General features: G+C 45.7%; 56 protein-coding genes, 3 tRNA genes and 1 pseudogene. 38 read left to right on the top strand and 22 right to left on the bottom strand.

All coding sequences use genetic code 11. The features are described 5' to 3' along the window. Positions 1-295 precede the first annotated feature (295 nt). The 9 genes from WOA13_RS07035 to WOA13_RS06995 all read left to right on the top strand — a co-directional run bounded on the left by WOA13_RS07035 (position 296) and on the right by WOA13_RS06995 (position 10,155). Positions 296-1,501: a methionine adenosyltransferase gene (locus WOA13_RS07035; protein WP_342127228.1), complete on the top strand. Its 1,206-nt coding sequence runs from the start codon at positions 296-298 to the stop codon at positions 1,499-1,501. Between the two features lie 264 nt (positions 1,502-1,765). Continuing rightward, positions 1,766-1,874, top strand: a tRNA-Tyr gene (locus tag WOA13_RS07030). Between the two features lie 79 nt (positions 1,875-1,953). After that, a tRNA-Asp gene (locus WOA13_RS07025) sits at positions 1,954-2,026 on the top strand. Between the two features lie 236 nt (positions 2,027-2,262). Beyond that, positions 2,263-3,114: a sulfide/dihydroorotate dehydrogenase-like FAD/NAD-binding protein gene (locus WOA13_RS07020; protein ID WP_342127227.1), complete on the top strand. Its 852-nt coding sequence runs from the start codon at positions 2,263-2,265 to the stop codon at positions 3,112-3,114. Then, entirely contained in the window at positions 3,105-4,475 is a 1,371-nt protein-coding gene (gltA, locus tag WOA13_RS07015) for an NADPH-dependent glutamate synthase (RefSeq protein ID WP_342127226.1), read from the top strand. Before WOA13_RS07020 ends, gltA begins: the two co-directional genes overlap by 10 nt. Before the next feature lie 124 nt (positions 4,476-4,599). Further along, positions 4,600-6,642, top strand: coding sequence for a phosphoadenosine phosphosulfate reductase domain-containing protein (locus WOA13_RS07010; protein ID WP_342127225.1), 2,043 nt, complete (start codon positions 4,600-4,602; stop codon positions 6,640-6,642). A 77-nt stretch (positions 6,643-6,719) separates the two neighbouring features. Continuing rightward, a complete protein-coding gene (locus WOA13_RS07005) occupies positions 6,720-7,799 on the top strand; it encodes an AI-2E family transporter (protein ID WP_342127224.1) in 1,080 nt (359 codons plus the stop codon). 101 nt (positions 7,800-7,900) lie between these two features. Next, positions 7,901-9,808 carry a threonine--tRNA ligase gene (locus tag WOA13_RS07000; protein ID WP_342127223.1) on the top strand — a complete coding sequence of 636 codons (1,908 nt, stop codon included), beginning with the start codon at positions 7,901-7,903 and terminating at the stop codon, positions 9,806-9,808. A 56-nt stretch (positions 9,809-9,864) separates the two neighbouring features. Continuing rightward, complete coding sequence (locus WOA13_RS06995; RefSeq protein ID WP_342127222.1) at positions 9,865-10,155, top strand: acylphosphatase; 291 nt, start codon at positions 9,865-9,867, stop codon at positions 10,153-10,155. A gap of 141 nt (positions 10,156-10,296) precedes the next feature. Here WOA13_RS06995 and WOA13_RS06990 read toward each other — a convergent pair whose 3' ends face one another. Further along, entirely contained in the window at positions 10,297-10,503 is a 207-nt protein-coding gene (locus tag WOA13_RS06990) for a hypothetical protein (RefSeq protein WP_342127221.1), read from the bottom strand. Positions 10,504-10,650: 147 nt separating this feature from the next. Between WOA13_RS06990 and WOA13_RS06985 the strand changes: the two genes are divergently transcribed. After that, a complete protein-coding gene (locus WOA13_RS06985) occupies positions 10,651-11,127 on the top strand; it encodes a toprim domain-containing protein (protein ID WP_342127220.1) in 477 nt (158 codons plus the stop codon). Here WOA13_RS06985 and WOA13_RS06980 read toward each other — a convergent pair. After that, on the bottom strand, positions 11,115-11,270 hold the full coding sequence (locus WOA13_RS06980; RefSeq protein WP_342127219.1) for a hypothetical protein: 156 nt from the start codon (positions 11,268-11,270) through the stop codon (positions 11,115-11,117). The genes WOA13_RS06985 and WOA13_RS06980 overlap by 13 nt on opposite strands. A gap of 9 nt (positions 11,271-11,279) precedes the next feature. Continuing rightward, positions 11,280-11,417 (bottom strand): hypothetical protein, encoded by a 138-nt coding sequence (locus WOA13_RS06975; protein ID WP_197072193.1) that lies wholly within the window; start codon positions 11,415-11,417, stop codon positions 11,280-11,282. A gap of 266 nt (positions 11,418-11,683) precedes the next feature. On the opposite strand from WOA13_RS06975, the gene thiI reads away from it, so the two are divergent. After that, complete coding sequence (gene thiI / locus WOA13_RS06970; RefSeq protein WP_342127218.1) at positions 11,684-12,862, top strand: tRNA uracil 4-sulfurtransferase ThiI; 1,179 nt, start codon at positions 11,684-11,686, stop codon at positions 12,860-12,862. A gap of 216 nt (positions 12,863-13,078) precedes the next feature. On the opposite strand, the gene WOA13_RS06965 is transcribed toward thiI, so the two are convergent. From WOA13_RS06965 to WOA13_RS06940, 6 genes are all read right to left on the bottom strand, one after another. Then, a tRNA-Ala gene (locus tag WOA13_RS06965) sits at positions 13,079-13,150 on the bottom strand. Between the two features lie 78 nt (positions 13,151-13,228). After that, positions 13,229-13,498, bottom strand: a complete 270-nt coding sequence (locus WOA13_RS06960) for an elongation factor 1-beta (protein WP_342127217.1) — start codon at positions 13,496-13,498, stop codon at positions 13,229-13,231. 9 nt (positions 13,499-13,507) lie between these two features. Beyond that, complete coding sequence (locus tag WOA13_RS06955) at positions 13,508-13,672, bottom strand: HVO_2753 family zinc finger protein (RefSeq protein ID WP_082087317.1); 165 nt, start codon at positions 13,670-13,672, stop codon at positions 13,508-13,510. 101 nt (positions 13,673-13,773) lie between these two features. Further along, the gene (locus tag WOA13_RS06950) at positions 13,774-14,406 is read right to left on the bottom strand and encodes an amino acid kinase family protein (RefSeq protein WP_342127216.1); all 633 of its coding nucleotides are present in this window, start codon (positions 14,404-14,406) and stop codon (positions 13,774-13,776) included. A gap of 35 nt (positions 14,407-14,441) precedes the next feature. Next, a complete protein-coding gene (locus WOA13_RS06945) occupies positions 14,442-15,419 on the bottom strand; it encodes a hydantoinase/oxoprolinase family protein (RefSeq protein WP_342127215.1) in 978 nt (325 codons plus the stop codon). Next, the gene (locus tag WOA13_RS06940) at positions 15,416-16,339 is read right to left on the bottom strand and encodes an ATP-grasp domain-containing protein (protein WP_342127214.1); all 924 of its coding nucleotides are present in this window, start codon (positions 16,337-16,339) and stop codon (positions 15,416-15,418) included. Before WOA13_RS06940 ends, WOA13_RS06945 begins: the two co-directional genes overlap by 4 nt. 186 nt (positions 16,340-16,525) lie before the next feature. On the opposite strand from WOA13_RS06940, the gene WOA13_RS06935 reads away from it, so the two are divergent. The 6 genes from WOA13_RS06935 (at position 16,526) to WOA13_RS06910 (ending at position 23,807) form a co-directional block, all read left to right on the top strand. Beyond that, a complete protein-coding gene (locus WOA13_RS06935; protein ID WP_342127213.1) occupies positions 16,526-16,939 on the top strand; it encodes a heat-shock protein in 414 nt (137 codons plus the stop codon). 153 nt (positions 16,940-17,092) lie between these two features. Further along, positions 17,093-17,668 (top strand): nucleotide exchange factor GrpE, encoded by a 576-nt coding sequence (gene grpE, locus WOA13_RS06930; protein ID WP_342127212.1) that lies wholly within the window; start codon positions 17,093-17,095, stop codon positions 17,666-17,668. A gap of 93 nt (positions 17,669-17,761) precedes the next feature. Continuing rightward, positions 17,762-19,621 carry a molecular chaperone DnaK gene (dnaK, locus tag WOA13_RS06925; protein WP_342127211.1) on the top strand — a complete coding sequence of 620 codons (1,860 nt, stop codon included), beginning with the start codon at positions 17,762-17,764 and terminating at the stop codon, positions 19,619-19,621. Positions 19,622-19,687: 66 nt separating this feature from the next. Then, positions 19,688-20,887, top strand: a complete 1,200-nt coding sequence (dnaJ, locus tag WOA13_RS06920; protein WP_342127210.1) for a molecular chaperone DnaJ — start codon at positions 19,688-19,690, stop codon at positions 20,885-20,887. Positions 20,888-21,015: 128 nt separating this feature from the next. Then, complete coding sequence (trkA, locus tag WOA13_RS06915) at positions 21,016-22,350, top strand: Trk system potassium transporter TrkA (protein WP_342127209.1); 1,335 nt, start codon at positions 21,016-21,018, stop codon at positions 22,348-22,350. A 20-nt stretch (positions 22,351-22,370) separates the two neighbouring features. Continuing rightward, the gene (locus WOA13_RS06910; protein ID WP_342127208.1) at positions 22,371-23,807 is read left to right on the top strand and encodes a TrkH family potassium uptake protein; all 1,437 of its coding nucleotides are present in this window, start codon (positions 22,371-22,373) and stop codon (positions 23,805-23,807) included. A 76-nt stretch (positions 23,808-23,883) separates the two neighbouring features. Here the strand turns inward: WOA13_RS06910 and WOA13_RS06905 are convergent, their stop codons facing one another. Together WOA13_RS06905 and WOA13_RS06900 are read right to left on the bottom strand one after the other, a co-directional pair. After that, positions 23,884-25,104 carry an NAD(P)/FAD-dependent oxidoreductase gene (locus WOA13_RS06905; protein ID WP_342127207.1) on the bottom strand — a complete coding sequence of 407 codons (1,221 nt, stop codon included), beginning with the start codon at positions 25,102-25,104 and terminating at the stop codon, positions 23,884-23,886. Beyond that, complete coding sequence (locus WOA13_RS06900; RefSeq protein ID WP_342127206.1) at positions 25,101-25,274, bottom strand: 4Fe-4S binding protein; 174 nt, start codon at positions 25,272-25,274, stop codon at positions 25,101-25,103. Before WOA13_RS06900 ends, WOA13_RS06905 begins: the two co-directional genes overlap by 4 nt. Positions 25,275-25,555: 281 nt before the next feature. On the opposite strand from WOA13_RS06900, the gene cutA reads away from it, so the two are divergent. Then, on the top strand, positions 25,556-25,870 hold the full coding sequence (cutA, locus tag WOA13_RS06895; RefSeq protein WP_342127205.1) for a divalent-cation tolerance protein CutA: 315 nt from the start codon (positions 25,556-25,558) through the stop codon (positions 25,868-25,870). Here cutA and cofC read toward each other — a convergent pair. The 6 genes from cofC to WOA13_RS06865 all read right to left on the bottom strand — a co-directional run bounded on the left by cofC (position 25,847) and on the right by WOA13_RS06865 (position 31,279). Then, complete coding sequence (gene cofC, locus WOA13_RS06890) at positions 25,847-26,494, bottom strand: 2-phospho-L-lactate guanylyltransferase (protein WP_342127204.1); 648 nt, start codon at positions 26,492-26,494, stop codon at positions 25,847-25,849. The two genes, cutA and cofC, sit on opposite strands and share 24 nt — an antisense overlap. Position 26,495: 1 nt before the next feature. Continuing rightward, positions 26,496-27,566, bottom strand: coding sequence for a 5-amino-6-(D-ribitylamino)uracil--L-tyrosine 4-hydroxyphenyl transferase CofH (gene cofH / locus WOA13_RS06885; protein WP_342127203.1), 1,071 nt, complete (start codon positions 27,564-27,566; stop codon positions 26,496-26,498). Next, positions 27,563-28,636 (bottom strand): 5-amino-6-(D-ribitylamino)uracil--L-tyrosine 4-hydroxyphenyl transferase CofH, encoded by a 1,074-nt coding sequence (gene cofH, locus WOA13_RS06880; protein ID WP_342127202.1) that lies wholly within the window; start codon positions 28,634-28,636, stop codon positions 27,563-27,565. The genes cofH (WOA13_RS06885) and cofH (WOA13_RS06880) overlap by 4 nt, the downstream gene beginning before the upstream one ends. Next, entirely contained in the window at positions 28,626-29,624 is a 999-nt protein-coding gene (gene cofG, locus WOA13_RS06875) for a 7,8-didemethyl-8-hydroxy-5-deazariboflavin synthase subunit CofG (protein ID WP_342127201.1), read from the bottom strand. Before cofG ends, cofH (WOA13_RS06880) begins: the two co-directional genes overlap by 11 nt. Before the next feature lie 225 nt (positions 29,625-29,849). Next, positions 29,850-31,121 carry a phytoene desaturase family protein gene (locus WOA13_RS06870; protein ID WP_342127200.1) on the bottom strand — a complete coding sequence of 424 codons (1,272 nt, stop codon included), beginning with the start codon at positions 31,119-31,121 and terminating at the stop codon, positions 29,850-29,852. Then, positions 31,118-31,279, bottom strand: coding sequence for a DUF362 domain-containing protein (locus WOA13_RS06865; protein ID WP_048205848.1), 162 nt, complete (start codon positions 31,277-31,279; stop codon positions 31,118-31,120). The genes WOA13_RS06870 and WOA13_RS06865 overlap by 4 nt, the downstream gene beginning before the upstream one ends. Before the next feature lie 308 nt (positions 31,280-31,587). Here WOA13_RS06865 and WOA13_RS06860 point away from each other — a divergent pair, with 308 nt between their 5' ends. The 15 genes and pseudogenes from WOA13_RS06860 (at position 31,588) to WOA13_RS06790 (ending at position 43,136) form a co-directional block, all read left to right on the top strand. Then, a complete protein-coding gene (locus WOA13_RS06860; protein WP_342127199.1) occupies positions 31,588-32,004 on the top strand; it encodes a DUF22 domain-containing protein in 417 nt (138 codons plus the stop codon). 24 nt (positions 32,005-32,028) lie between these two features. Next, on the top strand, positions 32,029-32,535 hold the full coding sequence (locus WOA13_RS06855) for a hypothetical protein (RefSeq protein ID WP_342127198.1): 507 nt from the start codon (positions 32,029-32,031) through the stop codon (positions 32,533-32,535). 378 nt (positions 32,536-32,913) lie between these two features. Continuing rightward, positions 32,914-33,309, top strand: a complete 396-nt coding sequence (gene fpoA / locus WOA13_RS06850) for a F420H2 dehydrogenase subunit FpoA (protein WP_048205845.1) — start codon at positions 32,914-32,916, stop codon at positions 33,307-33,309. After that, positions 33,297-33,851, top strand: a complete 555-nt coding sequence (gene fpoB / locus WOA13_RS06845) for a F(420)H(2) dehydrogenase subunit B (protein WP_342127196.1) — start codon at positions 33,297-33,299, stop codon at positions 33,849-33,851. Before fpoA ends, fpoB begins: the two co-directional genes overlap by 13 nt. Before the next feature lie 9 nt (positions 33,852-33,860). Further along, on the top strand, positions 33,861-34,337 hold the full coding sequence (gene fpoC, locus WOA13_RS06840; protein ID WP_342127195.1) for a F420H2 dehydrogenase subunit FpoC: 477 nt from the start codon (positions 33,861-33,863) through the stop codon (positions 34,335-34,337). 9 nt (positions 34,338-34,346) lie between these two features. Continuing rightward, complete coding sequence (fpoD, locus tag WOA13_RS06835; protein WP_048205842.1) at positions 34,347-35,471, top strand: F420H2 dehydrogenase subunit FpoD; 1,125 nt, start codon at positions 34,347-34,349, stop codon at positions 35,469-35,471. 5 nt (positions 35,472-35,476) lie between these two features. Then, a pseudogene (fpoH, locus tag WOA13_RS06830) lies at positions 35,477-36,511 on the top strand (F420H2 dehydrogenase subunit FpoH). A gap of 4 nt (positions 36,512-36,515) precedes the next feature. Then, the gene (fpoI, locus tag WOA13_RS06825) at positions 36,516-36,923 is read left to right on the top strand and encodes a F420H2 dehydrogenase subunit FpoI (protein ID WP_342127194.1); all 408 of its coding nucleotides are present in this window, start codon (positions 36,516-36,518) and stop codon (positions 36,921-36,923) included. Position 36,924: 1 nt separating this feature from the next. After that, positions 36,925-37,194, top strand: coding sequence for an NADH-quinone oxidoreductase subunit J (locus tag WOA13_RS06820; RefSeq protein ID WP_156146059.1), 270 nt, complete (start codon positions 36,925-36,927; stop codon positions 37,192-37,194). After that, entirely contained in the window at positions 37,187-37,537 is a 351-nt protein-coding gene (fpoJ, locus tag WOA13_RS06815) for a F420H2 dehydrogenase subunit FpoJ (RefSeq protein WP_269429687.1), read from the top strand. The genes WOA13_RS06820 and fpoJ overlap by 8 nt, the downstream gene beginning before the upstream one ends. Further along, complete coding sequence (gene fpoK, locus WOA13_RS06810) at positions 37,537-37,839, top strand: F420H2 dehydrogenase subunit FpoK (protein ID WP_342127193.1); 303 nt, start codon at positions 37,537-37,539, stop codon at positions 37,837-37,839. The genes fpoJ and fpoK overlap by 1 nt, the downstream gene beginning before the upstream one ends. Positions 37,840-37,841: 2 nt before the next feature. Continuing rightward, positions 37,842-39,839 carry a F420H2 dehydrogenase subunit FpoL gene (fpoL, locus tag WOA13_RS06805; RefSeq protein ID WP_342127192.1) on the top strand — a complete coding sequence of 666 codons (1,998 nt, stop codon included), beginning with the start codon at positions 37,842-37,844 and terminating at the stop codon, positions 39,837-39,839. Next, entirely contained in the window at positions 39,839-41,326 is a 1,488-nt protein-coding gene (gene fpoM, locus WOA13_RS06800) for a F(420)H(2) dehydrogenase subunit M (protein WP_342127191.1), read from the top strand. Before fpoL ends, fpoM begins: the two co-directional genes overlap by 1 nt. 3 nt (positions 41,327-41,329) lie before the next feature. Continuing rightward, entirely contained in the window at positions 41,330-42,784 is a 1,455-nt protein-coding gene (gene fpoN, locus WOA13_RS06795; RefSeq protein ID WP_342127190.1) for a F(420)H(2) dehydrogenase subunit N, read from the top strand. A 1-nt stretch (position 42,785) separates the two neighbouring features. Then, on the top strand, positions 42,786-43,136 hold the full coding sequence (locus WOA13_RS06790; protein WP_048205835.1) for a F420H2 dehydrogenase subunit FpoO: 351 nt from the start codon (positions 42,786-42,788) through the stop codon (positions 43,134-43,136). A 184-nt stretch (positions 43,137-43,320) separates the two neighbouring features. Here the strand turns inward: WOA13_RS06790 and WOA13_RS06785 are convergent, their stop codons facing one another. Further along, entirely contained in the window at positions 43,321-44,262 is a 942-nt protein-coding gene (locus WOA13_RS06785) for a nucleoside recognition domain-containing protein (protein WP_342127189.1), read from the bottom strand. Between the two features lie 115 nt (positions 44,263-44,377). Between WOA13_RS06785 and WOA13_RS06780 the strand changes: the two genes are divergently transcribed. Genes WOA13_RS06780 through pyrG form a run of 3 tightly spaced genes read left to right on the top strand, consistent with a single transcriptional unit; the run spans position 44,378 to position 46,881 of the window. Beyond that, on the top strand, positions 44,378-44,560 hold the full coding sequence (locus WOA13_RS06780) for a methytransferase partner Trm112 (RefSeq protein WP_048205833.1): 183 nt from the start codon (positions 44,378-44,380) through the stop codon (positions 44,558-44,560). Positions 44,561-44,583: 23 nt separating this feature from the next. Then, the gene (locus WOA13_RS06775) at positions 44,584-45,261 is read left to right on the top strand and encodes a DUF7524 family protein (protein WP_342127188.1); all 678 of its coding nucleotides are present in this window, start codon (positions 44,584-44,586) and stop codon (positions 45,259-45,261) included. Between the two features lie 15 nt (positions 45,262-45,276). Next, on the top strand, positions 45,277-46,881 hold the full coding sequence (pyrG, locus tag WOA13_RS06770; protein WP_342127187.1) for a glutamine hydrolyzing CTP synthase: 1,605 nt from the start codon (positions 45,277-45,279) through the stop codon (positions 46,879-46,881). Between the two features lie 75 nt (positions 46,882-46,956). Here the strand turns inward: pyrG and truD are convergent, their stop codons facing one another. From truD to mptN, 4 genes are read right to left on the bottom strand one after another with little or no spacing between them, the layout of a single operon-like run. After that, positions 46,957-48,276 carry a tRNA pseudouridine(13) synthase TruD gene (truD, locus tag WOA13_RS06765; RefSeq protein ID WP_342127186.1) on the bottom strand — a complete coding sequence of 440 codons (1,320 nt, stop codon included), beginning with the start codon at positions 48,274-48,276 and terminating at the stop codon, positions 46,957-46,959. 11 nt (positions 48,277-48,287) lie between these two features. Then, the gene (locus WOA13_RS06760; protein ID WP_342127185.1) at positions 48,288-49,454 is read right to left on the bottom strand and encodes a transglutaminase family protein; all 1,167 of its coding nucleotides are present in this window, start codon (positions 49,452-49,454) and stop codon (positions 48,288-48,290) included. A gap of 18 nt (positions 49,455-49,472) precedes the next feature. Continuing rightward, positions 49,473-49,820, bottom strand: coding sequence for a peptidyl-tRNA hydrolase Pth2 (gene pth2 / locus WOA13_RS06755; protein ID WP_342127184.1), 348 nt, complete (start codon positions 49,818-49,820; stop codon positions 49,473-49,475). A 32-nt stretch (positions 49,821-49,852) separates the two neighbouring features. Next, the gene (gene mptN, locus WOA13_RS06750) at positions 49,853-50,785 is read right to left on the bottom strand and encodes a tetrahydromethanopterin:alpha-L-glutamate ligase (RefSeq protein ID WP_342127183.1); all 933 of its coding nucleotides are present in this window, start codon (positions 50,783-50,785) and stop codon (positions 49,853-49,855) included. Positions 50,786-50,887: 102 nt separating this feature from the next. Between mptN and ala the strand changes: the two genes are divergently transcribed. Together ala and WOA13_RS06740 are read left to right on the top strand one after the other, a co-directional pair. Beyond that, positions 50,888-51,877, top strand: coding sequence for an alanine dehydrogenase (gene ala, locus WOA13_RS06745; protein ID WP_342127182.1), 990 nt, complete (start codon positions 50,888-50,890; stop codon positions 51,875-51,877). 316 nt (positions 51,878-52,193) lie between these two features. Then, positions 52,194-52,907 (top strand): DUF7507 domain-containing protein (locus WOA13_RS06740; protein ID WP_419095412.1); only part of this gene is annotated, 714 nt, incomplete at its 3' end.

The raw sequence follows: 52,907 nt of genomic DNA, 5'->3' as shown, positions 1-52,907 counted from the left end.
TTAATTCATTCATTCATTCATTCATTCATTCATTCATTCATTCATTCATTCATTCATTCATTCATTCATTCATTCATTCATTCATTCATTCATTCATTCATTCATTCATTCATTCATTCATTCATTTTTGATTGCTCAGTTAATATGTTTCATGTTATAACTATGGGTAATTAAATAAAACTCGTGTAGTAACGATTTTATATAATTTATTCATCTTATAGGCTAATTTCAAAGACCAGTTAATTTATATGGATCCCAATCCTGTTCGTCTTAAACTTATAAAAAGAGGCTAAAAATGATACGAAATATCAAAGTTGAACACCTTCACGAGACCCCCATCGAGAAGCAGGAGATCGAGCTTGTAGAGAGAAAAGGTATTGGTCACCCTGACAGTATCAGTGATGGTCTTGCAGAGGCTGTGAGCCGGGCTCTCTGTAAAGAGTACATCGACAAGTGCGGTACAGTACTCCACCACAACACCGACGAGACCCAGATCGTTGCAGGAAGATCAAAACCTGAGTTTGGTGGCGGAGAGGTAATCAAGCCTATCTACACTCTTCTTGTGGGAAGGGCTACCAAGTCATTCGATGGTATGGAGATCCCTGTTGAGGCAGTAGCTCTTGAAGCTGCACGCGACTATGTGAGGAACACCATTGTTGATATGGACATGGAACGTGACATGATCATTGACTGTAAGCTTGGAACCGGTTCCTCTGACCTCCGGGATGTTTTCCACAGGGACCACGTACCTATGGCAAACGACACATCATTTGGTGTGGGGCATGCTCCTTTCTCAGAACTTGAGCAGATCGTTTATAACACAGAGAGGCAGCTTCTCACAGATCTCAAAAAGAAGAAGATCCCCGGAATCGGTGAGGATATCAAGGTCATGGGTCTTAGGGACAAAGACGATATCTCTCTGACCATCTGCTGTGGTATGGTGGGCAAGCACATCGATGATATGGACCATTACATCAATGCAAAGGAAGAGATGACCGAATACGTCCTTGACCTTGCTACCAAGTACACCGAGAGGAATGTCTATGCTCACCTCAATACCGCAGATGATGTCAAAGGCGGTTGCGAGTGTGTTTTCCTTACTGTTACAGGTACCTCTGCAGAGATGGGTGACGATGGTTCAGTAGGACGTGGAAACCGTTCCAACGGTCTTATTACCCCAAGCAGGCCAATGAGCATGGAAGCGACAAGCGGTAAGAACCCGATCAACCACATTGGTAAGATCTACAACCTGCTTGCAACACAGATGGCAAGAGATGTAGTAAGTGCAGTTGATGAGCTCAGCGATGTTCATGTCAAGCTTCTCTCTCAGATCGGTCAGCCTATTGACCAGCCACTGGTAGCAAATGCTCAGATCATTCCTGAAGAGGGTGCAAACTTCGCTAGCATAAGGTCCGAGGCAGAAGTTGTGATCGACGACTGGCTTGAGAACATCACAAAGATCACTGATATGGTCGTCAAAGGTGAGCTTGATACCTTCTGAGAAGGATCTGGCCATTAATATCAGTACTTTATAGGCGGGCAGTTGAAGGGAATTGTTTCTTCAACTGTTATTTCTTTTTATTTTTGTATCTGATTGTCTTTTCTTTTTTATACCTTGGTAAACTTCCTGTAGTTTTCACTATGGCAAATTCCTGTTATTTGACCTGATTATCTCCGAACGGCGAAAAGAATAAGTATTATTATGCCTATGGAGGGGTTGCATCTCACGTTGGTGGGGTGTAAGGATGCTGTATTTAGCGAGTGACCCGCCTTAACTCAGTGGTAGAGTGCGCGGCTGTAGTATGGTTCATGCGACTTGTCGCACATACCGCGCAGGCACCGCGATGTCCCCGGTTCGAGTCTGGGAGGCGGGATCAAACATCCTATAAGCTCAAAAAGCTTATATAGGTGGATGAGTATTAGGGTGTGCTCATAACAGCAATCAATCGCAATGTCCGAATAGTGTAGAGGCCTATCATGGAGCCCTGTCGAGGCTCCGACCCGGGTTCGAATCCCGGTTCGGGCGTACAAATTTACCGGCATATTTCTGCCGGTAAAAATTTCTAATTTTTACAAATATTTATCAACTTTGAGCTAATATGCACAATTCCAATTCGTCTTATAGCAGTTTCCCAAATGCGTATTCGTTGATTGTTTTCTGCTTTAAATAGAAAGCTTAATGTAGTATGAATATTTCTTGGGTAACATTAATATATTGGTAAAAAGTACGCGTACTTCCGATTGTATTGTGAAAGTGATCTAATGGCATACAAAATAATAGAGAAACGTCAGTTGGTGCCTGATGTGCACCTGATGAACATCGAGGCTCCTGATGTGGCTGCGGCTGCAAAGCCCGGTCAGTTCATTATTCTTCGTATTGATGAAGAGGGCGAAAGGATCCCTCTGACAATTGCAGATTATGATGTGGATAAGGGTTTTGTCACTATTATCTTCCAGGAAATGGGTAAAACGACAAAACAGCTTGCTAAAATGGCTTCAGGCGATGAGCTTCAGGATTTCGTAGGTCCTCTGGGCAAAGCATCCGAGATCGAAAAGATCGGCACCGTTGTGCTTGTCGGTGGCGGAGTTGGTATTGCTCCTATTTATCCTCAGGCAAAGGCATACCGTGAGATCGGCAACAAGGTGATCTCCATAATTGGCGCACGCAGCGAGAACCTGCTTATTCTTGAAGATGAAATGAAGGCTGCAAGCGATGAAGTTCTTGTGGCTACGGACGATGGTTCCAAAGGTCACCACGGTTTTGTCACAGACCTTGTCAAGGAACTTCTTGATGGTGATGAGAAGATCGACAGGGTCGTTGCCATTGGTCCTCCTATTATGATGCGCGCAGTTGCAGGTGTTACTGATCCTTATGATGTTGAGACCATTGTGAGCCTCAATCCTATCATGGTGGATGGAACCGGTATGTGCGGTGGATGCCGCGTTAATATTGGCGGTGAGACTAAATTCGCATGTGTTGACGGGCCTGAGTTCAATGCAAAGGACGTTGACTTTAATCTCCTCATGAGCCGCTTGTCATTGTATCGCAAAGAGGAAATGGATGCTCTTGAGGGTTCCAAAAAAGGCTGCGGGGATGAGTGCAAATGTCAATAACACAGGAAATGCCAGAACAGCCTGCTGAAGTACGTATCCACAACTTCGAAGAGGTTGCATTAGGCTACACCGAAGAACAGGCAATCCTTGAGGCAGAACGCTGTCTTGAGTGCAAGAAACCAAAGTGTGTGGAAGGCTGCCCTGTTAACATCGATATCCCTGGCTTTATCTCCAGTATGAAAGAAGGCAATTTTGGCGAAGCTATTGATGTTATAAAGCGAACGAACACCCTTCCTGCAGTGTGCGGACGTGTCTGCCCACAGGAAGAGCAATGTGAACAACTCTGTATCCTCGGCAAGAAGAGCGAACCGATCTCCATTGGCCGTCTCGAAAGGTTCTGTGCGGACCGTGAGCGTGAGGCAGGTGTCAAGGACCCTGTAGTTGCCGAGCCAACCGGGAAGAAAGTTGCTATCGTAGGTACCGGTCCTGCCGGACTTACTGCAGCATCAGATCTTGCAAAGGCAGGTCATTCTGTCACAATGTTCGAGGCTTTGCATGAAGCAGGCGGTGTACTGATCTACGGTATCCCTGAGTTCAGGCTTCCAAAGGCTATCGTGAAGGAAGAGGTCGAATACATCATGAAGCTGGGAGCAGAGCTCAAAGTGGGCTATGTGATTGGCCGCATAAAGACCCTTGATCAGCTTGAGAAAGAGTTCGACGCAGTTTTCCTCGGAACAGGTGCAGGTCTTCCAAAGTTCATGGGAATAGAGGGAGAGAACCTCAATGGTGTCTACTCCGCGAACGAGTTCCTGACCCGTGTGAACCTTATGAAGGCATATCGCTTCCCTGAGTACGACACTCCTATCAAGCGAGGCAGCAATGTCATCGTAGTTGGTGGGGGTAATGTCGCAATGGATGCTGCACGCAGTGCCTTAAGGCTTGGTGCAGATGAGGTAAGCATTGTCTACAGGCGCAGTGACGAGGAACTTCCTGCAAGGCGTGAGGAGATCGAGCACGCAAAGGAAGAAGGTATTGTCTTCCGCCTCCTGACAAATCCTGTCCGCATCCTTGAAGGCGAGAACATGGCCGTCAATGGTGTGGAATGCATAAAGATGGAGCTTGGCGAGCCTGATGATTCAGGACGCAGGCGACCAGTAGCAGTTGAAGGTTCCGAGCATGTTATTGATGCTGACATTGTCATCATGGCTATCGGTACTTCACCTAACCCGATCATCTTCGATGGTTCAAAAGGTCTCGAAGTCACTCCATGGGGAACCATAGTGGTGAACGAGGCAGGTATGACATCCCTTGAAGGCGTTTGCGCAGGTGGGGATGCTGTGACCGGCGCGGCTACGGTCATCAGTGCAATGGGTGCAGGTAAACAGGCTGCAGAGACCATTAACGATTACCTTTCAAAATAAAGGCAATTTTCGAGCAGGTCATAGTGACCTGCATTCTCTCTTTTTCATTTTGTTCATATTTTTCATATTTCATCATGGCGTGTTTTTGTCACGGAAGTATTTATGAACACCAACCCCTATTTTTATGACAATGCACTTAAAAAAGGCCGACTCTCAAATGCATAAAGCCCCTTCCCAAAAAAACAAAAAGAATACAAGAGGCAGTAAAAAAACCTTCAGGAAACCTGCAGGTGATAAACATCCTGTGATATTCTGGTGCAAGGAATGTAATGTACCTCTTATTAAAGCGGAATGTGGGTCTTGTGGTGGAGATGTGCTTGAAGTGAAACTCTCAGGCACCGGTGACATCCGTTTTTGCTCTCCCTACGAACGTGAAGTGCTCGGAGATCTGCTTCTGTCCGAATATGGCTGTGACCCTATTGGTCTGCATATGGTCCTTTTGAACAAGATCCCTGGTGATGATAAGACCGATGAGGTGATCGTTGACGGGCTGAAAGTTGGCGTGCTGCTCTATGATATGTATCGGATGGCCCATCGTTTCGAGCCATCTGAAATTGGTGCACAGTTACTTCATGCACTTATCGATAGCAAGACAGTTGTCCTGAAAAAAGCAGGTGCTCACCTCAATGGTAAGAAAGTGAAGGCCGGGTTCCTGGAAAGCTTTAGTGTCGATATCAAAAAAGGGGACCCTGTAATTGTGGTCTCCGGTAAGCTTGTGGGATCCGGGATCGCTTTATGCGACAGTGATGAGATGGGTCGTACTGAGGGTCCGGTCGTCAGGGTCCGAAAGGTCATGGGCGATAGCATGGCATTGAATGCGAAGGTCTCCTCGATGGACGATGTTGTAAATGCCAACCTGCCTCATCTCAGGCAGATTGGGAAGAATGCAATGAACACCATCAAGGGTATTGCAAATCAGAAAGAATATCGCAATCTTCCGGTGCATGTTTCTTTTAGTGGTGGGAAGGACAGTCTTGTGGTCCTGGACCTTACATTGAGTGCCCTTAAGAACAGGGATGTAAGTGCCTTTTTCCTGAACACCGGGATCGAGTTCCCGGAAACAGTGGATTTTGTGCATGAATATTGTGAAAAGCGTGGTATCGAACTTACCGAAGCAAAGGCAGGAAATGCCTTCTGGGATAATGTTGAGAGTTTTGGTCCGCCTGCAAAGGATTTCCGCTGGTGCTGCAAGGTCTGCAAACTTGCCCCTGCGGGAAGCGTGATCGACCGTTGTACTCAAGACGGTGGAGTATGCCTGACCATAGATGGCAAGCGCAGATATGAGTCCTTTTCAAGGGCTAACATCGCTGCCAGCGAGAAAAATCCCTTTGTTCCTGATCAGCTGAACATCTTCCCTATACGCGACTGGCGTGCCATCGAGGTGTGGCTTTACATACACTGGCGTGGTCTGGAGTACAATCCTCTCTACGACAGGGGCTTTGAGCGTGTGGGTTGCTATCTCTGCCCTGCGGAACTCTCTGCAGAGTATGAGAGGTTACGTGAGATCCATCCTGATATGTACGAAAGGTGGAACGACTATCTCCTGAAGTGGGCACGTTCCCGTGGTCTCTCGGATGAATATGTGAAGCACGGCCTGTGGCGCTGGAAGGAGTTGCCTCCCAAGATGGTAATTCTTGCTAAGGAGCTTGGAATTGATACCGAACAGGTCAGTGTCGATGAGGATTTTGCTATCGTCCTTACCTCAGGTTTCTCTCCCTGCAGGGAAGGTGGCTATACCGTTGAAGCGAATGTTAGTGGAGTACTTTTAAGCGAAGCTGCTGCAGTGATGAACATACTGGGGGCGACTGTTTTTTCAGAGGATCTGGGAATGCTGCTTGTCAGGACGGGTGCGGATTCGGTAAAATTCTTCTCCTCAGGCAGCCTTAAGGTCACTGCAGGGTCAGAAGGCGATGCCCGGGAACTTCTCAAAAGGACCGCAGAACAACTGATGCGCGTTAACAAGTGCACAGAATGCGGTATCTGCCTGAAGGTCTGCCCTGTGAATGCGATCACTCTCGGGTCTGAAAAAGGGAAGTTGTACATAAGCGATGAATGCATACGCTGTGGCAGGTGTACTGAAGCATGTGTTGTCCTGAAATATTCGGACAGGCTTCTTTCAGATGTCCTTGATCTAAGCAGTAAAGCTACAAGAAGTTCTTTTGAGTGAATTATTAATAGTGTGTCACAGTTATATTATATGCTTAATAATATTATTATTCGTTAAAATTACTGTATGTGTGTTCGATGGTCACGGATATATCTAATGAGCTGTCCCGGCAGATAGGTTCCAGATGGAAGGTTCTCGTAATCATAGCTCTGGTCATACTCTTTTCCACATTCGTCTACATTTTACTGCCACTTGCTGACGGGATTATGCTGGGCCTTGTTTTTGCGTATATTGCACGCCCTATCTATAAGGTACTGCAAAGGAAACGCCATATAGGTGCTTTCGTAGCCACTATGTTCATTGTGGCACCTATTGTCCTTATACTTGGTATGGGTATCATTGAGATTGCCAACCAGATCATCTGGGTAACTGAGAACCAGTCTCTTGTGGTTGAGTCCTTATTCGATTTCGTACGTAGTCTGAATATTCCTCAGGAATACTATGTGCAGATACAGCAGACAATATGGGATTCATCCCTCTCTATACTGCCTCTGCTTGGTAACCTTGTGTTCGTTTCCTATGCCCGCGGTATCGCGATGTTCGTGATAAATCTCCTGGTAGCTATCTTTGTATGCTATTTCCTTCTTGCAGACGGCGATGCTCTTTATCGTTCACTCATCAGGGTAGTTCCGGATGGGAACCAGTCTGTTGTCAAAAGGTACATTCACCATATGGATGTGATATTGGGCGGGGTTTTCATCGGCAATGCATATGCTGCACTTTCGGTAAGTACGCTTTCAGTGATCGTGTTCACTGCCTTTGGACTCTCACATGTTCTTGCGCTGGCCACACTCATCTTTATTGCATCTGCAATACCCATGTTTGCCGGGTACATGGTACTGGTGGTTCTTTCCATTATACGCTATTTCAGTCTTGGGCTGGAAAGTGCTGTGGTGTTCTTTGTTGTATGTTCGATCATCATCTACGTGCCACCGGAGCTTTTCCTGCGTCCGTATCTTGCAAGCGTGAAGTCGCACATTCATCCATTCCTTATTTTCCTTGCATTCCTTGGGGGTGCTTTCGTTGGTGGTATCGCCGGGTTCTTTGCAGCACCGATACTTCTGGGTTCCCTGGTAGCGGCCTATAAGGTATATGTGGAAAACCTGGAACAAGCCGAGGCTGAGCAAGTGGAAGCAGCGCAGTCTGCAGAAGAATAAATCCTTTTGTCAAGTTCAGGCCTGGTTCAGGAACGTTTAGCTGAAAAAGGTTAATAAGGATTGGTTTAATTAAAGCACAGGATTATTTAACCGGTGAGATCATGCAGTTATTACTTATCCATTCTGATTACATTGAATATGAGGTAAAAAAGAGCACCCCTGTTGCTGAAAAGATAGAAGATTCCTTCAAGCAGGGACGCCTTGAGGAAGCACTTACGGCATTCATGGCTGTGGAGAGCTTTGATGAGGCTGACCCGCAGCAGGTGGTAAAGCAGGCAGTTGCTGAAATTGAGAAGGTTGCTACTCAGGTGAAGGCCGAAAGTGTGATGCTTTATCCTTATGCACACTTAAGCTCCGACCTCTCATCTCCTAAGGTCGCAGTGTCCGTACTCAAGAGCATTGAGAAAGAGCTGACAGGAAAGTACAATGTTATGAGGGCACCGTTTGGCTGGTACAAGGCGTTCAGCATCAGCTGTAAAGGTCATCCTCTCTCAGAGCTTTCACGTACCATCAGGCCGGAAGGATCGGCTTCCTGCGGTGAAGCAGTGGTGGTCGAAGAGAAGAAAGGGGAAGTGGTCTCAGAAGCACTTAAAGCAGAGGATACTGCAAAGTCCTACTGGCGCATCCTTACTCCTGATGGTGAGCTTCATGATGCGGAAAGTTTTGATTTTACCGGATATGATAATCTCAGGAAGTTCGTGGATTATGAGATCACCAAGAACAGGAACATCGATAAGGCACCACCTCATGTGGAACTGATGCGCAGGCTTGAGATCGCGGACTATGAGCCAGGTTCTGATTCAGGTAACATGCGCTATTATCCTAAGGGAAGGCTGATGAAGTCCCTTCTCGAGAACTTCGTTATCGATGAGTCTACAAAGATGGGTGCAATGGAGGTTGAGACTCCTCTGATGTATGATATGAACCATCCTACATTGAAGAAGTATCTAGACAGGTTCCCTGCACGCCAGTATTCTATTGAGTCAGATAAACGTCACATGTTCCTCAGGTTCGCTGCCTGTTTCGGTCAGTTCCTGATGAACCATGACATGACCATCTCATACAGGCATCTTCCTCTCAAGATGATCGAGATGACCAGGTACAGTTTCAGGAAAGAACAGCGTGGTGAGCTTGTTGGTCTTAGAAGGCTGCGTGCTTTCACAATGCCGGATATGCACACCCTGTGTCCTGACATGGAAGGTTCTGTTTCCCAGTTTGGTGAGCAATACAGTATGTGCATCAACACGCTGGACAAGATCGGTATCGACGTAAGTGACTTTGAGGTCGCTATTCGCTTTACACGCGACTTCTATGAGGGCAACACTGACTTCATCACAGATCTTGCAAAGAAGGTCAACAAGCCTGTCCTTGTGGAGATGTGGGATACAAGGTTCTTCTATTTCGTCCTTAAGTTCGAGTTCAATTTCGTGGATGCCATAGCAAAGGCAAGTGCGTTGTCCACCGTTCAGATCGATGTGGAGAATGCTGAGCGCTATGACATCAATTACATTGATTCAAATGGTGACACAAAGCGTCCGGTTCTGCTTCACTGCTCCCCTAGCGGAGCGATCGAGAGGTGTATCTATGCTCTACTTGAAAAGGCAGCAATGGATGCAGAGGCTGGCAAGGTTCCGAACCTTCCTGTATGGCTTTCTCCAACACAGGTCCGTGTGATCCCTATTGCAGAGAGGCATATGGAGTTTGCCAACAAGGTTGCAGATGCTCTTCAGGTCCGTGTGGACATTGATGACCGTGAGGAAACTGTTGGTAAGAAGATCCGTGATGCAGGTCGTGAATGGGTCCCATACGTAGCAGTTATTGGAGATTCCGAGGTGGAAAGCGGTAAGGTTAATGTTACCATTCGTGCCGAATCCGAGCCAAAGAAGCCAAAGAAAGTGGAAATGGCTGCTGAGGAACTCAATGAGCGTGTCCTGTCCGAGATCGGAGACATGCCGTACCGTAGCTTACCTCTTGCAAAGTTGCTTTCAATGAGGCCAAAGTTCCTCTAAAAAAGTTAGCAACAAAGTTTGGTAATAGATGATTGCTTAGTAACAGAAGTGAACTCATGTCCGGAAATAATGATGATACCTGTGCGGAGATCTATGTCTCCGGCAGGGTTCAGGGTGTATACTTCAGGGGTTTTACCCAAAAAGTGGCGTCAGGGCTTGGTCTGGTTGGCTATGCCCAAAATCTTCCGGACGGGCGCGTGAAGGTCATTGCACAGGGGAAAAAGGCTCTGATATCCGAGTTGCTTGACAACCTGCGAATAGGGCCTGAACTTTCAAATGTCGAGGATGTCGATTTCAAATGGATCGATCCTTCTGATGAGTTCACTGAATTCTTTATCAAAAGATGAATTGCCGTTGATAGTTCTGCAGTTTCTGTAACAATCTGCAGTTTCTAAATTTTCTCTACAGCTAACTCTATAGTTGAAACTTTCTGAATACTATTGCCTGACCTTATTCGACCACTTTTACCACTTTAATAATGGTTGACTTTAGTGACTGACCTCTTCGAATATCTCGTATTCGGTTTCAGCCAGTTTCTTTTCGATTTCTTCTATGTCAAGTATTTCTTTTAGTTCTGCCAGGCAGTCCATGCAAATGTGGGTGTGTCCGACAATACGACCTTCTGCGACCTCTTCCCCATATTCGCCTTCAACCCCTGCTTCTGCACAAACTTTTCCACAAAAGATGCATCCCATGTTCTACCACTCCTTGATGGATCTGTCACCCCTTCCATCTGTATAAAGTTTAATTAATGTCTATATATAACGTTATCGATGTATGTGGTGAGCGTTTTTATTTTCATGGAATGGTTATTTAGGTTTGAGTTTCAATATCATTCCTTAATGTCAGTACATGAGCAAAGTGGAAATGTTTCGGGGAAAATGTCCGGACTCAAGGCACCTTTCTTTGTATACCAAAAAAAGCTTGAAATGGTCGAGGACCTTCTAAATGAGCTCCTTGAATGTTCCAATAATGGTGATATTATTATTGTTGAAGGGAAGAGGGACATCATCTCTTTGAGAAAATTAGGTTTCTCCGGGGATATTGAGCTTGCAACCCATCGTCCTCTTACAGAGCTTACATCAAAGGTCGTTGATAGTGGCAAAAGGGCAATAATTCTGACTGACTGGGATCGTCGTGGTGATCTTCTGGCTTCAAAGATATCAGAGGATCTCAGGTATTTTGATGTTGATGTTGATATGTATGTCCGTGAACGCTTGAGTTCAATGGTAAAAAAAGAGATCAAAGATGTGGAGAGCCTCCATTCCTATGTAACGAAATTGAGGAAGCTCGCAGGTAATCCACATCAGGCGGTATAAGCGGATTGTTCTGAAATGTTGTATGCAGAGTCAATGGAGGTTGTTCTTCCGCATTTCTGACAATAGTACATGGCGTTATCGCCAATCCGCATTATTTTCAGGTCTACATCACACATGTGACATTTCATGGTAATATTTGCCACAGGATCTCCTCACTCGAGAATTGTTATCGAGTCAAGCCTTGCAGTCCCTGCTTCTGTCCAGTATTTGCAGACATTGCAAACCTGTATGTTTTCCCCTTTCATTTCCAGCCTTGAGCTACATTTTGGACACTTGTGTAATGTTTTCATACTACTTTTCCCCTTTTTGAATATGTTTTGCATTGCGGGGATATGGCTACAATGATAAGCATAAGTGTGTGTGAGTTTCCCACTCCCCAAACACGCTCATATCCCCACATGATGTCGATATTGACATTGTGGCCCCCCATTCTTTGACGGGACAGTAAACCTATATAGATAACTCATGAATATTTATACTTTTCTATGGCCTGGCAATTTTGGTTACTTTTGCCTTTACCAAATAGCTTAAAAAAGATGTATGAATACTATGCTCCATGTATGATGTGGTCATTGTAAGGTATGGTGAACTGGCTCTCAAGAGTCAGGGTGTCAGGAACCTGTACGAAAGGATACTGGTCCGCAATATTGAAGCCATGCTGAAGCAGGAAAATGTATCGTTCTCAAGGGTCTATCGGGAATGGGGGCGAATTTTCATAGAGTCTGATGATCCTGATGCTGCAAAGGCAGCAGCAGATGTCTTTGGGGTTGTGTCCACATCTTCCGCTATAATGGTCGAAGCCGATGTTGATGTTGCTGCAAATGTATGTGCTGATATTGGTGCCGATCTAATCAAAGATGGTGAATCATTTGGCATCCGTGCACGCCGGTCAGGTAAAACCGGTCTCTCTTCCACGGACATTGGTCGTCTTTGTGGGGATGCAGTGTGGCAACGTCTGGAATCTCTTGGAAGGACTCCGAAAGTAGATCTTTCAGATCCGGATCATGAGATCTTCGTTGAGATGAGGCAGAACCGGGCATATGTATTCACTGATACTGTGAAAGGCGTTGGAGGATTGCCTCTCGGGACGCAGGGCAAGATGATCGTATTGATGTCCGGTGGCATTGATTCTCCGGTCGCAGCCTGGCTCATGATGAGGCGTGGTGTAAAGATCATTCCTGTTTATGCCAACAATGCACCGTTCTCCGATGACAGGGCTCTTGACAGGGCGGTGAAATGTGTGGAAGTCTTACAGAGGTGGTCTCCTGCAGATCCTATCAAGATGTACGATGTTCCTCATGGAAGCAACCTTGATACCTTCCTTACTCTCTGTAATAAAAAGAATACCTGCCTTCTCTGCAAGCGTACCATGTATCGCATGGCATACGAGATCATGAAAAAAGAAGGTGCTGATGGTATTATTACCGGTTCTTCCATCGGTCAGGTAGCTTCACAGACAGCCCCTAATATGCATGCTGAGATATATGGACTTGGAATTCCATTGTATCATCCATTGATCGGACTTGACAAGACCGAGATCATAGATCTTGCAAGGCGTATTGGTACCTATGATATTTCTATTATGCCAACATCCGGATGTGGTGCGGTTCCTGATCACCCCGAGATCAACGCAAAGTTTGATCTGATAGTAAGGGAAGAAGAAAAGCTTGATATTGAGGATATGGTGCAGGAAGCTGTTACGAATGCAAAGTCCTTCTTTGTAAAGGAGAAGTGATTAATTAGGGGGACGATTTCGGATCTCCCTCCTATCTATTTACTCGTACAAAGTTACTAAGTATCTAGCTAACGTCTCCATTCCTTCTATCCTTTACTTTTCTTGCTTCGCATTTTCTTATGTTTATAAAGCTCCCATGAGTTCATGACTACGATCATCTGGCTATGATCGTATCAAAAATAGCTGTTAACGCAGAAATGGTATGCATTCTCTGGATGGACTCGGCGGGATTTGAACCCGCGGCCTTTACGTTGCGAACGTAACGATCTCCCCCTGATCTACGAGCCCGTACTAATATCTAAAGTGGTTACTAGGATATTAAGATAATTAAAAGAAAAGAAAAAAGTGAAAAAAGGTTTTGTATGATTATACAGGTCTGCCCAGATCGGTAACCTGTACACTCTCTACGCCAGGAACTGCTGCAAAAGCCTCTTCAACAGACTCGGTGCCGCCTTCAAGGTCGCCTACAAGGACTACCATCTTAAGTGCTTTCAGACCGAATGCAACAGGCTCGATCTCTGATCCGTAGACGGATGAGCCTTCTGGCAGTGCTGCTTCGAGTTTGTTCTTCAGGTCATCCAGATCTGTGTCAACGCCCTCTGGCATTATCTTCATTGTTGCTGCTACTTCTCCCATGCTTATTCCTCAGGGTCCTACAAAGCCGCATTTAGGGCACTTGTATGGGTTGCTCTGTTGTCTGCACTTGGTACATCTTCCGAGCTCGGTGTCGCATGACGGGCAAGGGAATCTTGTGAATCCCGTCTCGACAAGGCGAACTCCACATGATGTGCATTGTTCAACTTTTGCCATTATAATTCTCCTTTTGATTCTGTAAATGCGTATAATGCTTGAACGAAACGCTTCGTATCGCGATAAGCTATAACGGTTTCAGTACATACTCGGTATATAATTTAAATATTCCCCTTGATGTGCGTTCCCTTTACAGGCTTTCTTTCGATAGCAGCAACGACCCTTTCCGGGTAAGTTCCGTTTATTATGGTACAGTCCATGCGATAGGTGTCCAGTATTTTCGGCAGTATGCGGTCCGTACACGTTTCTCCCATGATCTCTAGTTCCCGGGCAGAGATCTCTTCTATCAGTTCATCTCCGTTCAGGACACCATTAACATCGGTAGCCTTGACAAGCATGGCACCAATTCGTTGTGCTACCCAGGCGGCAATTGTGTCTGAGGTAACGTCCCATGAATGTTCAAGCTCATCAGTGTCCTTGAGAAGCCGGTATGGAAGCAGGATGGAAACTCCGTCCGGAATTTGCTCCGTATCATCTATCAAGGGAAGGTCGGTCCTGTCATTGAGAAGGTATGCGTATTGCTCCATTGCAGTAATTGCCATCCAGTGGGAAGCCTCATCACTTAGTGAATATGTCCTGCCAGCCTCTCTGATGGCATTGGCAAAGATCCCTCCTCCCGGCACAACGACTATCTTCACTTTTCTTTCCCTGTCGTTGAAGTGAGATGATACTGCATTAAGCAGGGTGTCTGCCTGCTTCATCAGGCTGCCGCCTATCTTCAGGACCACTTTCATTCTTACCTTCTGTCTGTTATGATGATCCGTAGATCTTAACGCATGTTCTCTTCTTCAAGCAGTTTTGCTGCAGCATAGGCAGGGAAGACCTTTGAGATCTCTGCTCCCCACTTGTCGGATGTGGAGAAACAATCAAGTCCGAGGCGCATTGCAGCTTCTTCTATCATGAACTCTCCCAGTCCGGCTGAGACAATGGTGTCAAGCCTGTTCTTCTCTGTAACAGCGGATATTGCTTCACAGAGCAGGGATATCTGTTTTTCTTTAACATCTCTTGCTATCATGAGGATGTCTTCTTCGGAGATCTCTGCAAGATCTGCACAGACGACACGTGCAAGCCTTCGCATACAGTTGATCCTGTCCTTTCCGGCACCATCAGCTGTCTCACATGTGAACAGTTCACTGTCGATGTCACCAAGTAGCATATATGCATCGGCAGTGGTGGCAAAGAGCTCGGATGAGACTCTGCATGTTCCTTCTTTCAGCTCGACTGTCCTGAGCAGCGCTGCAAGGTTCGTGCGCAGGGTTCCTGCATATACCAGCTCGCTTCGAAGCAGCCTGGAAAAGTCGGTATATCCTGCCACATGTTTGCTGTTCTTGATGGGGATTATATCACTGGTGGTGCTGCCCACGTCCACGAAGATACAATCACCAACCTCTTTACCGATAAGGCGTGCAGATGCAGCCCAGTTGGCGGCAGCAAGGTCTCTTGTCTTAAGGGTGCTGTCCTGGAAATGTCCGCTGTTGTTCACATATTTTATCTCGCAATCGAAAGCGTTGTTAACAGCATCCATGATGAAGCTGATCCCCTCGTCCTTGTCAGCAAAACAGTCTGCAAGTTCTCCTGTCATCACGACGGCCAGTCCATCTGGGTCCAGCCTTTCTGCCAGTTCTTTAAGGGCCGATGGGAGTGTTGTGTCCTTCCATAAGGGTATGTAGAGGAGTTCCTTGATCTCCCCGTCAGATGAAGCAACTTTTGTATTGGCTCCGCCAATATCTATTCCTATATATCTCATATCAATTCCTCTTTGGTGAATGAGTAATTCCCTGTAATATTTACCTGTGGGAGTGTTTCTCCGAGTGCATTTGCGATCAATAGTTCCGCTATTTCCCTGTCCATTATCTTTGTGATCCCTACAAGGGATGTTGTAGGCCTTGGGTTTATGTCTATAACATATGGCCTGTCTCCCAGCACGATATCCACTCCTGTGTAACCATTGCATTCAAGCATGCGGGTGGCCTCTATGGCTGTTTCGTACAGCTCCTGCTTCCGGTCGGTAGGATATGGTGTCGTGCATCCGCAGTACTCCACAGATGAGTCGTCTTTATCGGGGTCTATGTCTATCATCTGCTTGTTAACTGTTAAAGGGAGTGTTTCTTTTCCGCATATGAGGCTTACACTGAGGTGTTCACCTTCAATGTACTCTGTTGCTATCTGTTCTTCTTTAAGTATAGGGTCGTGGGCTACGAATGTATCTTCAGATGCGCATCCGTTCCTTGGCTTTATGACCCAGCGCTTCCCCTCCGGAATTGACTGGTCAGAAGAATATGTCTCAGGGACTGGTACGGATGTATTTTCCAGTTTTCTCGTGCATTCCAGTTTGTCCGAGCAAATGGCCACGCAATCGGAAGTGCAGCCCAGGTTCAGTGTGTTGTCATCTATTATGGCCGTGATCTCAGCCAGTAGTTCCTCAGGTGCTATCACAAGGGCGGCATCGCAGTCCTTTGCCTGCTTTTCCAGGATCTCTTTGATATCCTCTTCAGTTGAAGCAACCGGGCTTCCATGTTCAATGGTGGGCCCTGCTGAAGTGTATGTGACCTCATGTCCAAGGCGCGAAAAGCTTGAAGCCAGTGTGTGGAGCATCGCCCTACCTTCTATGAGGTAGGTCCCACCCATACCGGTGCTGACTGCGTATTCGGAAAGAAGTATTTTCATGTAAGGTGAGATTCTATCATCTTATTTGTTATTTACTGTGCTTTCCTATGACTTCCGGTGGTCTCTTATGGTCTTCTTCTTCTACTTCTCTTCCTTTTCTTCTCTCTCTTCATCTTTGTTCGATAAGTATGTCCAACAATTATTATTTATATAAGCAATACAAATTACAATTCGAGGGATATAAAGGTGAATGCGGATATTTCAGATAATCCATTTTTGCAGGCACTTGCTGTTTCAGGGACAATGTCCATTTTCATGATAGGTATGGCCCTTGGGGTTATGAACATCATGTCTACCGGTATCAGTCCGATGCCTTCTTCCGTGATATTGCTGATCTTCGCTGTGGTGTTCATAGTGGGTTCAGTCTTCTTTGAGAAGAGGGGTGCTGACCAGATAGGTGCGCTCATTGGCGGTTGTATTGTTTCGCTTGCGGCTACCATCTCCATCTTTTCGTTCTTTGGTGGCATTGATTTTGTCCTCAAGGATGGGCTCAGCCTATTGGGATGGGACCGTTTGGTATCAGCACTTGCTATCTGTATGATAGCCAGTATGTTGCTTGTCAAGTTGCTTTCGTACAAGATGCAGGCAGAATATGCCTGATCAGTTTTGATCAAAGACGTTTATTGATGCTTGTTTTTGATCTTTCTCTTTTTAGTTTCATCTACCTGCAAAACAGAAAAGTATTTATAGAACTACAAACAATCACATGCTGTTATAATATACCGCTGATAAATTATGGCGGAGTCGTGATCAATGGCAGGTAAATCTGGAAAGAAATGCAAAACTAAAGACGAGAAGGATTCGTGCGCTTGCTGTGGCGGTGAAAATGTGCCGGAAAACCTTAAAGGTGAAGGTCCCGAAGGCAACAATGCTGCTACATCTGCGGATTCTGAGATCATGGAACTTAAAGAGCAATTGATCCGCCAGAGGGCTGAGTTCGAGAACTTCAGGAAACGAAGCATTCGTGAGAAAGAGGAGTTCCGCAAGTTCGCTCTTGAGAATATGATGGTGGAAATGCTTGAAGTATATGATAATTTTGAGCGCGCTCTTGAATCTGCTAAAAAGACAGACGATGTAAAGTCGGTTATTGAGGGCGTTGAGATGGTGTTCAGGCAATTCATCTCTATCCTTGAGAGAGAAGGCCTGAAAAAGATCGATTGCGTTGGTAAGGAATTCGATCCGCATCTCCACGAGGCAATGATGCACGTCCAGACCACGGAACATCCTGACCACCATGTTGTTGATGTGTGCAAGCCCGGTTATGAGTTAAACTCAAAGGTCATACGTCATGCAATGGTAACAATTGCAGATAATCCGGATGAGAACTGACATTAATATTACAGGAATCAACCTGCATAATATTGTAAAGAGAACAAAATTTCTGTTAATTACTTAATAATCAAAGACAAGTGAGGTATTATCATGGGAAAGATACTAGGTATTGATCTTGGAACTACGAATTCATGTATGGCTGTCATCGAAGGTGGAAAACCTACTGTTGTACCTAATGCGGAAGGCGGAAGGACAACTCCTTCAGTGGTCGGATTCTCAAAGAAGGGAGAAAAACTTGTAGGACAGGTCGCAAAGAGGCAGATGATCGCCAACCCTGATAACAGTGTTAGCTCAATTAAGCGCCACATCGGTGAAGGGGATTACAAGGTAAACCTGAACGACAAGGATTACACTCCTCAGGAAGTTTCTTCAATGATACTTCGCAAGCTCAAGGACGATGCTGAAGCATACCTTGGTGAGTCCATCACACAGGCTGTTATCACTGTGCCTGCTTATTTCAACGATTCCCAGAGGCAGGCAACCAAGGATGCAGGTACAATTGCCGGACTTGAGGTAATGAGGATCATCAATGAGCCTACCGCAGCATCCCTTGCATATGGTCTCGACAAAGAGGAAGGCGACCACAAGATCCTTGTATACGATCTTGGTGGCGGTACTTTCGATGTATCCGTTCTGGAGCTTGGAGATGGTATCTTTGAGGTACTTTCCACAAGTGGAGACACCCACCTTGGTGGTGATGACTTTGATCACAGGATCACAGAGCATCTCATCGAGGAGTTCAAGAAGGCTGAGGGTATCGACCTTTCAAATGACAAGGCTGCACTCCAGCGTCTGAGCGATGCTGCTGAGAAGGCAAAGATCGAGCTTTCCGGTGTAACTTCCACCAACGTGAACCTGCCTTTCATTACAGCAGATTCCAACGGCCAGCCAAAACACATTGATATCGATGTTACAAGAGCGCAGTTCGAGAAGATGACCGAAGACCTTGTGGAAAAGACACTTGTTTCCATGAAGCAGGCACTCAGTGATGCAAAGGTCACTCCAAAGGACATCGACAGGGTACTTCTTATCGGTGGTTCCACAAGGATACCAGCAGTGTACGATGTTGTTAAGAACTTCATCGGAAAGGACCCATACAAGAACATCAACCCTGACGAAGCAGTTGCTGTAGGTGCAGCTATCCAGGCAGGTGTGCTTGGTGGAGAGGTCCATGATGTCCTGTTGCTCGATGTCACTCCTCTGACACTTGGTATCGAGACCCTCGGAGGCGTTGCAACACCTCTTATCGAGAGGAACACTACCATTCCTACAAAGAAGAGCCAGATATTCTCAACTGCTGCAGACAACCAGCCATCTGTGGAGATCCATATCCTGCAGGGTGAGCGAGGAGTTGCTTCTGCTAACAAGACACTTGGACGCTTTGTGCTCGATGGAATACCACCATCTCCAAGGGGAATGCCGCAGATCGAAGTTACATTTGACATCGACTCCAATGGTATCCTTCATGTAAATGCAAAGGACCTTGGAACCGGCAAAGAGCAGTCTATCTCTATCCAGAAGCCTGGTGGATTGTCCGATGAGGAGATCGATCAGATGGTGAAGGACGCTGAAGCTCACGCAGAAGAGGACAAGGCTCGCAAGGAAGAGGTCGAGATCAGGAACAATGCAGAATCTCTTGTAAACGCTGCTGAGAAGACCCTCAAAGAGGCTGGAGATGTCGCAACCGATGAGCAGAAGACCACCATCGAAAAGGCTATCGCTGAAACGAAAGAGGCTCTCGAGGGTGAGGATTCCGAGGCTATCAAGACAAAGGCCGAGGCATTGCAGGAAGCTGTTTACCAGGTCTCAGCTGCAATGTATGAGAAGGCACAGCAGGAAGCAGCTGCAGGCGCAGAAGCTTCTGAAGGTGCTGATACATCTGCTTCAGATGCCGGATCCGATGAGACTGTCGTTGATGCGGACTATGAGGTTGTCGACGAAGACAAATAAATATCTTGAATGTATAGGTGCAGATGCTTCCAATCTGCATCTTAATTTATTCCTGAAGGAGATTTAATGTCGACCACACGTGATTATTACGAAATACTTGGTGTATCCAAGGATGCCTCTGAGACCGATATCAAGAAAGCATACCGCAAACTTGCGATGAAGTATCATCCTGACAAGAACAAGGATGATGGTGCTGAAGAAAAGTTCAAGGAGATATCCGAAGCTTACGCTGTACTCTCCGATAGTGAGAAAAGGGCACAGTATGATCGGTTTGGTCATGCAGGTATAGACGGTCGATATAGCACAGAAGATATTTTCAGGAATGCTGACTTTGGTGGTTTCGAGGATCTTGGTGATATCTTTGGCAGCATCTTCGGAGGCGGCTTTGGCGGTTTCGGAGGTTTTGGTGGCGGAGGTCGCCGCAGGCAGGGTCCAACAAGAGGTTCCGACCTGAGATATGATCTGGCCGTAACACTGGAGCAGGCTGCTTTCGGTGAGCAGGTGAAGATCAATGTCCCAAGGGCAGAGAACTGTGAGACTTGCGGTGGTACCGGTGCAAAGGAAGGTACAAGTCCGACCACATGTCCGAAATGTCATGGCAGCGGACAGATGACCCATGCAAGGAGAACACCGCTTGGTAACTTCATGACCACTACCACATGTGACAATTGTCACGGCAGGGGTCAGATAATCGAATCCCCGTGTCCTGTCTGTAAAGGATCAGGCAAGCAGAAGAAAGTGCGCAAGCTCGAGGTACGTGTTCCAAAGGGAGCGGATACTGGCTTGCGTCTGAAGATGACCGGTGAAGGTGAAGCCGGAAGTCCTGGTGCACCACCTGGTGATCTCTATGTTGTGATCCATGTAAAGGCTCATGAGAAATTTGACCGCATCGGTGATGACATCATCTATGAGGTTCCGATAACGTTCTCACAGGCAGCTCTTGGAGCAGAGGTTAAGGTTCCGACACTTCACGGCAAGGTCAAGATGAAGATCAAAGCAGGAACCCAGACCCATTCAGTACTTCGTCTGAAAGGAAAAGGCATGCCACATCTTCATGGGCACGGTCAGGGTGACCAGCTTGTGAAGGTCGTTGTTGAGACACCTACGAACCTGACCGACAAACAGAGAGGTCTTCTGGAAGAGCTTGATAAGGTAACTGGTGGCCAGTCCAAAGGCTCAAAAGGTGGCAAAGGCTTCTTTGATAAGATGAAAGATGCTTTTGAAACTGCGATTTCTGATGACACACCCGACTCTGTGAATTCCTGATCACAGGTTGGGACATTCCTTCTTTTTTCTTTACATCTGCATTTCTGTGGAGTAAACTTTAACACAGATACCGATTATTATACCTCTCTTATACTTCCAATTTATTTTCATAGGTTTGTGTGATCTTTATGAAAATCATAATCGTCGGAGCCGGTGAGGTAGGGTATCATATAGCAAGTTCCCTTTATCTCAATAATGATGTTATCGTTATTGATAACGATGAGGATGCATGTGCACGCGCAGATGAGCTTGATGTACAGGTCATTCATGGAAACGGTGCTAATATATCCATATTAGGAAAGATGCTCAACGATGCTGATCTGCTTGTTGCAGTAACCGGTTCAGATGAGGTCAACATTGTTGCCTGTACTGCAGCTAAACTGATCGCTCCTTCTTACAGGCCATTCAAGACGATGGCAAGGGTCACAAATCCTGATTATATTGACCGGCCTGTTGCGACCCGTACACAGATCGGTATCGATGTTATGATCTGTCCGGAACTCTCTCTTGCTTCTGAGGTTGCAGAGATCCTTTCTATTCCTTCTGCTATTGATGCTGAGGTTTTTGCAGATGGCAAGATCAAGATGATGGAATTCGTTGTGTCAGAAAACAGCGATCTTGTGGATAAGAACATGAAGGATCTGGATCTTTCCGATTGCTGTATCGTGAGTGCTATTTACAGGCAGTCTGACATCATTATTCCACATGGGAATGATGTCATACATGGCCATGACCATGTTGTTGTCATTGGTAAATCCGATGCAATGGCCAATATAGGAACTCTTTTTGCAGGTCATGAGGATAATGTAAGCAGAATAATGATCATTGGTGGAGGAACCGTTGGTTTCTATCTTGCAAAGCTTATTGAAAAGAGTCATGCAACCATTAAAATAATCGAAAAGGATCTGGATCGCTGCGAGTTCATTGCCGAGGCACTTCCAAAGGTACTTGTCCTGAAGGGCAATGGTACGGACATCAACCTTCTGAAAGAGGAGGGTGTACAGGATATGGATGTGGTCATCTCTGTGACTGACAGTGATGAAAAGAACCTTTTATGTGCTCTTCTTTCCAAACAGCTTGGTGCCAAGAAAGTAGTTGTACGTGCGGATCATCTCGACTATGTGCCACTTTTCGAACTTGTGGGCGTGGATCGTGCTGTAAGTCCAAGGGAAGCTACGATTAATGAAGTACTAAAGTTGACCATGGGAACAGGTATTGAAGCACTGACGATGATCGAGGGTGAAAAGGCCGAGATCATCGAATATACTGCATCAAGCAGCTCAAAGGTAGTCGGAAAACCTCTGAAGAACGTCAAATTCCCTGAAGGAGCACTTGTTAGTATGGTGGTCCATAAAGGTGAAACATTCGTTCCACGCGGTAACTATATTATTAAGGAAGGTGACCGTGTGCTTATATTCTCGCTTCCTTCTGCACATCAGGAAGTCGAACGACTCTTCAAGTAATTCAAAACAGCCGTGGTTTGATGAGATTTGGTATCGTATTCAGTGTAATGGGCTTACTTCTTCGTTTTTTAGGCCCTATGATGCTGGTGCCACTGGGAGTTGCCCTTTATTATGGTGAGTCTCCTTTTCCTTTTGCAGTAGCCTTTTCTGTAACAACAATTGTTGGTTCCGCTCTTTCATTCCGCTATTCATCAGATGATCGGGAATGGGAAAAACGTGAAGGGTTTGCTATAGTCGCCTTTGGGTGGTTTGCAGCAGCCCTCTTTGGTTCAATTCCGTATATGTTCGACGGGGTAACACCTCTTAATGCATTGTTCGAGTCCATGTCCGGTTTTACAACAACAGGTGCAACGGTCTTTGTAGATATTGAAACACATTCAAAGTCTCTCCTGTTCTGGCGAAGCATGACCCAATGGATTGGAGGTATGGGAATCATCATGCTTTTCATTGCAATTCTCCCAAAGTTGGGAGTTGCAGGCCGTCAGATGTTCCGTGCAGAGGCACCGGGGCCCAAAGAGGACCAGCTAAGACCAAGGATCCGGGAGACTGCGAAGATCCTCTGGACAGTCTATGTATCCATTTCTGTAGTGGAACTTCTCCTTCTGCTCAGTGCAGGAATGTCCTTCTACGATGCCTGTACACATACCTTCACTACCATGGCATGTGGGGGTTTTTCACCTTATGCGGATAGCGTTGCTGCTTTTGACAGTCCTCTTATTGAAGGGATCATCACTCTTTTTATGTTCATTGCGGGTGCGAACTTTGCATTGCACTACAAGACCCTGTATTCTGACAAGAAGAGTCTTCTCAAGGACAATGAATTCAAGTTCTATTTCTTGATCGTGGGCCTTGCGACGATCCTTCTGACGCTGGTCCTGTGGAGGGATACTCCGGATTCTATACCTACATCTTTCAGGTATGCCATTTTCCAGGTCATCTCTATATTGACGACAACCGGTTATGCAACGACTGACTTCAATCTGTGGACCGATTCCGGGAAGGTGGTTTTACTGGCAATGATGTTCATTGGAGGTTGTGCCGGGTCTACTGCAGGCGGAATAAAGGTAGTTCGCCTCCTGATACTGCTTAAATATGCACGAAATGAGCTGTTCAAAGCGATTCATCCTAAAGCTGTGAGGCCTATCAAGTTCAATGGAAAGAGCGTACCTTCTGATATCATGCATGCGATCATCTCATTTGTTGTAATCTATTTCCTTATCTTTTTGATAAGTTCAGCTGTTCTCTCCATATTTGGAATGGACCTTACCAGTTCTGTCACGGCATCAATAGCAACTCTTGGAAACATTGGTCCTGGTTTCAATGTGGTGGGACCAATGGCAAACTTCAGTACTGTCCCTGTTATTGGGAAAATTGTCCTGATCGCCAATATGTGGATCGGCAGGCTTGAAGTGTTCACTGTTATAGTTATGCTTACTCCTGAATTCTGGAAACGGTAAACTATATTCTATGAAATTAAAATAAAATAAAATAAGGGCTTGTTCCAGCCTTTCCCGGATGGAACAAAAAGTAGGATTATGTCCTGTATTTGAAATCGATATCGTTCTTGACAATATCCTTAAAGAGTCCTCTGAGGTTCCAGAGAAGTTTCTTGTTTGCTTTGAACAGGGCGAGTAAAAGGTCCATAAGGCTCATGCTTGTGAAGTTTACGTTCTGGAGTGATTTGGCCAGTGAGTTCAGATCCTCGTCTGTGAAATTGACAAAGGTTTCCTTGACCACCAGACTGTTGTCGATTTCTTTTCCAATAGTATCTCTCCAGAGGTCCTCGTATTCCTGCAGCCCCTTTTCGGAACAATCTCCATTTCTGATAGCCTTTACAGCAACTTCTCCGGCCATCTTTCCTGCATCCATGGCGTTGATGATACCTCCGCCGGTGATCGGATCTGACTGACGTGCAGCGTCACCTACAAGGATAAGCCCGTTGGCTATGGTCCTGTCGATGGTACCGGATACCGGTACTCCTCCGACGACCATTTCGATGATCCTGGCTTCAGGCATGTTCTTTTCCATGAAATCGTTTAGAAGGTCAATGGCCCGTTGTTCTCCGGACTCGCTTCCAAGTATGCCTATGCCGACATTGGCCTTGTTGCCACCTTTTGGGAACAACCAGATATAGCCTGCAGGGGCGACTTCGTTGCCGAGGTAGAAATAACAGAATTCCTGGTCGATATTCGCATTGGCTACCAGGTATTGTGCACAGGTTTCCATGTCTTCCGGCTTTACTGAAGTATTGATGCCTGCCCAGCGGCCGACCTTTGATTCCATCCCGTCTGCACCGATGACAATCTTTGAACGAACTTCGTACTCTTCACCCATGTGCATGAGCTTGATCCCGCAGACCGTATTGCCTTCAATTATAAGGTCAGTAGCTCTGGTCTTGACCATCACTTCTGCTCCTGCAAGAGCACTCTCGTTAGCAAGTGCCCGGTCGAATATCTTTCTCTCAAGCACATAGCCGACCTCTCCGCCGGATATTTCCTCTGCCATTTCGACCATTGTACCGTCCGGTGAAAAGATGCGTGAACCTTTCACATCAGCACAGATCCATCTGGGGTCGGGTTCTATATGCTGCTGCAGGTTGTATTTGCCCACTCCTTCAGCACATCTGATCGGATCTCCGATCTCCTGTCTTTTTTCTATCAGGAGTACGTCGAGTCCCTTTTCTGCAGCTGTTTTTGCAGTAATGGATCCGGCGGGACCTGCACCGACAACAATAATATCATACTCGTTTTTCATCTGTCCACCTCGATAGCCCCCAGTGGACATACCTTCTGACAGATGCCACATCCCGTACATTTATTGTCTACTTCTATCCATGTTTCGATGAGCTCTAATGCCCCTGTTGGGCAAACGCCCACACATGCACCGCAGTACCCACATTTATATTTATTTACAATGATGCTCATTCATTATCACCGATAGTCAGATGTGATGTACCATTATTACTTTGATAATAATATAGGTTTCGTGAGTTGCTTAATGACTCATGGAAACTTTTATATCAGATTATTTATTGGAAGCCAAATCCAATAAAAAATATGACGCTTTCGGCTATCTATACTAACACATATTGCCCAAACAGTTTCTGTTAGCATCCGTTTATCCTTTTCATAAGATCATGTGCCCTACGTGCAGTTCATGGATGGTGGACGATACTTAGATATATTTTCTGCAAATATCCTTTAATATGCATCATATAATGGTTTACATTACTGCCGGAAGTATGGATGAAGCCCGTATGATCGGAAGGGAACTGGTATCAGGTCGCTTTGCCGCATGTGCCAACATCTATCCTATGAATTCCATATATTGGTGGGACGATGAACTTGTAGAGGACGATGAGGTCGTACTCATCGTAAAAACGACAGGTGAAAGATTTGAAGAATTAAAAGAAAAGGTCTCATCTCTTCACAGCTACGATCTTCCATGCATAATCTCCTGGGAGATAACCGGTGAGAAAAATTATCTTCAGTGGATCTCAGATGAAACCGGAAAGCTTTGAGCTTGGAGATATCTTCACACGCCCTTTGCCGGTTTCGGTACAAAATCTTTTTTCAGCATATTCTTTTGAAAGTCCGTCTCCGTATATGAGCAACTCTACAATGTCATGAGGCTCGTCGATATCGGTACTTGCAAGCAATGAATCAAAGATGCGAATGCTTTTCCCAAGGTCGCTTGTGATGTCACAATGGCTTAAAAAGCTGCATCCATGGTACTTGACGGTAAATTCCTTTGGCTGGCTCAGGAACAGTATGTTCGTTCCGCCGCCTTTTCCGGGAACTATTACAACGTCTTCCGGGAATGATGTTATCTTTTTGAGGTGACTGCTCTTCACAAGGGGGAGGTCGGCCATTATTATTATGGTCGGCTCATCAACAGTCCGGAGGTATTCATTGATGGATACGTTTAGTCCCGGTTCGGTCACAACAAGATTGACCTCAAGGTCTTCAGGAACTCCTTCACTTGAGGTGGTAAGGACATCAATATTTGTGATCCCGGCACAGAGCAATGAGTCGACTACGTCTCTTAGCATAAGCTCGACAAATTCCTCGCGTTCTTCTTTTGAGAGTACCGGAGACAGCCTTGACTTGGCATTCTCCTTCTTGTATGGGATCACTGCCCGCATATCACATTTCCTCGTATAGTGCATTTCTTCGCATTGGCTTGCGGCCTGCACTCCTGATGATCCACTCAAGTTCTTCAGGTGGCAGGTATTCTCCGTTGGAACCACCGGATGCCAGCGTGATCTGGTCTTCCATCAGTGTGCCACCCATATCGTTCGCTCCACAGGACAATGCCACCTGTGCAAGTTTCTTGCCCAGCTTTACCCAGCATGCCTGGAGGTTGTCGATGTGCTTGTTGAGGAGTACTCTTGCAATAGCTATCAGTTGCAGGTCTTCGGTCCCTGTTGTCATGAACTTTCCTGAACGAAGCATCTCTTCCCCGATACGGTTGTTGTAGGGCATGAAAGGCATTGTTATCAGTTCGGTGAAGGCTCCGGTCTCTTCCTGGATATCACGTACTGTCAGTATATGGTCGAAACGTTCTTCCCATGTTTCCACATGCCCGTACATTATGGTTGCATTGGTACGCAGTCCTACATTGTGTGAGGCCTTGATGGTCTCTATCCACTGGTCGGTCGTGATCTTGTCTTCGCAGATGATCTTGCGGACGCGGTCTGAAAGTATCTCTGCAGATGTACCTGTAAGTGTTCCCAGGCCGTTCTTCTTCAGTTCTGAAAAAGAATCCTCAAGAGGAGTTCCTGAAAGGTATGATGCATAATGTATCTCCATGGGTGAGAACCCGTGTATGGTCATGTTGGGGTAGCTGGTGTGTATATTCCTGACGATCTCATTATAGTACTCAAGGTCAAGCTGTGGGAGGTAGCCACCCTGGATACATATCTCAACAGCTCCGGCCTTTTCCGCCTGACCGACCTGTTCGAGTATCTCCTCGATGGTCAGGATGTATCCTTCACCTTCCCTGAACGCGCAGAATCCGCAACTTCCCTTGCACATGTTGGTGATGTAGATGTTACGGTTGGTAACATATGTTACAGTATCTCCTACAGCTTCCTTGCGCAGGTCATCTGCCAGTGCGTAAAGTTCGAAAGGGTTCACATCCAGAAGTTCAAGTGCATCTTCCTTTGTTGCTATTCCCTTGTAGGCACGTTCTATGATATCTTCCGGAATGGTCATTCTGATATGCTCCTGTAAAGTGTGTCTCTCTGTTCCGGCATCCTTTTAGCACCGCGTATGATCCATTCAAGTTCTTCTACAGTGATCACTTCGCCGTTGGAAGCTCCTGCGGACTTTGAGATACTTTCTTCCATCAGTGTGCCTCCAAGATCGTTCCCTCCGCACAACAGTGCCACCTGTGCAAGCTTCTTGCCGAGCTTTACCCAGCTGACCTGTATGTTCTTTACATGTGTGTTCAGTAAGATACGTGCAAGCGAATAGACCTTCAGGTCTTCAGTACCTGTTGTCATGAACTTGCCTTCTTTAAGCATCTGGTCCCCAATAGCATTATTGTAAGGCATGAATGGAAGCGGAACAAATTCCGTGAATCCGCCGGTCTTTTTCTGTATGTCCCTGATCGTTAGTATGTGGTCGATGCGTTCTTCCCACGTTTCCACGTGTCCGTACATCATTGTGGCAGTCGTCGGTATTCCTGCCTTATGGGCAGATGTTACAATATCTATCCACTGCTGCCTTGTGATCTTCCCGGGGCAGATGATCTCACGTACCCGGTCGACAAGTATCTCCGCAGCGGTGCCCGGCATGGTGTTCAATCCGTTCTTTTTGAGCTCAGCAAGTGTCTCTTCAATTGTCAGGCCGCTGGAAGTGGCAGCGTGATAAACTTCCATTGGTGAGAAGCAATGTGTGTGAATGTGGGGGTGATCTTCTTTGACGGATCTGAGGATGTCCAGATAAAGATCAAGCTTCACATCTTCCATCAGTCCTCCCTGGATACATAGCTCAGTGGCACCTGAATCTACGGCTTCATCGATCTTCTCCCTTATCTGCTCCTGTGAGAGCAGGTATCCTTTTTTATCCTTGAATGCACAGAACCCGCAGGTGCCGATACACCGATCCGTGAAATTGATGTTCCGGTTGACAACATATGTGACATTGTCCCCGACAGCTTCCTTTCGCAGGTCATCTGCCAGCGCATATAGTTCAAAGGGTTTCACTTCCAGTAAGGCAAGAGCATCCTCTTTGGTAGCAGTGCCATTGTATGCTCTTTCCACGATATCTTCAGGGATCATTACTTTTCCTCTTGAATCCGTTTTTATCGGTAAGTTCTGTTATAAGGCCGGAAAGTTTGTTACTGTACCATCCTTTCTTAATATACTGTGGGTATATCGGCAACCTTTCTATAAGTGGAATTTCTCCTGTCATCTCCTGAAGTTCCACAACACCTGGCCATTCAGCTTCCGGGTTGATCCAGTCGATGGTCGTGGGGGATATGCCTCCAAGGTCGGATGCTCCGTTCTCGATGAGTATGCGGGGTTCGATCAGGTTTGGTGCGACCTGAACAGCGACATCATCAGGCAGGATATCTCTTGCAAGGGACACTGTACGTACCATCTCTTCCTTTGTGGGTGGAACCTGGTCGGCCATTGGTGTGTCCGGCTTGGGCATGAAGTTCTGGATGATCACTTCCTGGATATGTCCGAATTCCCTGTGGATGTCTGCAATAGCTTCCAGTGAGTTCTTCCTGTCCTCATTGCTCTCACCGATGCCTACCAGTATGCCTGTTGTGAAAGGTATTTGCAGTTCGCCGGCAGTACGTATCATCTCGATACGTTTTGAAGGAGCCTTTCCGGGAGACTCACTGTGAGCTTTCAGTTCAGCAGTTGTTTCCAGCATGAGGCCCATACTAATATTGAGTGGCTTTAGCATCTCAAGTTCATGTCGGCTGAGGATTCCTGCATTGGTGTGTGGCAGCAGCCCTTTTTCGATGGCAAGTTCACAAAGTTCAGTGACGTATTCGATGGTGCTGTCATATCCCATCTCTTTTAGCTCCTTTTTGTATTCGGGAACCTCTTCAGCATATTCTCCAAATACAAAAAGTGCTTCAGTACATCCTGCTTCTTTTCCGTTTTTCAGGATCGGTATTATCTCCTCTGCGCTCATAAGGCGGGCTTCAGGATGGTCAGGATCCCGCCTGAAAGTGCAATATCCGCAACGGTTCCTGCAAATGTTCGTAACAGGAATGAAAACATTGCGTGAGAATGTCACAAATTCGGGCATAATTGGTCAATGAATGAAGGAATTAGTACATAAGTTTAATCGAAGGTACATTTGTGCTTCAGAACGGACCTGGTGGGGCAAAGTGAGGCAAGGCAGCAACACAATTTCACTTTCAGTTAATTGAAAAAGATTTAATGAAGATCAAATGGTAAGCAGGCTTCTTCCGGGAAATTCAGTTTATGATGGCGAACTATTGTCCGCCACCAAAAAAGATATCTCAGTTTTTCAATTTTCCAGAATAAGGTTCATTGTGTTCTTAACACCAAGGGCTATGCCTTCAACTTCGATGCCGCCCTTGCCTTTTGCACCATCGCCTACTACATACAGGCCTGCGATAGGCGTTGTGTTGCCGATGTCAGATCCTGATGATGATCTGTTGACAGGCCAGCCGTTATAATGGGATTGTGTTAGAATTATTTCGTAATCCTTGCCTGCAAAGATCTCTTCAAGGTCCTTTATACCAAGATCGATCTCGTCATCAAGGTAAGGTATCCTGTCCCATTTCGTTGTCTGGTGGGCCATTACAAGATGCTTGCCCTGCGGTGCAAGTTTGGGGTCGATGTTGGTAACCTCGTTGATACCGTTCACGCGTCTGGCCGAGGGTGTGAAGAGTACGCCTCCGTGACCGATCAGTGGTTCACTTGCGGCAAGGCAGATCTTGGCTCCTGCTGATGGCTTGATAGCTTTTACCCGGTCAAGGTATTTTTGGTACTCTGGGTCGGTCTCCACTCCTTTACAAAGGTCGTTTGTATAATGATGTCCGATGTTGCTGATAACGAGGTCTGCAGGATGTTGTTTTCCATCTATAATGACACCAGTGGCCTTTCCATCCTCTGTAATTATTTCCGTTACCTCTTTTTCAGTATGGATTGTCCCACCATTGTTCCTGACAACGTCTGCCAGGGCATCAGTGACAGCTTTGCAGCCGCCAATGGGCACTCCGGGACCACCATAGCGGTAGAGGTTCTCGAAGATCTCGAACACTTCTTCTGCAGGGACGTCTTCGGCTTTCAGGCTAAGGGCCCAGCCACAGAAGGCATCTGCCATCTGGTATGCAAGAGGGGCATCAAGATGCCTGGAAAGCCATTCTGCAAAGGATCGGTCCTTAGGCGGATTCTTTCTGGTAGTGAACATGAGGAATGCAAGTTTGATCCTGTTCCATAGGGAGAAAACTTTACCGAACTTCGCGAAAGGTACATCTTCATAGATGTTGTTCCCGATATCCTCGAAAATACGCATGAAAGCCATTCCATCTTCGCGCTCGATGGTGACATCTGCGTTGACTTCCCTGAGGAGTTGCGCCAACGGTCCTTTGGGTCCATGTGGTATCATGTGCAGGGCGCCTGTGGAAAGCTGGTATCCTTTGATATCGATATTTGTGAATCTTCCGCCTGTAATGGGGAGACGTTCGAATACCTCTACTTCATATCCGGATCCCGATAATTTTGCCGCGCTTAGCAGGCCGCCAAGTCCGGAACCGATGACTATTGCTTTCATTCACCGACCTCTATAGCTTTCATGGGGCAGTATGCCGCACATATCCCGCACTCCACGCATTTGTCTGTGATGCGTGCCTTGCTTTTAACAATGATGGCATCTTTTTTACAAAATGCAGTGCACTGGCCGCATCCAACACAGTTTTCATTGACTTTCATTTATCTCCCTCGGATTTGCTCCTTTTAAGTCTTTCAATACTCAAAAGGATTTTGTTCAATTCATAGGTTACTAATCAATATCTGTGCTAAATGGGGGGCATTCTTCATTGTCGGCAGTTTTTTCGTATGGCCTTAAGAAGTAATTTATTAATACTGATGTGTCCTATTTATTGTGTAGTACTTTTGGATACTTTGTTCACTTTGGGTTTGGTTTCTCTTTAAGTCCGCTAGTCCTAGCTCTCTATTGTTCATTAACAATAATGACAATCTATTTATACTAAAATACCAAAGTCTATTATGGTGATTTAATGTCCACGGAAACTATACAAGTAGTAGCTCGTAAAGACGGTGAATTGGTTTCGAAGAAGTTCAAGGCCGCACCCTATGAATTCACGATCGCCACTCGTGCGAAGTGGGAGATGATGATCGCTGATGAGGATGTAGAACTCCGTGCAGGCGAATACAAGAAGATCGCTATAAAGGAGGTTACGCTGGATGCGGACACTCTTGCAATTCCATGTGCTTTCACCTACCATGCGGTAGCTTCTGTATTGAAGGTCTCATCCAAGGAAGGCAACTGTCTTGTAGAGAGGCCAAGGACTATCAAGTATGTCTATGCTTTCGGACAGGAGACCGGAAAGGTCCGTGCAGGAGATCTGCTTGGTGTGCTCAACATCTTCCCGATCATGTTCACCAGGGAAGCCATGAAGCCAGTCCTGCTCTAAAAGAAATAACCGGGGGGATCCGATATGGAAAAATGCGAGATCTGCGGAGAAGATCAGGACTACAAGATCTATGAGGGCTATAATATCTGTACTACATGTGCAGATATTATGGAAGATGTGATGGGTGAGTATTTCCTGAAAACAGTACGTGATGCCTCAAAGCCAAAGGCACATGAGGGGTATCTGCACTATCTGGACAATACTACTCGTTATGTAAGTGATTACAAGAAGATCACTACAAAATCGCACAAGTATACAAAAGATGTCACGGAGCGTGCTGAAGATGCGCTACATGAGATTGAGGCGCCTTCAAAGCAGCGTTACTTCGAGCGCATGCACGATGTTCTTGACTGGCTTGAAAAGACTCCTCAGTTCTATCATTACTACTTTAAGGAGCATTATGTGTGCCCAAGCTGCGGCTCATCCATCTTTGACAAGTATGAGTCTGAGCAGGTAGGGGAGTGGATCGTTATCTCCTGTTCGGACTGTGGCGCCATGATCAAGAAATATTTCTCTCCAAAATTAGTCTGAGGGCAAGGGAGGCAGGTCACTGACCGCTTCTCACATTTTTACTTTAGTTTATTTTCTAATCCTGAAATTACTGTATTATTATGATCGGTCATTTAATATTTGAAAAATTCTCATAATTGCTGAGATCTGCAATGCTTTATCATTATTCTAATGGTTCTTCTCATTTCGATTCCACATGGATATTCATTTTAATTTTCATTTTTTGAGACGCATATCTTCCAGTTTTCCAACAGTATGACTTATTTCCATCTGTACTCTCATTATGAAAATATATCGTCATGTTTTATCATGAATGACTCTTTTTTGGAAATAGTTATATAGAGAATACAATATCTACGATTGTAATATCTACGATTAGTAATCATCAGGTGATTCATCATGTCAGTAATAATCGATAGTAGCAATATTATCAATAGTTACATTCCGGTTGCTGTGTTTCTTGTTGTTTCGCTTCTGATGCCACCTGCAACAATGACAATGGTCAAGTTGTTGAGTCCCAGAAGCAAATCACCTAATAAATATGCGACCTATGAATGTGGTTCCGATCCGTTAGGAGATGCGCGAATACAATTCAATGTTGAGTATTATCTTTATGCGATCGCATTCGTTTTGTTCGATATCGAAGTACTTTTCCTTTACCCATGGGCTATGGTATACATAGGCAATGGTGTCGATATGGTAACAGCGATCGTTGAGATGTTAATCTTCATTTTCGTATTGTTATTTGGATATGCCTACTTATGGAAGAAGGGTGCTCTTAAATGGATGAATTAAACGATAACGAAATAGTCGAGAGTCAGGAAGGCTTCGTGGAAGAGATCCCTGGTGTTATCACCACTACTTCCATGGCTATCAATGATTTCTTGAAAAAGACAGTGGCCCAGGATGTAATTAACTGGGGTAGGAAGAACTCCTTGTGGTTCCTGACCCAGCCAATGGGGTGCTGTGGTGTGGAAATGATCGCTACAGGCTGTGCTCACTATGATACGGACAGGTTCGGTATCATCCCGCGTAACTCTCCAAGGGCTGCAGATGTCATGATCATCAGTGGATACGTGACAAGGAAATATCTTCCTGCACTTAAGACTCTGTGGGAACAGATGGCTGCACCAAAGTGGGTCATATGCATGGGTGACTGCTCCATTAGTGGTGGTCCTTTCTATGAATCCTACAGCACAGTGCAGAACATTGACAAAATGTTCCCAATAGATGTTTTTATTCCAGGATGTCCACCAAGGCCGGAAGCCCTGCTTCAGGGATTCCTTGAACTTCAGAAGAAGATCATGGCCAAAAAGGATAATGCAACAGATTATTGAGGTTATATCATGGATGCAAAAAGCATTATTGATTCATTGGTCAACAAGTTCCAGGACTCTCTTACGGACGCAAAAGTGGATTCTGACATAAGGATCTCCGCTTACCTGGAACCTGATATGATCAAAGATGTTTGCCAGTACCTGAAAGATGAACTTGCATTTGACCATCTTTCAAATGAGACTGCAGTAGACTATCCTAAGAAGAATGAGATCATGGTTGTTTATCATGTCGCTTCTTACGACCATCCGGTGTTGCTTACCATTAAGGTGAAGCTTCCAAGGGATGCTCCGGAGATCGAGTCCATCGTTCCTGTCTACTGGAATGCTAACTGGTATGAAAGAGAAGTTTACGAACTGTTCGGTGTTAAGTTCAACAACCATCCGGACCTCAGACAGCTTGTTCTTCCAGAGGAGCTGTTAGGGGATTGGCCTTTGAGGAAAGACTATGAAGGCTTCCCGAACAGGACTGCCAGAAATTTGGTGTGAGGTTTAATTATGGATGAAAATGTAGGCCCATCAGAAATGATAGTCCACCTCGGACCACAGCACCCAATGCAGCCAGGACCTTTCAGGTTGAACCTGAGGCTCAGAGGCGAAACTGTGGTTGATGCTGAGGTCGAGTTAGGATTCATTCACAAGGGTATTGAAAAGATTATGGAGAGCAAGACGTATCTCCAGGGTATTCCTATCGTCGATAGGATCTGCTACCTCACAGCAATGACCAACGAAGAAGCATATGTTGGTGCTGTAGAGAAACTTGCAGATATTGAGGTTCCGGAAAGGTCCCAGTACATAAGGATCATCGTTGAGGAACTCTCAAGGCTTCAGAGCCACCTTCTTGGTATGGGTGAGTTCGGTGAGTTCATTGGTTTTGTATCAATGTTCATGTACACCATCAAGGAAAGGGAAGATATCCTGTCTTTGATGGACATGGTAACCGGAGCACGTATTACACACACTTTCCTCAGATACGGTGGTGTGCGTGACGACATTCCTGAAGGATTCAAGGAAAAATCTGTTGTAGTTTTCGCAAGTCTCAGGGAGCAGATCAATGAGTACAGAAGACTGTTCAATGAGGACGAGATCTATAAACAGCGTTGCTTCGGTGTCGGTGTACTTCAAGCAAAGACCGCAAGGGATCTTGGTGTATCAGGACCTGCTCTCCGTGCAACAGGCGTTGCTTTTGATATAAGGAAAGATGAACCATACCTTACTTACAAGGACCTTGATTTCAAGGTGTGCACAGCCACAGATGGTGACATTGCAGCCCGTATCAATGTAAGGCTCGAAGAGATGGAGGAAGCTATGTACATCATCGAGCAGTGCCTTGACCAGATGCCAGGCGGACCACTCTTCTATGAAGATTCCCCATACGGCAAGAGGAGTCCTGTAATGAGGGTTCCTGAAGGCGATGTGTTCCACAGGGTAGAGGACCCACGTGGAGAAATGGGCTTCTATGTCGTTTCAGACGGCTCTGACAAGCCACACCGTGTAAAGATAAGGGGACCGGTCTATCCGACCATGCAGGCATTACCTCCACTGATCACAGGAACAACTGTTGCTGATGTGGCAGCTATTGCAGGTAGTATGGACGGATGTACCAGTGAGGCGGACAGGTGATCATGATGTCAGGAGAAATAGTAGACATTATTATCAACCCATGGGTTCGTACTCTGATCGGCCTTTGCCTGATCGGTGCTGTGTTCATGGGCGCTATGACCGTTGTCTGGTTCGAGCGTAAACTTTCCGGTGATATCCAGTTCAGGCTTGGTCCTAAATATGTAGGTCCAATGGGTTAGTTCCAGCTTTTCGCTGATGCTATCAAACTGATGACCAAAGAGGATCTTATTCCATCAAAGGCTGACAGGTTGCTTTTCGTTTCAGCACCTATCGTCCTCATGGGTTCAGTCTTCATGATGCTGGTCGCAATTCCATTCGGTGCTGTTATTGTTGATGGTGTCGAGTATGTTATCGTAGGCACCCAGATGGACATCAGTGTCCTTTACATTGAAGCAGTGTCTTCAATTTCTATCATCGGTGCTTTCATGTATGCATACAGTTCAAACAACAAGTACTCCCTTCTGGGTGCTTTCAGGAACTTTGCAAGGATGATCGGATACGAGGTCCCACTCGGTATCACTATAGTAAGTATAGCTATCATGGTAGGTTCACTGGACATTGTCGAGATCGCACAGGCACAGAGCCCTATATGGTTCGTGTTCCTTCAGCCTCTCGGATTCATCGTTTTCTTCATTGCACTGATGGCCGATATGGGACGTCTCCCGTTCGATCAGAACGAGTCTGAAGAAGAACTTGTTGCAGGTTGGATCACTGAATACACCGGTATGAGATTCGGTCTTGGTTTCTTTGCTGAATATATCCACCTTATCCTTGGTTCAATGCTCGTTGTACTGTTGTTCCTTGGAGGATGGAACTTGCCAGCATTCCTGACCAACATCACTATACTGGGAATTTTCCTTCCAACAATGTACTTCCTGTTCAAGGTCGCTCTTGTCATTCTGACCATCATCATGCTAAGATGGGCAGTACCAAGGTTCAGGATCGACCAGGTCGTTGACCTTAGCTGGAAGAGACTTCTCCCATTATCATTATTGAACCTTGGATGGGCAATAATGTTGGGTATTTATATGGGTGCGTGATACCATGGTATTGAAAAATATTGCTAGAGCTGTTAAAAACATCTACAAGCCCCCTATTACCAGAAGGTATCCTGAGGTACCCACCGAGTTGCCTGACAGGTTCAGAGGGCTTCAAAAACTTGATAAAAGTAAATGTATAGGCTGTGGTATTTGTGCTAACACCTGCCCTAACAGTGCGATAAAGATCGTAAGGGCAAGGATTAGTCCGGATAGTGAAAAGACAAGGTGGTTCCCTGCCATCGATATTGGTCACTGTCTGTTCTGCGGTCTTTGTATAGATCAGTGTCCACAAGATGCTCTTTCAAGCACAAAGGTCTACACCACAGGTGTGATCAGGTGGACCCATGAGGAATTATTGTATACTCCGGACATGCTGGCACGTGAAGTACCGGTAGGGGAGAATGGTGAGTGAAATGACAGGTATAATCGAAGGTGCCATCTTCGCTATTGTCGCTCTTGTGCTTATCTCATTTGCGATATTGACAGTAGTGTCAAGGGACATAGTACGTGCAGCACTTGCACTCGTTCTTGCTATGTTCACAGTGGCTGCCGTGTACATCATGCTCAATGCACAGTTCCTGGGTATTGTCCAGATCCTTGTGTATGTCGGAGCAATCGGAGTTCTGATACTCTTCGCAGTTATGTTGACCAAGAAGAATATGGGAAGTGATGATGATGAGTGAACAACGTCCAACCATTATGGAAGCATTTGTCCATCAGTTCAATCCAAAGAGACAGATAGCAAAGTTGTTGGACCTGAAGGTTCCTTCAATCGAGTCCATCCTTAAGACATTCACAAGAATGATCATTGCAGGTTTGTTCCTTGCAGTGGTGTTAGTATCACTTTATGGTACAGGATGGCCAGCAATTGAACAACTTCCACAGAACGTCGCTGACCAGAGTAACATCAAAGCATTGGGTGTCCTTATCTTTACGGACTTTGTGATCCCATTCGAGATCCTTTCCGTAGTGTTACTTTCCTCATTGATGGGTGCCATCTATCTGGCAAAAGGAGATGATAACTGATGATTCCGTTAAATTGGTATCTTGGTCTTTCAGCTATCGTGTTCTCCATAGGTCTCTATGGTTTGATGTCACATAAGAACGGTATCAGGATGCTTATGTGTGTGGAACTTATGTTAAACTCCGCAAACATAAACCTGGTCGCCTTCTCAAGTTACAACAATGATATGACAGGGCAGGTATTTGCACTGTTCTCTATTGCAATCGCTGCAGCAGAAGCAGCTGTCGGATTTGCGATACTCATGTCAATTTACAGGATGCGCGATATGATCAACGTTGATAAACTTAACATACTGAGGTGGTAAAAATGGCAATGGAAAACCTTGCATTTTTAATACCACTGCTTCCTGCACTTGCCTTTGTGCTTACCTTCTTCCTTGGGAAGAAATTGCCATCCGGCGGTGCAATTATTCCGATCGTGGCAATAGCCATTTCATGTATAATATCACTGGCTATCACCATGGGTCTGTTGCAGAACCCTGAGCACGTAGTTACTCAGTCTGTTCACTGGTTCGCAATACTCAATCTTGGAATACTGATCGACCCGCTCGCAGCGGTAATGCTTTCAATGGTCACATTTGTGAGCCTGCTTATCCACATCTATGCTGTGGGTTACATGGCACATGACCCTGCTAAGCCAAGGTACTTTGCAGAGACCGCTCTCTTCACAGCAGCTATGCTTGGTCTGATCCTTTCAGACAACATCCTTCAGCTGTTCATTTGCTGGGAGCTTGTGGGTCTTAGCTCATACTTGCTTATCGGTTTCTGGTTCCACAAACCAGGAGCAGCTGCAGCAGCTAAAAAGGCATTCCTGACCACCAGGATCGGTGACGTCATGTTCCTTGCAGGTATCGTCCTGCTATTCTCAGACATATTTACAGTATACAATGGAGTACTTCCGGAAGGCGTATATGTCCTTCAGTTCAGTGAAATGTTCCATTTGATCCCGGAACTTGTTGCTATCAATTCAACAATACTGGGTATGGAAGTAAGTCACCTGACACTTGTGACACTGTTGTTCTTCGGTGGTGCAGTTGGTAAGTCAGGTCAGTTCCCGCTTCATGTGTGGCTGCCTGATGCAATGGAAGGTCCAACGACCGTTTCAGCTCTTATCCACGCAGCAACAATGGTTACAGCTGGTGTCTATCTTGTAGCACGTACTTTCCCAATGTTCCTTGCAGCACCTGATTCATTGATCATCGTTGCTATCGTTGGTGCTTTTACTGCACTGTTCGCAGCTACAATGGGTATCGTAATGAACGACCTTAAGAGAGTGCTTGCTTATTCAACTGTCAGTCAGCTTGGATACATGGTCCTTGGTCTTGGTCTTGGTGCAGTAGTCGGTGCAGAAGCTGTTGGAATTTCAATGTTCCACCTCATCAACCATGCATTCTTCAAGGCACTGCTCTTCCTTTGTGCAGGAAGTGTCATCCACGCTGTAGGTACACATGATATGAGACAGCTTGGTGGCGTAGGCAAGGTCATGCCGATCACATTCGCTACAATGACCGCTGCAGCACTTGCGCTTGCAGGTTTCGGTATTCCAGGTACAAGCCTCGGATTCAGTGGTTTCCTTAGTAAGGATCCAATAATCGAGTCTGCATATCTCTATGCAACAGAAACCGGTAGCTGGATGCCATACCTATTTGCTATTACAGCAGCTTTCCTCACATCCCTGTATATCTTCAGGTTGATCTTCATGACCTTTACAGGAGAGGCAAGGACAGATTATGGCGGACACGAGTCCCCTTCATCCATGACAGTACCACTTGCGATCCTTGCAGTCCTCGCAGTGATTTTCGGTGCATTGACAAGAACATCCTTCTATCACTTCATCGAAGAGACCTTTGTACACATGGATATTGAAGCACTTGCTGAGCTTGGTGGATACCACCTTGCACACCACGGACATGAACCACTTCTTGTCCTCTGGATGCCACTGATCGTGGCAGTTGCAGGTCTTGTCATTGCTTACCTGATCTACAACAGGAGAGTAGTTGACATGAGCAGCATTGTTTCAAGGAACAATCCTGTTTACAAGTTGCTCTACAACAGGTATTATCAGCATCAGATCTTTGTTGAGTTCTTCTCTGTAAAGATCATCTACGAGGGCCTTGCACTTGCAGGTTACTATTCAGACAAGATGCTGGACTGGCTTGTCAACGGTACAAGTTACGTGCTTATTGAAGCAGGAGACTCCCTCAGGAAGTTCCAGACAGGGGTCATACAGCACTATGCAGCAGCAGTTGTTGCAGGTGTAGGCCTGCTGGTCGTTCTGATCAAGCTGGTCATGGAGGTCTTCTAATGTTACCAATATTATCTTTGATCGTGCTGATTCCAATTTTGTTCTCAGCCGTGACATTCTTAACAAAAACAAGGGAACAGGCAAGGATATCCGCTTTAGTGGGTACTCTGATCACACTGGTCCTGACACTCTACATGTACTTCTCATTCGACAGTACGACAGCAGCTATGCAGTTTGAGGAAATGGCAAACTGGATCCCATCACTTGGTATCAGCTATCACCTTGGTGTTGATGGCGTTTCCATGCCTCTTATCTTGCTCAATGCTATTGTTATCCCACTGTTGATCATCTACACATGGGATGATGTGAGGTCAGCACCTAACAGGTTCTATGGTCTGATACTTGCAATGCAGGGGGCAGTCATTGGTGTTTTCGTAGCACTTGACTTCTTCATATTCTATATCTTCTGGGAGCTTACCCTCGTACCATTGTTCTTCATGGTAAACATCTGGGGTGGTTCCAACAAGAAGCATGCAGCAATCAAGTTCTTCATCTACACTCACGTCGCATCCCTTGTGATGCTTCTGGGTATATTTGCTCTGTACTTCAACGCATGGTCCATCACAGGTTCTCCGAACATGGACATGGCACATCTGATCAGCCAGTTCCAGTTCTTTGAGTCCGGAATTCTCAGGGATGCAATATTCCTTGCATTGCTCTTTGGATTCATTGTGAAACTTCCTGTAGTGCCATTCCACTCTTGGTTACCGGATGCATATTCCGAGGCACCAACAGCAGGCAGTGTACTTTTCATACTGCTTAAGATCGGTGGATATGGCCTGTTCAGAGTAATGCTTCCAATGTTGCCATTCACAGCAACCCCAAGCCTCATGATCACCATCATGGGAGCACTTGGTGCAGTGAGCATCCTCTACGGTGCATTCCTTGCACTTGCACAGAAGGACCTCAAGAGAATGATCGCATACTCCAGTATCAGCCACATGGGATACGTTACCCTCGGTTGTGCTGGTCTGGTGAGCCTTTCCGTATCCGGTGCAATGTTCCAGCAGTTCTCACACGGACTTATCATGAGCATTATGTTCATGTCATGTGGTGTGATCCAGACTGCAACAGGTACAAGGATCATCAACGAACTTGGTGGTCTTGCACAGAAGATGCCAAAGCTCACAGTGATCATGGTACTCGGATTCATGGCATCACTTGGTCTGCCTGGACTTACCGGTTTCATTGCAGAGTTCCTTGTGCTGACATTCAGTTTCATTAATGTGCCAACCTATGTGATCATTGCACTGCTGGCAATCGTGATTACAGCAGCATATCACCTCTGGGCATTGCAGAGGGCAATGTTCGGTACTTTCAATGAGAAGCTCGGTGAGATCGTGGACATCTCGTCCTACCAGACATTGTCCATGGGGATCATCGCCCTGCTTGTACTGTACTTTGGACTGAACCCAAGTCCGGTGCTGGATATGATGATAACGAATTCAGAAAAGATCGTCAGCCTTATGGCTGTAATGGGGGTGTGAGAAATGGTAGATCTTATGTTACTCGCACCTGAAATAACGCTCCTGGTAACAGGACTTGCGATTGTACTGTTAGGTTTGTTCCTTTCAGGCCAGTCTAAGAAAATACTCGGATACATCGCAACACTTGGCTGTCTGATTGCCCTGATGTTCACACTGAACAGTTTTGGCACCACAGCGGTCATGTTCTCGAACTCACTGAGCATTGATGCACTATCACAGTTCTTCAAGCTCGTGTTCCTTACAGTTGCGACACTTGTGTCCATAGCATCCATCAAATACACTGATGGCAACGACCACACAGATGAGTTCTATGCTCTTACGCTCTTTGCAACCATCGGTATGATGATGGTAGCATCAGCAAATGATCTCATGGTACTCTTCGTTGCATTCGAGCTTGCAAGTCTTGCAACATACGGTCTTGCAGGTTTCGAGAAGAAGAACCCTGCATCCACAGAAGCAGCAATGAAGTACTTCATTATTGGTTCACTTTCAGCTGCTCTGCTGTTGCTCGGTATCGGATACGTTTACGGTACAACAGGAACCACCAACATTGAGGCAATTGCCCAGAACATCGGCCTGCTTACAACCAGTCCAATGGGAATCCTTTCCCTTGTACTGCTCATCGCAGGATTTGGTTTCAAGATCGCTCTTGTACCATTCCACATGTGGGCACCTGACACCTATCAGGGTTCACCTTCAGTGGTATCCGCACTTCTGGCAGCCGGTTCCAAGAAGATGGGATTCGTTGCAGCTTTCAAGGTCTTCATCACAGGTCTTATCGCCCTTCAGGCAGACTGGCAGATGGCATTCGCCATTCTTGCAGTGATCACAATGACCTACGGTAACATCGTAGCATTGTCACAGACCAGCGTAAAGCGCATGCTCGCTTACTCATCCCTTGCACAGGCAGGATATATCACAATGGCATTTGTGGTCATGACCCCACTGGCATTGACCGGTGGTATCCTCTATGCGCTCTCACATGGCTTCATGAAAGCAGGAGCTTTCATCGCAACAGCTGCTGTGGTCTACATGGCAACATCAGAGAACAAGGATATACTGAAAGCTGACCACCTTGACAGCTTCAAGGGTCTTGGTAAGAGAATGCCAATTACAGCACTCTGCCTGACCGTCTTTGTATTCGCATTGGCCGGTATCCCGCCAACAGCAGGTTACATGAGCAAGTTCGTCTTGTTCTCATCAACCATCGAATCAGGACTTGTCTGGCTTGCAGTGATCGCTATCCTTAACAGCGCACTTTCACTGTACTACTACGCAAGAGTTGTCAGGTACATGTATGCTATGCCAGCAGAAGGTGAGAGGGTCTCAGAACCAATGCCATACGTCGTTGCACTGCTCGTAGCAGTTGCAGGTGTACTGGCAATCGGTATCTGGCCAGAACCATTCGTGAACATGGCAATGGAAGCCGCAAAAGTATTGATCCCTGGAGGTATGTAAAATGGCAGATTGTGACCTTTGCGGAGTAGCAATTCCAACCGTATGTCCTGTAAGGGTATTTGCTCCAAAGTTCGAGCAATCCTATCCTGAAGGTGTATGGAAGGGTCTTTGCAGCGGCTGTCTTGAGAACGCTAAGAAGGCCTATGACGAGGCGATTGAGAACAAGGCAACCGGCACATTTGGTAAATGTGACCTTTGCGGTGCAGATGGACAGTTACAGGATGTGGAGATCAATATCCCATCCTTCTCAAAGGGCTATGAGCTTGAGAGAAAGAAGATCTGCATGAAATGCCTTGAACAAAGCAGTGATGCCTACGAAAATAAGGATGAACTGCTTGGTGAACATCACTGAAGGTCAGTCTTACTGACCTTTCTTTTCTCTTTTTTTAAAATTAATTGTTGCTTTAAATTTGACTCTATCCTGATGGTTCGTTATTTTCCAATAGATCACTTCATGGACGAACTATAGTTTCAGCTCAGTTGATAACTTTGGACCGTTTTCTAATCTGATCATTTCCTGTTTCATCGGTCTCCTATCATATTCTTGCTATGGATAGTAATATGATAAGGAGAATGAACCTGATGATCATGCTTATTCCGGTTGAGAATGCCACGATCCTCAATCCGATCCTTGGGCCGAAAATAGATACATAACGGGGAATTATTGCTCTGACACTGAATATTGGCAGCATGAACATGCTTCCGAGCATAAGTACTATCATCGCCTGCAGGGATGAGATGCCACCATCACTAATCATAGGGCCAAGCAGCGATACTCCGAGGATCGGGCTGGCAACATATGTCGTAAGCGGTATTATGCTCTCGGGGGGAATGCCAAATATATCTGCAAGAGGGAGCACGCTGAAGATCTCAAAAGCACCTCTTTCCCTCAGGGCAAAGATCAGTGTCGTCATTGTCAGGTAGATAACAGCGATCTTCGTAAAGAGGCGTTTTTGCCTTTTGAATGCTTTTTTCATAGCATCTTTAATGTGGGGCCTTTCTGTTGGTTCTGCTTTGGGCACAGAGCATGTATGCTCCCGGAACCAGATCCTGCTCAGTATTATAACAATAGAAACCTTCACAAAGGCACTGAGTATGAAGACCATTACGTAGAATCCTCCAACCACAGGGCCGAGTGCGGGAAGTACGATCGGTATCTGGTAGGTAAGGATCTCCCGAATGTATGCCGGTGTGCTGTTAAGGACCGCACAAAGCATTGTCTCACGTTCATTAAGACAGCCTTCGTCCTTAATTTTCACAACCATACTGTTCGCTGCTACGGTGGACCCAAGTGATACAAGAAACGCAGAGGCGCAGGCTTGTGGGAGGTGAGTGTGCCTGAAAAGAGGTTCAGTGAACCTTGAGAACTTTTGCATAAGTCCCATCTCAATAAGCAACCCTGTTCCAAAAAGGCCCACAAATATAGTGGCGATCACAGGGAGTGCAAAATCAAGCACCCTTATAAGCAGCTCGAACATAACCCTATAATGATAATAACTTGTAAATGAATCTATTTGAATGAAGGCATTACGTTCTTTTGAAAAACCAAAACCTTGATATGATGTGCAATACTTTTTTGTCTGGTGATCGTAAATGAAGAAAGATCTCATGGATATTCTGGCATGTCCCATATGCAAAGGAGACCTTGTTCTGAATATCTCAAAGGAAGATGAAAAGGAAATAATCTCGGGAACACTTTATTGTTCTAAATGTGATGAGTATTTCCCTATTGAGGATGGCATTCCTAATATGCTCCCTCCTGATCTCAGGGAATGATCTTATAGCGAGGCTGATTACACTTGCAACAGGTACACATAAACCGTCTTGGTGTGAATTCCATTGAATTTGAATCCGATGTATTGGAGATTCCCTTATCTCCCGGCGGTGAGAACAGTTTTGAGATCGTGATAATAAATTACGGTTCCCCTACCCATGTACACCTGTCTGCCAGTGACGGGCTCCATGACAACCTGACATTTTTGGAAGATAACCCTTACGTTTCACATGAAGAATATGTGCCCGTCATTGCCCGTATTCCTTTTGACGGTCGTCTTCTGAACAAGGGCAAGATCTTTGTCACAGTGGGCTATGGTTCAAAAACTGAAAGTTTCACTGTAAAGATCGGTATGGCTGATCCGGAGGACGGCCCGGTGCCTATAGAAATAGACGAAAGCCTTTCATCACCTGCTCCTGTAATTTCCGGAAAGGACAATTATGAGAAAGGAAGGCAGATCTCTGATATGTTCCCCGGGATTGCCGAGGCTTTAAACCGGACATTGAATTCAAGGAATCTTGTATTGGTTTTTGCAGTAATTGTTATTTTATCTCTGATCTACCTGGCTATACGTTTCGTATCAGGTGCTGATATAGAGATCGGGTTTGAGATCGACTTTTATACTTCGTTGGCTTTTACAATACTGTTCACGGCTTTAGTTGCTTACCTGTTAATAAAACTTCCAATATTTAATAATGAATGAGGTAGTTGAATCCACATGAAATATATCATCGTAACCGGTGGAGTTATGAGTGGTCTGGGAAAAGGGATCACCACAGCTTCTGTCGGAAGGAATCTTAAAAATAAAGGCTATAATGTCACAGCCATAAAGATCGACCCCTACATCAACATTGATGCGGGTACCATGAGCCCTTATCAGCACGGTGAGGTCTATGTCCTGAAGGACGGTGGCGAGGTGGATCTTGATCTTGGAAACTATGAACGTTTCCTTGATACCGAACTCACCAGGGACCACAACCTTACCACAGGTAAGGTCTACCAATCTGTGATCAACAAAGAGCGCAGGGGAGAATACCTGGGTAAGACCGTACAGATCATTCCTCACATAACCAATGAGATTAAGGAAAGAATACGAAGAGTAGCAGCAAAAAGCGGTGCTGATGTATGTCTCATAGAGGTCGGTGGTACCGTTGGTGATATCGAGAGCATGCCATTCCTCGAGGCAGTGAGGCAGATGTACAGGGAAGAGTCCCCTGAGAACATCGCATTCCTTCATGTAACACTGGTTCCTATGGATTCACAGGGTGACCAGAAAACCAAACCAACGCAGCATTCTGTAAAAGAGCTAAGAGAACTTGGTCTCACTCCACACGTAATTGTTGCAAGGTGTAAGAGTGCCCTTATGGAAAGCACCCGTTCCAAGATCGCCCTTTTCTGTGATGTGCCGGTGGAAGCTGTCATCAGTGCCCACGACTCTGCTGACATCTATGAGGTTCCGCTCCAGCTCGAGAACGAAGGCCTCAGTGAGTTCCTTTTAAAGAAACTTGACCTTGTTAAGCCCACGACAGAGGATGCAAAGTGGAAAGAAATGGTCCAGAGGATGAACAACCCATCTGGTCACGTAAAGGTTGCTGTCGTTGGAAAATACACCCACCTTGAAGATTCCTATATCAGTATTGTGGAATCCCTCAAGCATGGTGCCATTGAATCCGGTTGCAAGTTTGATATAACCTGGTTCGACGCGGAAGCTTTCGATGATGATCCAGAGGCTGTCGACAAGCTTGTCGGCTTTGACGGAATTCTCGTCCCAGGAGGATTCGGTGAACGTGGTACTGAAGGTAAGATCCTGTCGATCAAATTTGCAAGGGAGAACAATATCCCATACCTTGGACTCTGTCTTGGAATGCAGCTTGCTGTGGTAGAGTTTGCAAGGAATGTAGCCGGACTTGAAGGTGCGAACAGCAGCGAGTTCGATGAGGATACTCCTTATCCTGTGATAGACCTTCTTCCGGAACAGGAAAATGTGGTGGATATGGGTGCAACAATGCGTCTTGGTGATTATGAAGCAACCTTAAGGGAAGGGTCACTTGCAGAGAACATCTATGGCGAGACCACAATTATCGAGCGTCACAGGCACAGGTATGAGGTAAATCCCAATTATGTCGATCGCATTGAAGAATGCGGCATGATCTTCTCCGGAAAGAACAAGAACAGGATGGAAATTGCAGAGGTCCCTGAGAACGACTTCTATTTCGCATCTCAGTTCCACCCTGAATTCAAGTCAAGGCCGGGAAGGCCATCACCACCTTTCAAGGCATTCATGGATGCAATGCTTAAAAAGAGCAAGGAAAGAAAGGACTGATATGATATCGTCCTTTTCTTCTTTTTTATTTTAATTTTCAAGTTTTTAGTTGTCTGTTTTTTGATCTTGGTCCGATCAGCTCATTCTTGAAGGCTCAACCTTCATATACTCTCTGAGAACGGTTGTGGCATAGCTTCCCTTCGGGAGGCTGAAGTCAAGTGTAACGCTGAATTTTCCGGCATTGATCTCATCTTCGCTGATCGTGTAGTTTGGATCAACTCCAAGAAGAATTTCCCTGCGAAGTCCCTTTGATGCCATTTTATCCATTGAAGGAACCTTAAACCCTTCAAGAGGTACATCCAGTTCTTCCAGTACATTCCGTTCGATCTCTCCCGGTACGCCGGAAGCCATCTGGGTGTCATAGCCGACAAGTGGTGCCGTTACGAACGCCCGTTTCCTTTTGATGAGGTTGTTCATACCATCAATGTTGTCTTCAGTTACCTGCTCAATGCGGGAATTGTCCGGCAGTCCTTCCTTGTTCTTGAAACAGACGATATCTCCCACAACAGCACGGTTTAGTGGCAGACCTTTCTCAATACGCTGACAAATGATGGTATTGTAAATGTATGACTGGTATGCGTGGACGAACATCTTTCTGATGTTCATTGGGACTGTCTCAAATGCCCCGGCAAAATCCTCAGGTTTCGATACCAGATGATGCATCATGGCACGTTCATACCTCAGTTGCACCGGATATGCCTTCAGTCCCTCTACATAATCCCTGTTGTTAAAGACCATTTCACGCACTTCTCTTGTCTCTTCCGGCTCACCGGGATATGCAGCTGCTATGTAATCGATGGCAGCTTTTTCAATGTCTCCTCTTACAATGGATTCTCCGACAACATGTGTGATCGGTCTCAATGCCCCGAAACGCTGTATCCCAAAGAAATTGGGCACTCCGCCCTGTTCTTTAATGGAATCTGTTGTTTCCTGCATTCTGCTCTCCAGCTCATCCTTGTCAATATCGATCTCTCTTACAGTTATGATGAACTCGTTGCCTGTAAGGTCTCCAAGCCCGATGTCCCTGTTCGATCTGCCGATCACTTTAAGTTCAACATCCTTGAGGTTTATGCTCTCAATTCTTTCCTCAGGAACATCATAGAAACTGATCTTCTGCGTAGTAACAGCTCTTTTGTCTTTGGTGCCTGCAAAACCAATGCGTTTCTGGCTGATCCCAAGTATCCTTGAGATGTCCCTAATCAGGTGATGCGTTTCCCAATTATGCTTGGTAAGCTCGACAATTGTGTATTTTCCCTTATCTCCTTCTTCACGGTTCGTGATCTCAATAACCCTGAAATCCTCTATCTGCCGACGTAGGGCTCCTCCTATTCCGGGGGTATTGCTAGTATAAAGTTCAATACCGATCTGTTCTTCTACAGGTGGGACTTTGTACATGTTTTTCTCCTTCAGTCAGGAATGATATCTATTATATTGACTGTTTCAGTATCCGTAAAGATCCAGGAATCATCCGTTGGAACTGCTCCTGCAGGCAGGTCACCTGCATAGAGTCCGGATGTTGTGTCAAGTATGAGCCAGGATCCGTATTCATCAGTTGTGTAATACACAGGGACACAGCCATAGTATTTTTTCACTGCATCGATGTTCTCTCTTGCAACTTCGCCTTTTCCGATGTACACGGTGGCAAAGGCATGCGTGTCGGTAAAGTACATACGGCTACTTCCACCGATTGCTTCTACAAGTGAAGAAAGCAGGATGGCAGAATCGTCGCAGTCTCCTGCACTTACTTTCAATGTCTCGTCAGGCGTGGCCCAGTAGTCCTCTCCTCGAGGGTCTGTCATGTATTTGATGTTGCTCTTCACATGGTCGAAAAGCGAACAGACCTGGTATATATTGTATTCTCCCGGATATTCCATTGCACCGGAAGCGGCAAGCGCACGCACATTCTCGCTTCGGGGGTCTACCTTGTCATTTGTGATTGTGAACAGGGGTTCTTCATTGGTTCTGTATTCAACAATGGTCTCATTGACTGAAGGCATAACCTCAATGCTGATCTCTTCCAGGTACTGTGTTCCATAATCGTACCATTGATCTGAGCTTGTTTGTGCAAGTATCCCAAACCCGATCTTAAGGTCCATGGAATCAACATCTTCAGGTATGTCAAGACAGATAAATCCGATACTTTTCTTTTCATTTGTATCGATCGTGTACCCTGCTTCCTGTCCCATGAACTTTCCGTTATTCAGCTGTACTCCATAGCTATAGATGAAGATGGGATTGTCTTCCCTGTTCTCAACGACAAGTTCTATTGTTGCAGGATTATTTTCATAGAAATTAGTGTAGTAATATGAGGTGGCAATTCCCAGGGCAGGGGCACGTGTTGAAGTGGACCGGGGCTTTTCTTCCAGGCGGTCAGCTTTTTCATAGATTACCTTTGGAACTGTCAGTTCTTCGGAATCAATAATATGATCTGAAGTTTCGGATGCAAAGTAGTTGAGTATGGGTAGTTCCTGTATATCCCGGGGATCTACCATGTCGGATACGGCAAAGGATGCGACCGATGCCAGTACCAGAATGGCTATTATAGTTATTAACAGGCAGTGACGACATACCATTAATTTGCCCCTTCTGGCTTATAATAATTTCAGGGAACCTGTGACCTTGTCAATAGCTTCCACCTTTGCAGGTCCGATGCCAAGGACGGTGACCGTTCCGGGGGGTACTTCGGTAAGTCCTGCATCTGTTATCAATGCTGTGGGCAACCCCTCCCTTCTTGCTTTTTCTTTAAGCTCGAAAAGGTCCTGAAGCTTTTCTGCCCTTAAAACCACCTTCTTCTGTCCTCCCTCTTTCCATTGTTCGAGGTCGGAACGCTTTGCCCACTCCGCAGCTGATACGGCAGCATGTGCTACCTGTACAGCAAGTTTTCCCTTTGAGAGTTTCAGGTCATCCCTGATCACGATACACTGTTTATATTCTGCCATCTGAAAGGTCCCCGATCAATATGCGTTATATCTTATATTTCTCCGATAACATCCTTTATGATATCTTCTGCTGCATTAATTCCCCATGCTTTATAAATACCTGCTACTGAAGGCGTACCATTGACCTCCAGTACAAAAGTTTCAGTTGCTTCCTCTTCTTTCGGATCTCTTTTTTCGATGAGGTCAACTCCCGCAAAGAAGGCCCCTATGGCTTCGGCAGCTTTCACACAGATGTGCTCCTGCTCCGGTGTCAACAGGCATTGGGAAGCGTCACCTCCCTGGCTCAGGTTGTTGATCCATGATCCTTCAGGCGCTGTCCTGTATATGGCTCCGATGACCTTTCCATTGACAACAAATGCACGGATGTCCCTTCCCGGATTTTCAATAAATTCCTGTATGTATAACATCCCTCTCTGCTCAAGAAGCTTATCTATGTGTTCTGCAATGCCCCTCTCCCGGACTTTTCCATCTTCAGATATGGGCATTCCGTTCCTTACTCTGAGAATTCCTATTCCTTTGTAGCCGAAAACGGGTTTTATTACGGCGTCTTTCATCTCTTCAAGTGCTTCCATTGCACTTTCAGTATCCTGGACAACCTTTGTTCCTGGTACTGGAAGTCCGTTTTTTGAAAGCAAACAGGATGCGTAATATTTGTTAGCGGCATTCTGAATGGCGGAGGGTGAGTTAATGATAAGTACTCCTTGCTCTTCGAGCTGCCTGAGTATATCGAAGCGGAAAGATACTCCTTCAAAAGCACCTGCACCAACATCCCTGACAATGATCGCATCGAACTGCAATGGATCGATCTTTCCAATGCGCCATTCAGGATGTTTTCCGATTGATACTTCTGCATCCCTAAGATCCATGATCTGATGCTCAACATTGCTGTTCTGGCATGCCCGGCCAAAAGCAATAGCTGTTGGGTCTTCAGGGTCGGTGACTATGATACCTATCTTTCTCATCATAACTAAATTATGTTAGCAGTACATCAATATATCGCAAATTATAATTTGAATTTCTAAAGGAATCCAGTAAGTTTATACGCTCTGTTATCCATCTGTTAATGGGTGATAAACTTGGATGTTCTATGGCTGGACCAGAATGATGTGAGGTCGTTGCTCGATCTTTCTGATGCAATGGATGCTGTTGAGAAAGCGTTTGAACAGCATGGCAGGAAGAAAGTTCAGATGCCACCAAAATCATACCTGTATTTTGAATCTCATAATGGTGACCTGCGTACCATGCCTGCATACCTTGAAGAACAGGATGTTGCAGGTGTGAAGATAGTGAATGTCCATCCTGATAATCGCCAGAAAGGTTTGCCTACCGTCATGGCACTTTTCGTCCTGAACTCAACTGAAACAGGTGCGCCTCTTGCAGTTATGGATGCCTCTCTACTGACAGATATCAGGACAGGAGCAGCGGGTGGAATAGCCGCAAAACATCTTGCACGTCCCGAATCCCGTGTCCTGGGGCTAGTGGGATCAGGAAACCAGGCAAGAACTCAACTGCTTGCAATTGCTAATGTTTTCGATCTTCAGGAGGTCAAGGTCTATAGTGTACATGAGGAACGTGCTGAGCAGTTCAAACAGGAGATGGAGTGCAAAGCAGGTTGTACTATTATTGTATGTTCATCAATCGAGGAAGTATGTGATTGCGATATCCTCGTTACTGTAACTCCCGTAAGGGAACCCATCGTTAAGAGCGAGTGGATCAAACCAGGAACCCACATAAATGCAATTGGTGCGGATGCAGTTGGAAAGGAAGAACTTGAAGCATCACTGTTGCTGCGTTCCCGGGTTGTTGTGGATGATATGGTTCAGGCATCACATTCCGGTGAGGTCAATGTCCCTCTTGCAGAAGGTCAGATCACTGTGAGTGATATCTGCTGTGAGATCGGTGAGGTTATTGCAGGTCTGAAGCCGGGGCGTGAGGATGATTCGGATATCACGATATTTGATTCCACAGGTCTTGCGATACAAGATGTTGCAACAGCACTTCTGGTGTATAATGCAGCGAAAAAGAAAGGTGTAGGTAAAAATCTTCCGATTTTCTGATTGCATGTTGATTTGCCGCATCTTATTCGAAAGGTCCTTTCACATTCTAAAATGTGAGAACTTTATAGAATAATGTTTGTTCAAATCATTTTTTCCTTTTTTATTCTTGCTTTTACGAGTCTTTATTTCCATGCATTGAATTTCTTTGAATTAACACTTATGGCGATAGCTGCTGTTTCCTCTATTTTCTTTGTATTAATAACCACAACTTCTCATTATTATGATGATAATTGTATTTCCCGCAATAGATATATTTATATATTGTCTTATTTTATACCATTACTTATATACAATAGAAAGAAGGTGGCGATTCGGTATGCATCCAATAATCAAACCATTAGGTATCCTATTAATGATCACTCTGCTAATGAGTGGTCTCACAAGTATTTCTACTAATTCACCGGGGCTTGCCCCCGATCCAACGGATGATAATCATGAGAGTACCTACTCTGAATGGGAAGATGCATTTGTGATTTCCAAGGATAGAGGTATCACTATGTCTAGATCCGGTGGTGAAGGTAGTGGTCCTACAGTTACTGATCCTGAAGATGATAAACTGTCCATCACTATTGAGAAATACACTAATGGCTCTGACAGCGATAATGCTCCAGGTCTAGAACTTTTGGCTGGAACTACCGTTGAATGGACTTATGAGGTCACCAACACAGGTGATCTTCCCCTTCAGAATGTTGCAGTTTCAGATAACGATAGCACCGTTGATCCTTTGTACGTGAGCGGAGACTTTAATGAAAATGAAATTCTGGATTCGGGTGAAGTTTGGCTTTACAATGCTACTGGTATGACTAAAGAAGGTCAGTATTCTAATATTGGTGATGTCACCGCTTTCCATGGAAGTACAATGTTATATGCTGAAGACCTTAGTCACTACTTCGGTGTAACTGAAACTGTGTTCGAGGCTTTACCATCCATTGACCTTGAGAAGCATACCAATGGTCATGACAATGATACTGCTCCTGGTCTGGATATCCTTGCAGGTTCTGCTGTGGAGTGGACTTATCATGTCAACAAC

It is taken from the genome of Methanococcoides sp. LMO-2, assembly GCF_038432375.1.
In the GTDB taxonomy this organism is placed as follows: Archaea; Halobacteriota; Methanosarcinia; order Methanosarcinales; family Methanosarcinaceae; genus Methanococcoides; species Methanococcoides cohabitans.
The sequence above is the reverse complement of the archived record's forward strand: the minus strand, read 5'-3'. Positions and strand labels throughout refer to the sequence as shown.

What these genes read in the sequence shown, in the direction of transcription:
- WOA13_RS06940 (WP_342127214.1), bottom strand. Translation starts at nt 16,339, where the DNA reads ATGAAAATACTTCTTTCCGAATACGCAGTCAGCACCGGTATGGGTGGG.
- WOA13_RS06995 (WP_342127222.1), top strand. Translation starts at nt 9,865, where the DNA reads ATGTCCGGAAATAATGATGATACCTGTGCGGAGATCTATGTCTCCGGC.
- fpoI (WP_342127194.1), top strand. Translation starts at nt 36,516, where the DNA reads ATGGTATTGAAAAATATTGCTAGAGCTGTTAAAAACATCTACAAGCCC.
- WOA13_RS06785 (WP_342127189.1), bottom strand. Translation starts at nt 44,262, where the DNA reads ATGTTCGAGCTGCTTATAAGGGTGCTTGATTTTGCACTCCCTGTGATC.
- WOA13_RS06870 (WP_342127200.1), bottom strand. Translation starts at nt 31,121, where the DNA reads ATGAAAGCAATAGTCATCGGTTCCGGACTTGGCGGCCTGCTAAGCGCG.
- cofC (WP_342127204.1), bottom strand. Translation starts at nt 26,494, where the DNA reads ATGCGGGCAGTGATCCCATACAAGAAGGAGAATGCCAAGTCAAGGCTG.
- fpoM (WP_342127191.1), top strand. Translation starts at nt 39,839, where the DNA reads ATGTTACCAATATTATCTTTGATCGTGCTGATTCCAATTTTGTTCTCA.
- WOA13_RS06820 (WP_156146059.1), top strand. Translation starts at nt 36,925, where the DNA reads ATGACAGGTATAATCGAAGGTGCCATCTTCGCTATTGTCGCTCTTGTG.
- WOA13_RS06975 (WP_197072193.1), bottom strand. Translation starts at nt 11,417, where the DNA reads ATGAAAACATTACACAAGTGTCCAAAATGTAGCTCAAGGCTGGAAATG.
- trkA (WP_342127209.1), top strand. Translation starts at nt 21,016, where the DNA reads ATGAAAATCATAATCGTCGGAGCCGGTGAGGTAGGGTATCATATAGCA.
- WOA13_RS07020 (WP_342127227.1), top strand. Translation starts at nt 2,263, where the DNA reads ATGGCATACAAAATAATAGAGAAACGTCAGTTGGTGCCTGATGTGCAC.
- pth2 (WP_342127184.1), bottom strand. Translation starts at nt 49,820, where the DNA reads ATGGCAGAATATAAACAGTGTATCGTGATCAGGGATGACCTGAAACTC.
- dnaK (WP_342127211.1), top strand. Translation starts at nt 17,762, where the DNA reads ATGGGAAAGATACTAGGTATTGATCTTGGAACTACGAATTCATGTATG.
- WOA13_RS07010 (WP_342127225.1), top strand. Translation starts at nt 4,600, where the DNA reads ATGACAATGCACTTAAAAAAGGCCGACTCTCAAATGCATAAAGCCCCT.
- WOA13_RS06860 (WP_342127199.1), top strand. Translation starts at nt 31,588, where the DNA reads ATGTCCACGGAAACTATACAAGTAGTAGCTCGTAAAGACGGTGAATTG.
- fpoL (WP_342127192.1), top strand. Translation starts at nt 37,842, where the DNA reads ATGGCAATGGAAAACCTTGCATTTTTAATACCACTGCTTCCTGCACTT.
- grpE (WP_342127212.1), top strand. Translation starts at nt 17,093, where the DNA reads ATGGCAGGTAAATCTGGAAAGAAATGCAAAACTAAAGACGAGAAGGAT.
- gltA (WP_342127226.1), top strand. Translation starts at nt 3,105, where the DNA reads ATGTCAATAACACAGGAAATGCCAGAACAGCCTGCTGAAGTACGTATC.
- fpoB (WP_342127196.1), top strand. Translation starts at nt 33,297, where the DNA reads ATGGATGAATTAAACGATAACGAAATAGTCGAGAGTCAGGAAGGCTTC.
- WOA13_RS06900 (WP_342127206.1), bottom strand. Translation starts at nt 25,274, where the DNA reads ATGAGCATCATTGTAAATAAATATAAATGTGGGTACTGCGGTGCATGT.
- WOA13_RS06955 (WP_082087317.1), bottom strand. Translation starts at nt 13,672, where the DNA reads ATGGCAAAAGTTGAACAATGCACATCATGTGGAGTTCGCCTTGTCGAG.
- cofH (WP_342127203.1), bottom strand. Translation starts at nt 27,566, where the DNA reads ATGACCATTCCGGAAGATATCATAGAACGTGCCTACAAGGGAATAGCA.
- WOA13_RS06865 (WP_048205848.1), bottom strand. Translation starts at nt 31,279, where the DNA reads ATGAAAGTCAATGAAAACTGTGTTGGATGCGGCCAGTGCACTGCATTT.
- fpoJ (WP_269429687.1), top strand. Translation starts at nt 37,187, where the DNA reads ATGAGTGAACAACGTCCAACCATTATGGAAGCATTTGTCCATCAGTTC.
- WOA13_RS06985 (WP_342127220.1), top strand. Translation starts at nt 10,651, where the DNA reads ATGTCAGTACATGAGCAAAGTGGAAATGTTTCGGGGAAAATGTCCGGA.
- fpoC (WP_342127195.1), top strand. Translation starts at nt 33,861, where the DNA reads ATGGATGCAAAAAGCATTATTGATTCATTGGTCAACAAGTTCCAGGAC.
- WOA13_RS06945 (WP_342127215.1), bottom strand. Translation starts at nt 15,419, where the DNA reads ATGAGATATATAGGAATAGATATTGGCGGAGCCAATACAAAAGTTGCT.
- cofG (WP_342127201.1), bottom strand. Translation starts at nt 29,624, where the DNA reads ATGCCCGAATTTGTGACATTCTCACGCAATGTTTTCATTCCTGTTACG.
- WOA13_RS06780 (WP_048205833.1), top strand. Translation starts at nt 44,378, where the DNA reads ATGAAGAAAGATCTCATGGATATTCTGGCATGTCCCATATGCAAAGGA.
- WOA13_RS06905 (WP_342127207.1), bottom strand. Translation starts at nt 25,104, where the DNA reads ATGAAAAACGAGTATGATATTATTGTTGTCGGTGCAGGTCCCGCCGGA.
- WOA13_RS06960 (WP_342127217.1), bottom strand. Translation starts at nt 13,498, where the DNA reads ATGGGAGAAGTAGCAGCAACAATGAAGATAATGCCAGAGGGCGTTGAC.
- WOA13_RS07005 (WP_342127224.1), top strand. Translation starts at nt 6,720, where the DNA reads ATGGTCACGGATATATCTAATGAGCTGTCCCGGCAGATAGGTTCCAGA.
- WOA13_RS06855 (WP_342127198.1), top strand. Translation starts at nt 32,029, where the DNA reads ATGGAAAAATGCGAGATCTGCGGAGAAGATCAGGACTACAAGATCTAT.
- dnaJ (WP_342127210.1), top strand. Translation starts at nt 19,688, where the DNA reads ATGTCGACCACACGTGATTATTACGAAATACTTGGTGTATCCAAGGAT.
- pyrG (WP_342127187.1), top strand. Translation starts at nt 45,277, where the DNA reads ATGAAATATATCATCGTAACCGGTGGAGTTATGAGTGGTCTGGGAAAA.
- mptN (WP_342127183.1), bottom strand. Translation starts at nt 50,785, where the DNA reads ATGATGAGAAAGATAGGTATCATAGTCACCGACCCTGAAGACCCAACA.
- WOA13_RS06910 (WP_342127208.1), top strand. Translation starts at nt 22,371, where the DNA reads ATGAGATTTGGTATCGTATTCAGTGTAATGGGCTTACTTCTTCGTTTT.
- fpoD (WP_048205842.1), top strand. Translation starts at nt 34,347, where the DNA reads ATGGATGAAAATGTAGGCCCATCAGAAATGATAGTCCACCTCGGACCA.
- WOA13_RS07000 (WP_342127223.1), top strand. Translation starts at nt 7,901, where the DNA reads ATGCAGTTATTACTTATCCATTCTGATTACATTGAATATGAGGTAAAA.
- WOA13_RS07035 (WP_342127228.1), top strand. Translation starts at nt 296, where the DNA reads ATGATACGAAATATCAAAGTTGAACACCTTCACGAGACCCCCATCGAG.
- cutA (WP_342127205.1), top strand. Translation starts at nt 25,556, where the DNA reads ATGCATCATATAATGGTTTACATTACTGCCGGAAGTATGGATGAAGCC.
- fpoA (WP_048205845.1), top strand. Translation starts at nt 32,914, where the DNA reads ATGTCAGTAATAATCGATAGTAGCAATATTATCAATAGTTACATTCCG.
- thiI (WP_342127218.1), top strand. Translation starts at nt 11,684, where the DNA reads ATGTATGATGTGGTCATTGTAAGGTATGGTGAACTGGCTCTCAAGAGT.
- WOA13_RS06760 (WP_342127185.1), bottom strand. Translation starts at nt 49,454, where the DNA reads ATGGTATGTCGTCACTGCCTGTTAATAACTATAATAGCCATTCTGGTA.
- WOA13_RS06950 (WP_342127216.1), bottom strand. Translation starts at nt 14,406, where the DNA reads ATGAAAGTGGTCCTGAAGATAGGCGGCAGCCTGATGAAGCAGGCAGAC.
- truD (WP_342127186.1), bottom strand. Translation starts at nt 48,276, where the DNA reads ATGTACAAAGTCCCACCTGTAGAAGAACAGATCGGTATTGAACTTTAT.
- WOA13_RS06790 (WP_048205835.1), top strand. Translation starts at nt 42,786, where the DNA reads ATGGCAGATTGTGACCTTTGCGGAGTAGCAATTCCAACCGTATGTCCT.
- cofH (WP_342127202.1), bottom strand. Translation starts at nt 28,636, where the DNA reads ATGATCCCTGAAGATATCGTGGAAAGAGCATACAATGGCACTGCTACC.
- fpoN (WP_342127190.1), top strand. Translation starts at nt 41,330, where the DNA reads ATGGTAGATCTTATGTTACTCGCACCTGAAATAACGCTCCTGGTAACA.
- fpoK (WP_342127193.1), top strand. Translation starts at nt 37,537, where the DNA reads ATGATTCCGTTAAATTGGTATCTTGGTCTTTCAGCTATCGTGTTCTCC.
- WOA13_RS06990 (WP_342127221.1), bottom strand. Translation starts at nt 10,503, where the DNA reads ATGGGATGCATCTTTTGTGGAAAAGTTTGTGCAGAAGCAGGGGTTGAA.